The sequence below is a fragment of the Ectothiorhodospira shaposhnikovii genome, from assembly GCF_016584105.1.
Classification (GTDB): Bacteria; Pseudomonadota; Gammaproteobacteria; order Ectothiorhodospirales; family Ectothiorhodospiraceae; genus Ectothiorhodospira; species Ectothiorhodospira shaposhnikovii.
This window is the reverse complement of sequence record NZ_NRSM01000001.1, coordinates 57,672-110,517: the sequence shown is the minus strand read 5'-3', so window position 1 is coordinate 110,517 and position 52,846 is coordinate 57,672. Positions and strand designations below refer to the sequence as shown.

Sequence of the window (52,846 nt, the reverse complement as noted above, 5' to 3'; positions counted from 1 at the left end):
CCGGAGGATGGCTTTGATCGTGCCAGGCTGAGTAAGATGGGGGTACATCAGGAAGACGACCGAAGGTGCCCCATATGCATCGCGATGTGAATGATCTCATCCAGCGTTACATCCGGTCACAGACCTATGACAAGGATACTCCAGGTCGTGAAGGTTCCGGTGCCATGCCGCTGGTGACCATGGCCCGGGATTACGGGGCGGGGGGGGAGGAAATCGCCATGATCCTGGCCCGTGAGCTCAAGGTATCCTATTTCGACGAGGTGCTGCTGGAGCGGCTGGCCAAGCATACCGAGCAGGACCGTGAACTGCTATGGGAACTGGATGAAAAGGTTTCATCCTGGAAGAGCACATGGGTCTACTCCGTACTGTCCGGGGATGCCTATTTCATGAGTACCTACCGCAAGGCTCTGGTGAACGTCTTGCTGGCCATTAGTGTGGAGGGCGGGGTGATCATGGGGCGGGGTGGGCATGTGTTTCTACGGGATCGGGGAGCTTTCCGGGTGCGGATCTGTGGTTCCCCGTCGCATTGCGCCCGGCGCGTGGCCGACAAGGAAGGCCTGTCCGAGGATGATGCAAGGGATAAGGTGGAGGCCATCAACCAGCAGCGTCAGCAGTTTCTCTGGAACCTGATCCAGCGACGCACCAATGACCCTACCCAGTTCGACCTGACCATCAATACCGACAAGCTTCATGACTGGGAGAAGGTGGCTGCCATGATCCTGTCGGCGATGAAGGAAGCCGTCCTGGCTCGATCCGAATATCTGTCCAGAGGAAGCAGCAGACCGTGACCGCGTCGAGAGAGCTTCCCACCGCCACTACCATGGTTCTGGATATCGTCAGTGCCGAGGAGCGGCTCTATTCCGGAAAGGTCCGCCGGGTCTGTATCACGGGCGCCAACGGTGAACTGGGTATCTTTCCCCGCCACTCCGCCTTGTTGACCTCCATTCGCCCCGGCATCGTGCGTTTCATCCCAGTGGATTCCAATGAGGAAGACTATCTGTATGTTTCCGGGGGCATGCTGGAAGTCCAGCCCGGTGGGGTGATTGTGCTGGCGGACACCGCCATGCGTTGCGAGGACATCGATGAGGAGGCCGCCCGCGAGGCCAAGCGCCGGGCGGAGGATGTGATGCGTAACAGTGTGCTCTACACCGACCGGGACGAGGCCCACGCGGTCCTGTTGCAGGCCATGGCCCAGCTGGCGGTGGTGGAGAAGGCGCGCAAGAAGCGCGGCAAGCGCAACGGCGGTTAGGCCGTTTTCATGCGATTGCTGGCTTCGGCCAGATAGAACCACTCGTTGCCCGGCAGGGCATTGGGATTGGGGAAGACGATGAAGCCGTCCGCCGGTGCCGACACCGGGGTACCGTCATGGCGCCGACCGATCTCGTCCCCCTTGCGGATGGGGTCGAAGCTGGTCCAGTCGCGACTGAACCGGTCCTCGGGATGGTCCCGGTCGACCACTTCCACCAGCTTCAGTACCTCCAGATCCTGCCTGGGCGCGGGTGCCGGCAGATCGTCCACCAGCTGCAGGTGGGCCAGGGTATTGAGGATCGCCTGATAGGCTACCGCGGGTGCCTCCGGGGCCTCGTGCTGGCCGCATTCCAGGGTCAGGGCATAGCCGCCCCGGGCGCGCATGAATTCCGTGGTGCCGATGCCGTAGCTGGGGTCGGTGCTGAGCATTTGTGCCCGCAGGTCCGCATTGGGATTACGCAGGCGCCGGGCCACGCCACGGGCATAGGTATCCAGCCAGCCCTCGACGATGCGCCGTGCTCCCAGGCGTCGGGCCAGGGCCTCTTCTTCGGTGGCGTGGGTGAAGGGCTCCAGCTCGCCGTCGTTGTCCCGGGGGCCGAGCATGACGAAGGGTTCTCCCGGGGTATGGAATGAATGCAGATCCAGCAGCACGTCATGCTGGGCCAGCAGTGGCCCCAGGCGGTTGGCGATGCGATCCTCGAAATCCTGCGGTGTCTCGCTGATGCGGAAGTTGCGATTGAGATTGCGCTCCCCCATCCGCTGTCCCAGCCTGAAGGCCAGGGGATTGGTGACGGGCACGAAGGTCAACTGGCCGCGGTTCAGTACCCGCTCTCCGCTGTCCAGTTCCCCCATGATCCGCTCAATGCCCCGGGTGCCGCAGGTTTCGTTGCCATGTACCGCACCCAGCACGATCAGACGTGCGCCTGACTCCAGGCCATGGTAGGTGATGGAGCGGATCAGGGTCGGGTGGTCGGTCATGGAACGTACCTGGAAGGATGATGTAACAGGGGTTACTCGACGATGCCGGGCATGGCACTGATGTCCAGGGGACCCATGGACACGCCGAACTGGGACAGCAAGACGGTCATTCTTCCCCGCTGCAGGGACTGGTGGTGGAGCATGCCGAGCAGACAGTCTCCCAGCAGCAGGGTGCAGTCCCGCTGGCTGCGTTCGTGGCGGAAACTGATCTGCCGATCCAGGTTGGGATAGGCCAGATTCTGCACGAAATTCATGATCTCGCTGTCGGTGCGCAGACGCTCGGTGCGCAGCAGGGGGTATTCAGTGTAGAGCACCTGGTCCAGGGAGCGGTACACATAGGGCTTGTTCAGCATGCGCCCCAGCCAGATCCGGTCCCGTAGCAGCATCTGGTTGAGGAGGCCATGGATCGACCAGGCCTGAGGTCCCGGGATCTCCTGCTTGCGCTCTTCGTCGCGCAGCTCGTCGCAGTAGTCCAGGATCCGCGTATTGGACCAGCGGTTGAAGCGTGCCTGCAGGCGCATGCTGTAGAGGATGTCCATATTGGCGGGGTTTTATTCGTCGTCCTCGCAGGAATGACCCATCATGGCCAGCCCTTCGGCCAGATAGTCGGCCCCCATGGGGGTGGCCAGCAGATAGTCGGCGGTACGGGGTGTCCAGTTGTCCTTGGCCTCTTCCAGGGCGGCGTCCCATTCGTCCTCGGTATAGTCGCCACGTCCCAGCCACATGAGGGCCACCAGGTTCGCCTGCAGCTCCGGTTCCAGTTCTTCGATGGTGTTCTTGATCTCCAGGTACACCGGATTGTCCGCATGTTCCGCCAGGGCCTCGTCGATCCAGCCGTCGTTCTGGTTGTCCGGCTCCTCCGGAAGCATCACATCTTCCTGGGCATGGAATTCCCGGGCATGGCTGATGATCCCGCAGACGAAACGGGGGCTGAGCTGCATCATGGCTGCCTCCTCCTTCAAAGAGGTTACAAATCCTGATGATAACGGATCACGGGAGGGACCGCAGGGTGGCCGAGCCGTCAGTGGGCGGATTCCTTGACCAGCACCCAGGGTGCGACCACCACGGCCTGGAATCGGGGGCGGCGGATTTCCCAGTCGCGGGCATGGTCGGTGTCCGGGCGCTGAAGGGTGCCGGATCTGAGCCATTCCTCGACGGTATCCCGGTCATCCTTGACCAGCGCCATGGCAGCCTCCAGCAGATCCAGGGGATCGGTAACCGCCAGCAGGACGCCGCGGGCGAAGTGGGTCTGCAGTTCGGGCCAGGTGATGATGCCCATCTCGCTCTGCAGATGGGTGCGCAGGGCCGCGGGATCTTGTTGCATGAGGATGATACCTGTCGTGGCGCTCAACTGATGAAGGCGCGCACCACGTCTTCGTTGCGGGTGCCCATGAGCACCTTCTCGATCCGGCCGTCCCGCACCCGCATGAGGGTAGGGGTGCCCATGACCTTGAAACGCCGGGCCATGTCCGGGCGGCGGCTCACGTCGATGCCGATGATGTCGGTCCGTTCTGGCATGAGGGGATCCAGGATGGCCGATACCTGCCTGCACATGCCGCAGCGGGGGCTGTGGAAGTAGAAGAACAGGGTTTCGTGGGTCTTCTGTTCCTCGCTGATCAGATCGCTCAGATCCGGGGCCGGTCGCCCCTGCATGCCTCGGGTGCGATAGACGAGAGCGAACTGTCCCAGCAGGAACAGGGTGATGAGACTGATGATGATCCAGCCGATGCTATCCATGCCCCTTTGTATACCTGATTCACGCCTTCATGACGAGGGGTTCAGGCGCCATTCAGGGGGGAGGGAGTATCAATGGCACCATCGCCGGATGGCGGCGATGGCCGATTCCCGTGGCCGGGATCGGTCCGCAACCCTCCAGTAAAGGAGATCACGATCATGAAACCCTTCATACGCAGAGTGTGGTTTCTGGGTGCCGTCGGCAGTCTGTTGCTGGCACCCATGGCCGCGCAGGCAGGACCGGGGTCGGGGCATGCCTGGCACCCCGGTTATCAGGTGCCGCCGCCCCATGTGCAGCCCGCGTCCAGGGGTGGTCCACCCCCCTGGTCTCCCCCTGCCCATGTCTATCGGCAGGGGTACGGCGCCGGTTATCAGGACGGCTATCGCCAGGGCTACCGGGATGCCCGTGTCCAGCAGAAGAGACCGAGCAATTACCGGGGTCATTATCATCATCCCCCACCGCCTCCGCCACGCCCCGTTCATCATCGTGACGCCGGGGGGCGGGTGGACGTGAACGTCAATTATCGATACCGCTTCTGATCTTCGTTCCAGGAATGATCCTGGCCGGGGTCGGGCCCCATGATCCCCGGGGCCTGACCCCGTCAACGGCTACTGGTACACTCGGACCCATGCAGCGCAGCCACCGCCATCGCCATGCCCTGATCCCGACCAAAGGTTCGGGATGGTGGCTGTGCCTGGCATTGTCGCTGGCACTCCCGGCGGGTGCCGCCACCCTTGTGGAGCCGTCCCGTCCGGCCTTGCTGCTCCCGGCGCAGGCGCAGTCGGGCGAACTCTCTCTCGATGAAGCCGTTGCCCTGGTTCAGGCCGGCATCGGAGGGCGGGTCCTGTCGGCGGAGACCCAGACCCAGAACGGTCGCCGGGTACATCGTATCCGCATCCTTACCGACGATCAGCGGGTGCGGAACATCCTGGTGGATGCCGTCACGGGCGAGTGGCGGTAGGCCCATGCGGGTGGTGGTCATCGAGGATGAAACCGCACTGCAGACCCGGCTCCGGGAAAGGCTGGAGCAGGAAGGCTGGATGGTGGATACCAGCGGTGACGGGCGCGACGGTCTTTATCAGTTGCTGGAGTATCCGGCCGATGTGGCGGTGGTGGACCTGGGCCTGCCCGGCCTGTCCGGCCTGGAGGTGATCCGCCAGGTACGCGCCGAGGGACGTCGCCTGCCCATCCTGATCCTGACCGCCCGCGGGCAATGGCAGGAAAAGGTGGAAGGCCTGGAGGCCGGCGCGGATGACTATCTGGTCAAGCCCTTTCACATGGAAGAGCTGATCGCCCGTCTCCGGGCATTGGCGCGGCGGGCCGCGGGACGGCCGGATGGCCGGCTTGCCTTCGGGCCGCTGGTGCTCGATACCCAGGCCCAGGCCGTGACCATGGCAGGACAGCCGGTCGGCCTGACCACCTTTGAGTACCGTCTGCTGGAACATCTGGCCCGTCATCCCGGACAGGTGATCTCCAAGCAGAGTCTCACCGACTATCTCTACCCCCATGACGAGGACCGGGACAGCAACGTGCTGGAAGTGCTCATCGGCCGCCTGCGTCGCAAGCTGGACCCGGACGGCCGGCTCGGCCCCATCGAGACCCTGCGGGGGCGGGGATATCGCCTGGCACTGCCTTCCGATCAGGAGACATGAACTCCCTGACCCTGCGGGTAAGCCTGATCGCCGCGCTGGTGGTGGCGGTCTTTGCCGTCATGACCGCCCTGGCCCTGGAGCGTGCGTTCCGGGACAGCGCCGTCTACGCGGTGGAACAACGTCTGCAGGCCCAGCTGTTCCTGCTGATGGGCGCGGCTGAAGTGGATCCGGCCGGTCGGGTCAGCCTGCCGGAACGCCTGCCGGAATCCCGCCTCATGCTGCCGGACTCCGGGCTCCATGCCCGTGTCAGTGATGAAGCCGGCAATACCCTGTGGCGGTCCCCCTCGGCCCTGGGGACCTACGGTCTGCAACCGGATGACCGTGCCTTCGTGGCCCGCATGACCGTGGACTGGGAAACCCCTGGTGGGGTGGTGCCCCTGACCTTCACCCTGCGCGAGGACCGCTCCGGTCTGGAGGCCCAGCTGCGTACCTACCGGCGCAGCCTGTGGGGCTGGCTGGCGGTGCTGGCGGTGTTGCTGCTGGCGGCTCAGTCCCTGGCCCTGTATCTGGGCCTGATCCCGCTGCGGCGGGTGGCGCGGGAACTGCGCGCCATGGAGCAGGGACAGCAATCCGCCCTGACCGGCCGCTATCCGGTGGAACTCAAGGCCCTGACCGATAACCTCAATGCCCTGTTGCGACAGGAGCGTGCCCAGCTGGCCCGGTATCGCGACGGCCTGGCGGATCTGGCCCATAGCCTCAAGACGCCGCTGGCGGTGCTGCGGGGCAGCCTTGAATCCCGCCGTGATGAAGACCGTCGGCAGGATCTTGAACAACTGGAGCGCATGGACCGGATCGTCGCCTATCAGCTGCAGCGGGCGGCCACCGCCGGTCACCGTGCCCTGGCCGCGCCCATGGCGGTGGCGCCGGTGGTGCAGCGCCTGGGACGGACCCTGGACAAGGTCTATCCGGACAAGGGAATGGTCCTGTTCGATGACGTGTCCGCCGACAGCCGTTTCCGCGGCAACGAGGGGGACCTGATGGAACTGCTGGGCAATCTCATGGATAACGCCTGGAAATACGGCCGCGGTCGGGTCAAGGTGGCGTCGGCGATGGAAGGGCGCTGGCTGGTACTGCGGGTGGAGGATGATGGCCCGGGCATCCCGGCGGATCGGGTCCCGGTCATCCTGGCCCGGGGCGGCCGGCTGGACGAGGCGGTACCGGGGCAGGGGATCGGTCTGGCGGTGGTGAATGAGATCGTCAGTGCCTACGAGGGGCGTCTGACCATCGGGACGTCGGAGGTGTTGGGGGGTGTCCGGGTGGAGATCCGTCTGCCGGGATGATCAAGGCCCCTCTCCGGGGGAGAGGGGCATGCGGCATCTTCAGGCCCTGCCCACGTTCACATCCGTGGGGGAGTGATAGTAATCACTGTCCCGGGCGTACTGTTCCAGGTCCTTGAGCAGGACCGCGAGGCGTTCCTCGGCCGTGCTGATGGTGGCGCACTGTTCGCAGCGGGGATCGCCGCAGGGCTGGCGGGTATAGAGCCAGTAATGGACCGCGCCCGCCAGCAGGCCGTCGGCAATCTCCCACAGGTCGGCCTGGGGATCGGCGTCGCTCAGACGGTTGGCCAGTTCCACGGTCTGGCTGGCGGCGCTGTCGAACAGGGTGTGGGCTTCTGACATGGCGGTGTCCTGTTCCAGTGGGTGACCGGCAATGATAGCACGGTCACCCGGCTCAGCAGACCGTTACCACCAGCGGAACTTCCAGTTCCTCGGGTGTCAGTCCGCCGTGCACCCCTTTCAACTCGAAGGGTTTTTCCGTCAGTAACCGGTCCGAGACGATCCACCCGGGATGCATCAGCAGGGCATAGTCTCCGATTCGGGCGGACAGTTCGGGGTGCGGCGCGCCCGGGCCGAACCAGCCCTCGTCCAGCAGTTCCGCGCTGGGGCGCAGGGTGCAGGCATGGCCCAGTTGCTCCCTGACCAGCCGTTCGAACCGCTCATGCCGGCCATGGCGCACATAGGCCCAGGCCACCCGTGGCTCACCGCACAGGGGCAGGGTCAGGCAGTCGGCGATCTCGGGATGGTCCGCCAGTATCAGTCGGTGTTCCACCGCCGTCATGCCGTGGTCGGCGGTGATGATCAGCAGGGTGTCGGTCCCCGCCAGACGGGCGGCCAGGTTTGCCAGGGCCCGGTCGACCTCCTCAAGGTGCTTGCGGGTCTGGGGGGAGTCGGGGCCGTGGTAATGGCCCAGGCTGTCCAGTTCCGACCAGTAGGCGTAGACATACCGGTTGCCGTGCCGGCCCTTCACCGCCTGTTCCACCCGGTTCACCATGTCCTGCAGACCGCTGAAGGGCTGCAGCCGGGCCCGGCCCTTGTGGGCCTTGTTGAAGGGGGTGTTGGCGATCTTGTTGGGGGCCACCATGGTGCTGGAGACCGGGATGCGGTTGAAGGTGACGTCATGGCCCAGCCACTGCAGGACATCCAGGCCTTCCACCCGGTCATACCCGGTGCCACCGTAGCGGGGTTTGCCGGGCAGCACCGCCAGCACCGTCCCCAGTTCGCGAAAGTGTATATGCCAGCCGGTGAGGCCATGCTGGGCCGGTGCATCGCCGGTGATGAAGGTGGTGATCCCGGTGGCCGTGGTGGTGGGAAAGACGGCATGGATGCCGGCGCGGCGATGCCCGTTGAGGAACGGGGCGGGGCGGGTCCGAAGGAACCCGTCACCCAGTCCATCCACCACCACCAGGACCACATGGCGATGGCGGCCCACTTCCTCGGGGGACAGGGCCCGCAGGGGGCCGTGACAGGAGGGCGTGCCCCCCAGGCCGCCGATCAGGGAGGTCATCAGGTTGGCCAGGCAATGCCCCTGGTAGTCGGGTGTCTGCATGGAGAAGTCCCGGGTGGGTGTTGCCTGATGGTAGACAGAGGGTGGACTGCCACGCAAATCCCCGTACCCGTCGAGGCGTTGTATGCTGTAAGGCTGTTTACGACGGATCTTCGAACCCATGAGCCGCTGGCGCCCACCCGCACCCCGATCCTCGCCCCATATCACGCCCCAGGGCTATGCCGCCCTGGATACGGAGCTGTCCGGCCTGTGGGTCCGCCGGACCGATGTCACCCGCCATCTGGCCGCCGCCGCCGCGGAAGGCGACCGCTCGGAAAACGCGGAATATATCTACCGTAAGAAGGAACTGCGGGAGATTGATCGACGGATCCGTTATCTGCAGAAGCGCCTGCCCGGCCTCAAGGTGGTGCGCGAGCCGCCGGCCGACCGGGGCAAGGTCTATTTCGGCGCCTGGGTGACGTTGCTGGACGAGTCGGACCGGGAGGTGGAATACCGTATCGTGGGTGCCGACGAGTTTGATCCGGACCGGCGCTGGATCAGTCTGGATTCTCCCGTGGCCCGTGCCCTGCTCGGCAAGGCCCTGGATGACGAGGTCAAGGTGCAAACCCCGGCGGGGGAGCAGTATTACGAGATCGTGAAGATCCGCTATGAAGCCGGGTGATCCCGCCCGATGCTATCATGCGGGTTGCCTGTGAAAAGATGAGGAACCCCCCATGCGCTTTTGCTGGTCCAACCTGATGCTGATCGGCGTGGTCGTGGTACTGGGCACCGCCAGCATGCTGGCCAGTTGCGGCCAGAAAGGCGACCTCTACCTGCCCCAGGAAGAGCGTCGCGCGGCGGACTGAGGCCGCGTTTCCGACCTTGTTCCATTCCATGTCGCGTCGCGACGGACATACACCTCCATGGATCATTTCAACTATCACAACGGGGTCCTGCATGCCGAGGACCTGAGCCTGGAAGACCTGGCGCAGCGTCACGGAACGCCGCTTTACGTCTATTCCCGGGCCACCCTGGAGCGTCACTGGCACGCGTTTGATCGCGCCCTGGGGGATCATCCCCATCTGGTGTGCTATGCGGTGAAGGCCAATTCCAGTCTGGCGGTACTCAACCTGCTGGCCCGGCTCGGATCCGGGTTCGACATCGTCTCCGTCGGCGAACTGGAGCGGGTGGTGCGGGCCGGCGGTGATCCGGGCAAGGTGGTCTTCTCCGGCGTGGGCAAGCGGACCGACGAGATGCGCCGTGCCCTGGAACTGGGCATCCGCTGCTTCAACGTGGAATCGGCGGCGGAACTGGAGCGCCTCAATGCCGAGGCCGGTGCCCTGGGGGTGACGGCGCCGGTGTCCCTGCGGGTCAATCCGGACGTGGATGCCCAGACCCATCCCTACATCTCCACCGGGCTGAAGGAAAACAAGTTCGGCGTGGACGTGGCCGACGCCCTGGATCTCTACCGGCGGGCCGCGGCACTGCCGCACCTGAACATCATCGGCATCGACTGTCACATCGGTTCCCAGCTCACCCGCCTGGAACCCTTTGTGGACGCCCTGCACCGGATCCTGCACCTGGCCCGGACCCTGGAGGACGAGGGCATCCGGCTCCATCATCTGGATCTGGGGGGCGGGCTGGGAATCCGTTACCGGGACGAGCATCCGCCCCTGCCCGAAGCGTATGCCCGGGCCATGCTGGAGGCGCTGCGGGATACCCATTACGAGATCCTGGTGGAACCCGGACGGGCCATCGCCGGCAATGCCGGGGTGCTGCTCACCCGGGTGGAATACCTCAAGCCCACCCGCCACAAGCACTTTGCCATCGTGGACGCGGCCATGAACGATCTCATCCGGCCCTCCCTCTACAGCGCGTGGATGGACATCGTGCCGGTGTGTCCCCGGGGCGGTGAGGGCATCCCCTACGACGTGGTGGGTCCGGTCTGCGAAACCGGGGATTTCCTGGGCAAGGAGCGAACCCTCGACCTGGCCGCCGGAGACCTGCTGGCGGTGCGATCCGCCGGGGCCTACGGCTTCACCATGAGTTCCAACTACAACACCCGTCCCCGGCCCGCGGAGGTGATGGTGGACGGGGACCGGGACTGGCTTATCCATCGCCGCCAGACCCTGGACGAACTCCTGGCCGGGGAAACGCTGCTGCCCGGCTGATTCTCCACATCGACGACCAGAAGGAATCTCCCATGTCCCGTGAAATCATCGCCACCGACAAGGCCCCGCAGGCCATCGGTACCTATTCCCAGGCCGTGAAGGTGGGATCCACCGTCTACCTGTCCGGCCAGATCCCCCTGGTGCCCGAGACCATGGATATGGTGGAAGGCCCCATCGAGGCCCAGATCCGCCGGGTGTTCGACAATCTGCAGGCCGTGGCCGAAGCCGCCGGCGGCACCCTGGACGATATGGTCAAGCTCAATGTCTTCCTCACCGACCTGACCCATTTCCCCACCGTGAACCAGGTCATGGCCGAATACTTCCACGAGCCCTATCCGGCCCGTGCCGCCATCGGCGTTGCCAGCCTGCCCAAGGACGCCCAGGTGGAGATGGACGGGATCATGGATCTGTCCTGACGGAATCCGGCGGCCCTTCCTCCAGGGGGGGAGGGGCCATCATGGCCAGGGACATGGCATCATCGGGAAAGGAATCAAGCGAATAGCGTCATGACCGAACCCGTCACCACTCTCAAGGGCGTCGGCCCGAAACAGGCGGCCCGGCTGGAAAAGCTGGGCATCCATACCCTGACCGACCTGCTGTTCCATCTGCCCCTGCGTTACCAGGACCGTACCCGGGTCCTGCCCGTCGCCGGTCTGCGCCCCGGAGACGAGGCGGTGGTGGAAGGGGAGATCGCCCTCGCCGAGGTCCAGTCCCGCGGTCGGCGCATGCTGATCCTGCGTCTGGCCGACGGCACCGGCGCCCTCAATCTGCGGTTTTTCCATTTCTCCGCCGCCCAACAGCACAACCTGGTGCGCGGGGTGCGGCTGCGCTGCTTTGGCGAAGTGCGTGGCGGTCGACAGGGGCTGGAGATGGTGCACCCGGAATACCGGGTGATCCAGGATGACTCGGCTCCGGTGGAGGATTGCCTCACTCCCGTCTATCCCACCACGGAAGGGCTGCATCAGATCAGTCTGCGCCGTCTCACCGACGAGGCCCTGGCCCGCCTGGAACACCTGCCGGACTGGCTGCCGCCGGGGGTACTGGATGCCGCCGGCCTGCCGGATCTGGAATCGGCCCTGCGCACCGTGCATCGGCCGCCGCCGGACGTTTCCGTGGCGGCACTGCTGGCGGGCCGTCACCCCGCCCAGCGGCGTCTGGCCTTCGAGGAACTGGTGGCCCATCACCTGAGCCTGTACCGCCTGCGCACCCGCACCACCGCCCGGCCCGCCCCGGTGATACGGGTGGATGGCAATCTGCTCGGTCGTCTGCGCCGGTCCCTGCCGTTTGCCCTGACCGGTGCCCAGGACCGGGTGATCCGGGAACTGGAACGGGACATGGCGCGGCCCAGTCCCATGCTGCGTCTGGTACAGGGGGACGTGGGTTCGGGCAAGACCCTGGTGGCGGTGGCCGCCTGCCTGCACGCGGTGGAGGCCGGTCATCAGGCCGCGGTGATGGCGCCCACGGAGATCCTGGCGGAACAGCATCACCACAACTTTCGCGCCCTGCTGGGGCCATTGGACATTCCGGTGGCCTGGTTTTCCGGCAGACAGGGGGTGCGCGCCCGCCGGGAGGCCCTGGCGGCGCTGGCCGATGGCACCGCCCGGGTGGCGGTGGGCACTCACGCCCTGTTCCAGGACGAGGTGAGCTTCGAGGACCTGGCCCTGGTGATCGTGGACGAACAGCACCGATTCGGTGTGCATCAGCGCATGGCCCTGCGGGAGAAGGGTGCCCGGGACGGCCGTCTGCCCCATCAGCTGATCATGACCGCCACCCCCATTCCCCGCACCCTGGCCATGACCGCCTACGCCGACCTGGACTATTCGGTCATTGACGAGTTGCCGCCGGGGCGTACCCCGGTGAAGACGGTGGCGGTGAGTGATGCCCGTCGGGTGGAGGTGGTGGAACGCATCCACCATGCCATCGGCCAGGGGCGTCAGGCCTACTGGGTCTGCACCCTGATCGAGGAGTCTGAGGCCCTGCAGGCCCAGGCGGCGGAGGATACCCATGCCCTGTTGCGGGAGGCCCTGACCGGTGTCCGGGTGGGGCTGGTGCACGGGCGCATGAAGCCCCGGGAGAAGCAGGCGGTGATGGCCGCCTTCAAGGCCGGCGAGTTGCAATTGCTGGTGGCCACCACGGTGATCGAGGTGGGAGTGGACGTGCCCAATGCCTCCCTCATGATCATCGAGAACGCGGAGCGCCTGGGTCTGGCCCAGTTGCATCAGCTACGGGGCCGGGTGGGGCGGGGCACGGCGGAGAGTGCCTGCGTGCTGCTCTATCATCCCCCCCTGTCCGACACTGCCCAGCGCCGCCTGGAGGCTCTGAGGGCCACCACCGACGGGTTCGAGATTGCCCGCATCGACCTGGAGTTGCGGGGGCCGGGGGAGGTGCTGGGCACCCGGCAGACGGGGATGATGCAGTTTCGCATTGCCGAGATTGTGCGGGATCAGGACCTGCTGGACACGGTGAAGGCGGCGGCGACCCGGCTGATGCGGGACCACCCCGACCATGTGGAGCCGCTGATCCGGCGCTGGCTGAGCGGGGCGGAGGAATATGGTCGCGTGGGTTGAGGCGGATGCGGGGGGTGTCAGTCACCACCGCTGGGACCTGACCCCGGCCCAGGCCCGCGACCTGCAGGCCTCCCTGGCGCCTCGGGTGATTCGGGAAGACCGTCTGGGTCCGCTGCGTCATGTGGCGGGGGTGGATGTGGGCTTCGAGGACGAAGGGCGCTTGACCCGGGCGGTGGTGTCGGTGCTGACCTGGCCGGACATGGTGCCGCTGGAGGATGCGCTGGCACGGGTGCCCACCGTGTTTCCCTATGTGCCCGGGCTGTTGTCCTTCCGGGAGATTCCGGCGGTGCTGGAGGCCCTGGCGAGATTGTCGGTGACGCCGGATCTGCTGTTCTGCGACGGCCAGGGGATTGCCCATCCCCGGCGTATGGGCGTCGCGGCCCATCTGGGTGTGCTGACGGGGTTGCCGGCGTTGGGGGTGGGGAAGTCCCGGTTGACGGGACGGTTTGAGATGCCGGGGGAACAGCGGGGTGATGGATCGCCCTTGATGGCGGATGACGAGGTGATCGGCCGGGTGCTGCGCACCCGGACCGGGGTGAAGCCGGTATTCGTATCCATCGGTCATCGTGTGTGTCTGGAGACGGCCTGCCGGCTGGTGCTGGAGGCGGCTCCCCGCTACCGGTTGCCGGAGCCGATCCGCCGGGCGGATCGGCTGGCTTCGCGGCGGGATCGGTGATCCGGCGGCGGGAGAGCTTCTTTATGCTGGATCCCATGGAACGAATCGGGGTAAATGAACACCAATTCCCTTTCCACTCCATAAGCAAATGAGGTTCAGATTCATGCAGTTCAACAGCCAGACCCTGCTTTTTGGCGGTACCACCCCCGCCTCCCCCCTCGCCGATGCGGGCATGACGGTACTGCGGGTGGCGGCCGGCCTGATGATGACCTTCGGGCATGGCATGGGCAAATTACCCCCGTCTGCGGGCTTTGTGGGATTCGTGGAGAGTCTGGGGTTTTCAGACCCCCTGTTCTTTGCCTGGCTGGCGGGATTGGCGGAAGCGGTGGGTGGACTGTTGCTGGCGGCCGGCCTGCTGACCCGGGCATCGGCGGCCGCTATCCTGGGCGCCATGATGGTGGCGGCCTTCATCGCTCATGGTGGTGACCCGGTCTTTGCCGCGGGTGGTTCCGGCAAGGAGCTGTCATTGCTCTACGGGGCGGTGATGGTGGCGTTCCTGTTTGCCGGATCCGGCCGTTACAGTGTGGACAGTGTGTTTCGGCGGTAATCAATAGCTAGGCCTGCCTGTCCGCGGGCAGGCCTGCTCCACCAGACATGGACGGCGTTGGGTTCATTGAAATGTCATCTGTATCGGCGTTAATGGCGGCGTTTTTTGACTATTGATGAACGGTGATGAATGAAAGAAAGTCTGACGATCCAGCCCGCGGCCCGGGTGGTGCGTGATCTGGCCCGACATTATCTCGATCAGGCGGCTCAGGCCGCGCTTCGGTTGACGGACCCCCGGGATACGGAAGCCCTGCATGATTTTCGTGTGGCCCTGCGGCGCCTGCGCAGTCTGCTGGCCGCCCACAACAGTTTCGTGAAGTCCTGGTTGCCGAAAAAACTGCGCCGCCGGGTGAAGGAGCTGGCCGCCGGGACGGGCCTGGCCCGGGACACGGAGGTACAGATTGCCTGGATGGAGCAGCAACGCGGCCAGGTGAAATCCCACCAGCGCCCCGGTTATCAGTGGATGATGCGGCGGCTGGAGCAGCGGTTGCAGGAGGAGTATCAGGACCTGCACGAAACCCTGCCTGACGCCTTCCGGCGTCTGCAAAAAAGGATGCACGATCGGCTGGATCTGATCTGTGATGACGACAGCCCCCCATTTGGTGCCGTCACTGCGGCACGGCTACTGGAATCCGCGGATGATTTTCACCATCAGTTGCAGCGGGTGATGGGGGATGACGGCGAGGCGGACGAGGCCGTCCATCAGGCCCGTATCGAGGGCAAGCGACTGCGTTACCTGCTGGAGCCGGTGGCGGCGGAACTGGAGGGGGGCAAGGAGCTGATCCGGGAACTCAAGGACATGCAGAACCTGATGGGGGAGATCCATGACATCCAGGTCTTTGCCCAGGAACTGGGCCAGGCCTCCGAAGAAGCCGGTGCCGAGCGGTTGAGGCGGCTGATCGACCTTTCCCTCACCTTGAACCCCGACCATCCGGATGTGGAAGCCGCCCGCCGCCAGGATGAACGGGCCGGACTCATGAGCCTGGCCAGGGATCTTCATGACCGTCATGAGCATCTGATGTCCCGCCTGCGTGCAAAGCTGAGCGAAGGTGAGGGAGACAGATTTCTCGAACATATTGCTATCAGTGTGGCCCAGTTGCGAAAAATCAGCATCGATCTGTCGACAGATTGAAAGAAATCAATTCCTTAGGCCTTGATGAAGGGCTTTGCCGCCGCCCTTCGCGTGTCTTCCGACACCGACGCGTGTCAACAGAATCTTATTCCTTCGTGAAAAACCTCCTTTAGTCTATGCTATCTTCGGTTGCGGGCATGGCCGGGAGGGACATGGCAGTCTCTTGGGCCGCCCGGAAGATACCCAACCATCAAAACATCCCAGGCAATCCTCAAGGTTTGCCGAGACTCCCAGGAGGAGTGTTGCCATGTTGAGAAGTTGTTTTCGCTGGGCGGGGGCTGCCGCCCTGAGCTGTATGCTGATGACCGCTGGAGCGGTATCGGCGCAGGATCGTACCGGGTGGCCGAATTCGGTCAACATCGGCACGGCATCCCAGGGAGGTACCTACTTCATCTATGGTGCTGGCTGGGGCGGTCTGATCCAGGAAATGTTGGGCGTCAATGCCTCCGCCGAGGTTACCGGTGGTCCGACCCAGAACATGGTGCTGGTGCATCAGGGTCGCCTGGAATTCGGCATGACCACCATGGGCCCGGCCCGTGAAGGCTGGGATGGTGAGCTGGAAGTGGCCCGTGGTCTGCAGACCCGCGATGTTCGCGCCCTTTTCCCCATGTACCAGACCCCCCTGCAGGTGGTGGCACTCAAGCGTTCCGGTATCAACAGCATTGCTGATCTGGATGGCAAGCGCGTCGGTGTGGGTCCCCGCGGCGGTACCGCCAGCGTGTTCTGGCCCCGTTTCTTCAGTGATCTTGGTCTGAACGTGCGCGTTCGTTACGGCGGCGCTGCTGATCAGGTGGGTCAGGTACAGGACGGCATGCTGGATGCCTTTGCCTTCGCCGCCGGCGTGCCCATCTCCGCCTTCAGCCAGATCGAGGCCCAGCAACCGGTGAACATTTTCTCCCTCAATGAGGAAGAGATCGCCAAGATCACCCAGGCTCATCCGGTGAGCCGTTTCGTCATCCCCGCCAACACCTACCGCACCGTAGCTGAAGAACAGCCCACCGTGGCCCTGTGGAACTTCGCCATTGCCAACAAGAACATGCCGGAGTCCTTCGTCTACGAGATCATGAAGGCGGTGCTGGACAACAATGACCGCATGGTGACCATCCACCGTTCCGCCGAGGAAACCCTGGCCGAGAACATGGTCCACAACACCTTCATGTGGTTCCACCCGGGCGCGGTGCGCTATTACAAGGAGCGGGGTATCGAGGTGCCCGAGCATCTGATTCCGCCCGAGTACAAGGACTGATCGGGGACTGATCAAGAACCCGGAAAGGTTCGTTGCTTTGGGCCGCGCTCAGCGCGGCCCAAAGTGTTTTGTCCGGAAAACCGCTGACTCAACCTGTACGTTCAGAAGATCCTCCCATGACGAGCTCCGAAAAATCGGGCCCCATTGATGCTGCGTCCCTTGCCGATGCCGAAGAGGGCATGTCATCCCAGCGAAATCTCACCCGCTGGCAAAAGGTGCTGCTGTTCCTCCTCGGCCTGACTTATACCAGTTTCCACCTCCTGGTCCTCAACGTCATACCCATGGAAACCTGGGCCTTCCGCATTGTCCATGTGGCGGGCGCCCTGGTGATCGGTTTTGCCATCGTGGCCGCCTGTGTGCCACCGGCGGATCCGCGAAGACGACGATGGGTCCTGGAGTTGCTGCCCATGGTGCTCACCGTGGGACTGGCCCTCTATGCGCTGGCGGCCATGGCCATTGCGTTGTACATGAAGTTGCGCCTGGGTCATGACACCTACAGCCTGCCGGAATGGATATTCCATACCTTCAGTTGGGCCCTGTTGGCCAGCGTCGTGCTGGGGATTGTCTTTGCCTGGATGTTCAAGCCCCGTTCCGATCGCATCGGCTGGTATGACTGGTCCCTGATGGCGGCGAGCATATCGGTCTGTGCCTACCTGCTGTTCAATCTGGATGTGTTGCAGTTCCGCATGGGCGTGATGCCCGCCCAGACCGATTTCTGGGTGGCCACAGCCGGTATCCTGCTGATCCTGGAGCTGACCCGGCGGGTAGCCGGGATGGCCCTGGTGGTGATCGCCGGCATTTTCATCCTTTACGGTTTCGTCGGTCCCTGGCTGCCGGGTGTGCTGGAGCACAGCGGTTATGATGCTGACCGTTTCATCACCTACATTTACACGGACAACGGCATCCTGGGTCCCACCACGGCGGTGTCTTCCACCTACATCGTGCTGTTCATCGCCTTTGCCGCCTTCCTGCAGGCCTCCAAGGTGGGTGACTACTTCGTGAACTTTGCCTTTGCCGCCGCCGGTCGTGCCCGCGGCGGTCCGGCCAAGGTAGCGGTATTTGCCAGCGGCCTGATGGGCATGATTAACGGTACCTCCGCGGGCAACGTGGTGGCCACCGGCTCCCTGACCATCCCCCTCATGAAGCGGGTGGGCTACAAACCCCGTAGCGCCGGCGCCATCGAGGCGGCGGCTTCCACCGGCGGGCAGATCATGCCCCCGGTGATGGGGGCGGGTGCCTTCATCATGGCGGAGGTGACGGGGATTCCCTATACCGACCTGATCATTGCCGCCCTGATCCCGGCCCTGCTGTACTTTGCCTCCGTCTACTTCATGGTGGACATGGAGGCGGCCAAGACCGGCATGAAGGGGCTGCCCTCAAAGGATCTGCCCCAGATCGGCAAGCTGCTGCGTCAGGTCTACCTGTTCGCCCCCATCATCATCCTCATCGGCGCCCTGTTCATGGGGTACTCGGTCATCCGAGCCGGTACGGTGGCCTTGATGAGTGCCGTGGTGGTGAGCTGGCTGACGCCGTTCCGTCTAGGGTTGTTCGGGTCCGCTCGTGCCCTGGAGCTGGCGGCACGCATGTCCATCCAGTTGATCGCCGTCTGTGCCTGTGCCGGGATCATCGTGGGTGTGATCGGGCTCACCGGGGTGGGTCTGCGCTTCTCCTCCCTGCTCCTGGGTGTGGCCGAGAACAGCCAGCTGCTGGCGCTGTTGTTCGCCATGTGCATCTCCGTGCTGCTGGGCATGGGCATGCCCACCACGGCGGCCTATGCGGTAGCGGCATCGGTGGTGGCGCCGGGTCTGATCCAGATGGGCGTGGCCCCGCTGGTGGCACACTTCTTCGTGTTCTACTTTGCGGTGATCTCCGCCATCACCCCGCCGGTGGCCCTGGCGGCCTACGCGGGCGCGGCGATCGCGGGTTCCGAGCCCATGCGAACCTCGGTGACTGCCTTCAAGGTGGGTCTGGCCGCCTTTATCGTGCCGTTCATCTTCTTCTATCACCCGGCACTGCTGATGGAAGGTGAATGGACCGAAATCGCCCAGAGCTTTGTCACGGCCATGGTGGGCGTCTTCATGCTGGCGGGGGCGGCCCAGGGCTGGTTCTTCGGTCTGGCGGGACGGATCATCCGCGTGCTGCTGTTTGTTGGCGCGCTGATGCTCATCTCTGGGGATCTGCTCACCGACCTGCTGGGTCTGGGTCTGGCGGTGGTCCTGTTCCTGTGGCAGCGCAGGATGGCGCGGGGCAGGTCCGAGCCGGTCACGGATTCCTGATGCACTTCGTCGGTCAGGGCCGCTTCCCGCTAGGGGGGGCGGTCCTGACCGGGGAGCCGGTGGCATTGCCAGGAATTGATAAGGAGGCGTGAGATGGCGGAAAAGGCCTATCTGGTGGCCGTGACCGGAACACCCGTGGAGGGTGTGGACGTGGCCACCGCCAAGGCCCGGCTTGCGGCCCTGTTCCGGGTGCCGGAAGCCAGGGTGGAGGGGATGCTTTCAGGCAAGCCGGTGGTGGTCAAGAAAGGGCTGGATGAGGCTACCGCCCGGCGCTACCTTCAGTTGCTGCGCGAGGCCGGCATGATGGCCCGAATGATGGCCTGTGCCGCCGAACCGGCGGAAGACGGACAGGGTGCCGTTGCGGACGGGATGGCCGAGTCCGTCACCAGCGCCATTCAGGCACCGGATCTGAGTCTGGCGCCGCCCGGGACCGATCTGAGCGACCGGAAACCTCCCCCCGATCTGGAGGTGGATCTGTCCGGCCTGACCCTGGCTGAGCCGGGGGTGACCCTGGGTGAACACCGGGATGTGCCGGAGCCGAGGATTGATATCCACCACCTGACCCTGATCCCCATTGCCGAGCCAAACCCGGAAGCTGACTCACCGTCGTCATCTTGAGTTCGCAATGATCGCCGGCCGGTCGTGCTGCTGTTCCCGCTGTTTTCCTGAGTAAAAATATCAACTATGATGCGTCGTACCCCATCGCCGAGGTATGCCGTGATGTTTTCCTTCCTGCGCAAGACCGCCATGCCCATTCCGGAGCAGGCCCTGCCCGGGCGGCCGGAAGCCATATCGGTACCCGAACGCCACCATGTTCTGGGCACTCCTCTCAAGCCACCCTTTGACCCGGGCATGGAGATGGCCTTGTTCGGGATGGGCTGTTTCTGGGGTGCGGAGCGGCGGTTCTGGGGTCTGACCGGCGTCCACAGCACGGCGGTGGGCTATGCCGGTGGTTTCACGCCCAACCCCACCTACCGGGAGGTTTGCAGCGGTATGACGGGTCACAACGAAGTGGTCCAGGTGGTGTTTGATCCTGCCGGAATCAGTTATGCCGATCTGCTCAGGACTTTCTGGGAATCCCACGACCCGACCCAGGGCATGCGCCAGGGCAATGATGTGGGCACTCAATACCGCTCGGGCATCTATACCCATGACACGCACCAGCGGGAGCAGGCGGAGCGTTCCCGTGATGTATTCCAGAAGGCCCTCAAGGCCCGCGGTATGGGCGACGTCACCACCGAGATCCTGCCTGCCCCTGCCTTCTATTATGCCGAGGCATATCATCAACAGTACCTGGCCAAGAATCCTGACGGATATTGCGGTCTGGGCGGTACCGGAGTGCCGTGTCCCGGTTGGGAACGGGAGACTGCCTGACTATCTCTTTGCCGCGTCCACCAATCCCCGGAACAGGGCCTGGTGCCTTACCTTGTGGGGCAGGAACTCCGGATGCCACTGCACCCCGATGGCCATCGCGCCGTCCTGTACCTCGATGGCCTGGACCACGCCGCTGGGTTCCCTTCCGGCGATGATGACTCCTTGCCCCAGGCGATCCACCGCCTGGTTGTGCAGGGCATTCACCGCCAGGGGTTTTGGCCCCACCAGTTGGGCCAGGTGGCAGTCCGGTTCCAGCGTCACCTGCTTGCGAGGCAGGATGCTGCGTACCTGGGGACATTCCTGGTAGAAACCGCTCAGCTCCTGGTGCAGCGTGCCGCCATGAACCACGTTCAGCAGCTGCATGCCCCGGCAGATGCCCAGCACCGGCAGGTCGTGTTCCCGGGCGGTACGGATCAGGGCCTCTTCCAATCGATCCCGGCCCTGATCCTCGCCTTCCAGGCGGGTGAAAAGGGTCCGTCGCAGCAGCCATAGCAGGGGGTAGAACACGAACCCCAGCAGTCGTTGCCGTCCGCCGCGCTCGGTGGTCTCGATCTCCCGGATCAGGCTCAGCGGGTCCTGGCCGTACAGGGCCGGATCCACGTCGGCGCCGCCGCCGATTACCAGGCCATCCAGGCCGGTGCCGTCATGGGGACGGGCAGGGGTGATCCGCAATGGTCGGCCCCCGGCCCGCAGGATGCACCAGGCGGTCATCAGCCAGGCCGCCATGCCCCCCTGGTCGGGGCCGGTGACGCCGATACGAGGTCTGCGTGCCATGTCAGCTCCTCAGCCACTCACTCACCTGGGTGGCCCAGCGGCGTCCCTTGTCCACCAGGGTCTCCTCGGGCCGGTTCAGATAGGCATGGGCCATGGCCGCCAGGCGTGGGGGATCTTCCGCCAGGCGCTCCACCGCCACCCAGCCGTTCCAGGGCACGCTCAGGTTCCAGTCCGGCTCGTCGATCCGGCAGTCCGGCAGGCGATAGTGGAAGGTGGGCCGGGGGCGGATCAGGTGATGTTCCACCGGTGCCGCCTCGATCTGCCCGGGAGACAGGTGGGCGAACAGGGGCAGCATGTCCAGGGGACGGTTGCGGGTGGGGTTGTCGGTCAGGTAGTCGTCGATGAGCCGTTCCAGATCCGGGGCATAGTCCGGTTGCAGGATGCGCTGCCCCCAGCCGGGGGGGAAGGGCTCCACGAAGGGTGTCAGGCGCCGGGACAGGTCCGTCTGTGCCTCTTCCAGCAACCAGTCATAGAGCAGCAGGAAGGCCTGCAGGTGCCGCAGGATGGAATCGACATCCTGCCGGGCCAGTTCCAGGTTGAGTTGCAGGCCGAAGGCATAGACCAGGGAGGCGTGGGTGCCCCTGGCTCCGGCCGCGCGAAGACGTGCCCGCAACTGGTCAAGTTCCGGCAGGGCGTCATGGGGGATGGGCGGGGCGACCACTTCGTGGGGGACGATCAGCCCCGCCACTTCCGCCAGGGTGCGCTCCAGGGTGCCGGGTTCTGCCTCCCGGTCCACCGTAACGCCCATGCTTTCCAGGTAATCCAGGTATTCACGGCGCTTGAGCAGGCTGCTGTCCAGTTCCAGCTGAAAATCACCGAAGCGGGTGCCGGTGATTGTCTGCTCGAACGGGGAAAGGCGGTGCTGCTCGCCACCGAAACCGTCGATGATGATATCGGCGATGGTGTCCAGGGAGATGTCGGCCATCTCCATTTCCACGCCGACCCGGCGCAGGTTGCCGTCGGCAGTGTGGGGGTGGGGCAGGGGTGCAAATGCAGTCATGGGATGCTCCCTTGGTCGGGGCCTTTTGACAGGGTGACAAAATTGGGCGCGAGCGTCACCTTTTTGTCCTGCTCAAGTGCTTCCCAGCAGCCCGCCAAGCCTTTAATCTCCCTGCCATGATGATCCGATTCACGAAAATGCATGGACTGGGCAACGACTTCGTCGTCATCGACGGCGTGCGCCGACAGGTCCGTCTCACCCCGGACCATGTCCGGTTCCTGGCCCATCGGCGCCTGGGGGTCGGCTGCGACCAGGTGCTGATGGTGGAGTCGCCCTCTGACCCGTCCCGGGCGGCCTTTCGCTATCGCATCTTCAATGCCGATGGCAACGAGGTGGAGCAGTGCGGCAACGGTGCCCGCTGCTTTGCCGTGTTCGTCCGCGATCAGGGGCTGACCGGAGAGACCCGGATCCCGGTGGAAACCGCCGCCGGACTCATCACCCTGCAGGTGGAGGCGGACGGACAGGTGATCGTCGACATGGGGCCGCCCCGTCTGACCCCCTGGGAGATCCCTTTCGAGGCCGACAAGGCGGCACCCTGGTACACCCTGACGGTGAATGATCAGGCCCTGGAAATCGGTGCCGTCTCCATGGGCAATCCCCATGCGGTGCTGCGGGTGGATAACGTCCAGACCGCCGAGGTGGCCCGCCTGGGGCCGGCCATCGAGGGGCACCCCCGTTTTCCCCGGCGGGTGAACGCCGGCTTCATGGAGGTGGTGTCTCCCACCCATATCCGTCTGCGGGTCTATGAACGCGGTGCCGGCGAGACCCTGGCCTGCGGCACGGGGGCCTGCGCCGCCGTCGTTGCCGGCCGGATTCAGGGTCTGCTGGAGGATCGGGTGAACGTGGATCTGCCGGGTGGCCGGCTTGTGATACAGTGGGCCGGTCGCGAAGACGACCCGGTCTTCATGACCGGTCCCGCCACCTCGGTCTTTACGGGGACCATCGAACTATGAGTATATCCGACAAGGGGGCTCTCGCGGACGAGACCCTCTCCGAAATGGCCGTGGAATCCTATCTGCGCGCCCATCCCGACTTCTTCGAACGTCATCTTCTCCTGCTGGAGGTGATGCGCGTGCCCCATCCCTGCGGTGACGCGGTGTCCCTGATCGAACGTCAGATCGGGCTGTTGCGGGAACGCAACCGAGGGCTGGAGCGCAAGCTGATGGATCTGGTGCAGGTGGCGCGGGAGAACGAGCGCCTGAGCCAGCGCCTGCATCAGCTGGCCCTGGGGCTGATGGAGGCGGACAGCCTGGATGCGGTGCTGGCCACCACCCAGGAACAGTTGCGTAACGAATTCCGGGCCGATGCGGTGGTGGTGCGCCTGTACGGAGATCCGCAAAGGGGCCTTCACTTCACCGCTCCCGATGACCCGGCCATGCGCAGTTTCGACAAGCTCTTCGAAACCCGCCGTCCCCTGTGCGGAAGACTGTCCGCCGCCCAGTTCAGGGCCCTGTTCCCCGAGGACGAGGGCAAGTCGCTGCATTCCGCCGTTGCCGTACCCCTGCTGGAAGGGACCCGTCCCCTGGGGGTGCTGGGACTGGGCAGCCGGGATGGTGCCCGTTTCCATCCCGGTATGGGTACCCTGTTCCTGGATTATCTGGGCGAGATCCTCTCCCACGCGGTGGGTCATCGTCTGGCCGCGGGATGAGCACGCCCGATGACGCCCCCCTGGATGGCCGCATCCAGGCCTATCTGAACCATCTGGCCCGTGAACGGGCCTGCTCCCCCCATACGGTGAGCAATTACCGGCGGGACCTGATGGTCCTGCGCGGCCATGTCCTGTTCCCCGGCGCCGGGCCGGACTGGTCCCGTGTGACTGTCCATGACATTCGCGCCCTGGTGGCGGCCCGGCACCGGGCCGGTGCCTCCGGGCGCAGTTTGCAGCGTCTGCTGTCTTCCGTGCGGGGATTTTTCAATTTCCTCATTCGCGAGGGTGTGGTGGGGGCCAATCCGGCCCAGGGGGTGAGAGCACCCAAGACCCCCCGCAAGTTGCCCGAAGTGCTGGATGTGGAGGAGGTGGGGCGGTTGCTGGAGATTCCCGGCGACAGCCTGCCGGCGGTGCGTGACCGGGCGGTGCTTGAGCTGTTCTATTCCTCGGGGCTGCGTCTGTCGGAATTGACTTCCCTGGACTGTACCCAGCTGGACCTGGCGGACGGCATGGTGCGGGTGCTGGGCAAGGGACGCAAGGTGCGTCAGGTGCCGGTGGGCCGCAAGGCGAGGGAGGCGCTGGCGGCCTGGTTGCGGGTGCGCTCCCAGTGGGCCGCGGTGGACGAGCCTGCCCTGTTCGTGGCTCGCCATGGCCGGCGCCTGACGCCCCGCGCCATCCAGAAGCGGATGGCCCGCCGCGCCCTGACCCAGGGGCTGGAGCGGCATGTGCATCCCCACCTGCTGCGCCATTCCTTTGCCAGCCATATGCTGGAATCGTCCCAGGATCTGCGCGCGGTGCAGGAGCTGCTGGGACATGCGGACATCGGTACCACGCAGATCTATACGCACCTGGATTACCAGCATCTGGCCCAGGTCTATGATGCCGCCCATCCCCGGGCGCGGCGGCAAAAGCAAAACACCTGACCACCCTTCTCCCCTCGCGCCCCAGTTCCGTTACAATGCCCCCTCAGTCGTCGGCATCAAGACGTGAGGAGTCTCCCCTTGGAACAGTTCCGTGGTACCACCATTGTCTCCGTGCGCCGCAACGGGCAGGTCGCCCTGGGTGGGGACGGGCAGGTCTCTTTGGGCAACACCATCATGAAGGGCAATGCCCGCAAGGTCCGGCGCCTGCACCATGATCGGGTGGTGGCCGGTTTTGCCGGGGGCACCGCCGACGCCTTCACCCTGTTCGAGCGCTTCGAGGGCAAGCTGGAGAAATACAGCGGCAACCTGCTGCGTGCCGCCGTGGAACTGGCCAAGGACTGGCGCACCGAACGGTCCCTGCGCCGCCTGGAGGCCCTGCTGGCGGTGGCCGACAAGGACAACTCCCTGATCATTTCCGGCAACGGTGACGTGATCGAGCCGGAAGACGGCATCATCGCCATCGGCTCCGGCGGCCCGTTCGCCCAGTCCGCCGCCCGTGCCCTGTACGAGAATACCGAACTGTCGGCCCGGGAGATCACCGAAAAATCCCTCAACATCGCCGCCGACATCTGTATCTACACCAATCGCCACCTGACCATCGAGGAACTGTGATCCCCGGCGGATCACAGCCCCCCGTGTCAGCGTAAAGAGATGTGCCATGACTGAAATGACCCCCCGCGAAATCGTTCAGGAGCTGGACCGTTTCATCGTTGGTCAGGATGCCGCCAAGAAGGCGGTGGCCATCGCCCTGCGCAATCGCTGGCGCCGCCAGCAGTTGCCCGCGGCCCTGGCCCGCGAGGTCACGCCCAAGAACATCCTCATGATCGGCCCCACCGGTGTGGGCAAGACCGAGATCGCCCGCCGCCTGGCCCGCCTGGCCAATGCCCCCTTCATCAAGGTGGAGGCCACCAAGTTCACCGAGGTGGGCTATGTGGGCCGGGACGTGGAATCCATCATCCGGGATCTGGTGGATGCCGCCGTCAAGATGCTGCGGGAGCAGGAGATGGACAAGATGCGCCACCGGGCCGAGGAGGCCGCCGAGGAACGCATCCTGGATGCCCTGCTGCCGCCGCCGCGCGGCAGCGGCGGCTTCATGGCCGACGATACCCCGTCCCGGGGCGCCGATTCCGAGACCCGGCAGAAATTCCGCAAGCGCCTGCGGGAAGGCAAGCTGGATGACAAGGAGATCGAGATCCAGGTCCAGGCCCTGCCGCCGGGGGTGGAGATCATGACCCCGCCGGGGATGGAAGACATGGCCAACCAGCTGCAGGGTCTGTTCCAGAACCTGGGCGGACAGCGCACCCGCACCCGCAAGCTGAAGGTCGCCGAGGCCTTCAAGCTCATCACCGACGAGGAGGCCGCCCGCCTGGTGAACGAGGACGACATCAAGCTGCGGGCCGTCTCCCATGTGGAGCAGAACGGCATCGTCTTCCTCGACGAGATCGACAAGGTGGTCCGTCGCGGTGAATACAGCGGCGCCGACGTCTCCCGGGAAGGGGTGCAGCGGGATCTGCTGCCCCTGGTGGAAGGCTGCACCGTCTCCACCAAGTTCGGTTCCGTGCATACCGACCACATCCTGTTCATCGCTTCCGGGGCCTTCCACCTGGCCAAGCCCTCGGATCTGATCCCGGAACTGCAGGGTCGTCTGCCCATCCGGGTGGAACTGGAGGCCCTCACCGCCGAGGATTTCGTGCGCATCCTCACCGAACCCCGCGCCTCCCTCACCGAACAGTATGCGGCCCTGCTGGCCACCGAGGGCGTTACCGTGGAATTCACCGAGGACGGTGTGCGCCGCCTGGGCGAGATCGCCTTCCAGGTGAACGAGCGTACCGAGAACATCGGTGCCCGGCGCCTGCATACGGTCATGGAGCGGGTGCTGGAGAAGATCTCCTACGAGGCCCCAGACTGCAGCAGCCCCCTGATCATCGATGCCGCCTATGTGAGCGAGCGTCTGGGCGAACTGGTGCAGGACGAGGACCTGAGCCGCTACATCCTGTGAGCCCCGCGGGAGGAACGTGCCGTGAAACATCGCCCCACCGACATCCGCCTGCACCGTCAGGCGCGGATGCTGGAAATGGTCTACGCCGACGGTGAGAGCCACCGGCTCAGCTGCGAATTCCTGCGGGTTTACTCCCCTTCCGCCGAGGTGACCGGCCATGGTCCCGGCCAGGAAGTGCTGCAGGTGGGCAAGGAAGCCGTGACCATCACCGGCATCGAGCCTGTGGGCAACTACGGCATCAAGCTGGTGTTCTCCGATGGGCACGATACCGGCATCTACGATTGGGAATATCTTTACCGGTTGGGCGTCGATCAGGCCCGGCTGTGGCAAACCTATCTGGAGCGACTGGAGGCCGCCGGCCACCAGCGCCAGGGCTGATAACTGGAGCATGCATGTCCGACGACAACACCACTGATTTCGGCTACGAACGGGTGCCGGTGCAGGACAAGGTCAAACGGGTGGGGCAGGTGTTCCATTCCGTGGCCAGCCGGTACGACGTCATGAACGACCTCATGTCCATGGGGATTCACCGGATCTGGAAGCGGTTCACCATCGAGGTGGCCGCGGCCCGTCCCGGTCAGAAGATCCTGGACCTGGCCGGCGGCACCGGCGACCTGACCTCCCGTTTTTCCCGCATTGTCGGTCCCACCGGTCGGGTGGTGCTGTGCGACATCAACGCCTCCATGCTCGCCTGCGGCCGTGCCCGGCTGATCGACGAGGGGCTGGTGGGCAACATCAACTACGTCCAGGGCAACGCGGAATGCCTGCCGTACCCCGACGACTATTTTGATCTCATCACCATCGCCTTCGGCCTGCGCAACGTCACCGACAAGAACGCCGCCCTGCGTTCCATGCTGCGGGTGCTGCGTCCCGGCGGCAAGCTGCTGGTGCTGGAGTTCTCCCAGCCCACCAGCAAGCCCCTGCAGTCGGTCTACGATGTCTACAGCTTCAAGGCCCTGCCGCTGATGGGCAAGGTGGTGGCGGGAGACGCGGACAGCTACCGCTATCTGGCGGAGAGCATCCGCATGCACCCGGACCAGGAAACCCTCAAGCAGATGATGCAGACGGCCGGTTTCGAGCGCTGCGACTACCACAATCTGACCGGCGGCATCGTGGCCCTGCACAAGGGCTACAAGCTCTAGCGCCGCGGGTCTGCCCCACGGGAGAGATGCCCATGCCTACACCGCCCACCCTGGTTACGGCCCTGCTGGAGCAGGCCATCCGTCGTTACCTGGCGCTGGACCCCGACAGCGGGGAGCGCCTGGCGGCCCTGCGGGGCGGCGTGGTGGCGCTGCAGGTCACCGGCGTGGATCTGTGTCTGTATTTCGTGCCGGCGCAGGACTACCTGCAGGTGCTGGGACAGTATGACGGCGAGCCGGGGGTGACCATCAGTGGTGCCCCCGCCACCCTGGCGAGCCTGATGGCGGGGGAGCCCGGCGCCCGGTTGCCGGAAGGGGTCGGCGTGATCGGCGACCCTCAACTGGCCCGCCTTTTCAGCGACCTGCTGCGGCAGGTGGATCTGGACTGGGAAGAGCTGCTGGCCGGCCTCACCGGTGATCTGGTGGCCCATCGTGCCGGCGAGGCCTGGCGGGGCCTGTCGGCCTGGCTGCAACGCAGCCGTGAATCCCTGCGCCTGGATGTGAAGGAATACCTGCAGGAGGAGACCCGCAGCCTGCCCACCCGGGGCGAGGTGGAGGCCTTCATGGACGAGGTGGACCGTCTGCGCAGCGATGCAGACCGCCTCCAGGCCCGTATCCAGCGCCTGGAACAAGCCCGGGAACGGGCCCAGCGATAAGAACATTCAGGACTCTCGATGCGTCATCTGCACCCTTCCCAGTTGCTTCGACTGATCACCATCAATCGTGTCCTCATCCGCCACGGGCTGGATGACGTTGTGCTGACGATCCGTCTACTGCGCTCCGTGCGCTTTTTGCGCTACCTGGGTCCGTGGAACTGGTTCCGTACCGTGCCCTATGGACGGGGCGAACGGATTCGCCGGGCCCTGGAAGATCTCGGCCCCATCTTCATCAAGTTCGGCCAGATGATTTCCACCCGGCGGGACCTGCTGCCCGAGGATATCGCGGTGGAACTGGCCAAACTCCAGGACCGGGTGCCGCCGTTCCCCAACGAGCAGGCCCGGGCCATCATCGAGAAATCCCTGGGGCGTCCCATCGAGAGCCTGTTTGCCTCCTTCGAGGAGACTCCGATGGCTTCCGCCTCCATCGCCCAGGTCCATGGGGCGGTCATGCATGACGGTCGCCGTGTGGTGGTCAAGGTGGTGCGACCCAATATCGAGAAGGCCATCCGCCGGGACGTGGAGCTCATGTACGTCATCGCCGAGCTGACCGAGCGCTACTGGCCCGAGGGCAAGCGGCTGCGACCGGTGGAGGTGGTGGCCGAGTACGAACAGACCATCCTGGACGAGCTGGACCTGCTGCGGGAGGCCGCCAATGCCTCCCAGATCCGCCGCAACTTCGAGAACTCCAACGTCCTCTACATGCCCGAGGTGTTCTGGGATTACTGCCGCAAGGACGTGATGGTGATGGAGCGCATCCAGGGGGTACCGGTGTCCGACGTGGCTACCCTCAAGGCCCTGGGGGTGGACCTGAAGCTGCTGGCGGAGCGGGGGGTGGAGATCTTCTTCACCCAGGTGTTCCGCCACAACTTCTTCCATGCGGACATGCACCCGGGCAACATCTTCATTGATGTCTCCGATCCGGCGGACCCCAGCTATCTGGCGGTGGATTTCGGCATCGTCGGCACCCTCTCGCCGGCGGACCAGCGCTATCTGGCGGAAAATTTCTATGCCTTCTTCAACCGGGACTATGCCCGGGTGGCGGAGCTGCACGTGGAGTCCGGCTGGGTGCCGCCGGATGTGCGGATCACGGAGCTGGAGGCGGCCATCCGCACCGTGTGCGAGCCCATTTTCGAAAAGCCCCTCAAGGACATCTCCTTCGGTTACGTGCTGGTGCGCCTGTTCCAGACCGCCCGGCGATTCAACATGGAGGTCCAGCCCCAGCTGGTGTTGCTGGAAAAGACCCTGCTGAACATCGAAGGCATGGGGCGGGATCTCTACCCGGAGCTGGATCTGTGGCAGACCGCCCGTCCCTTCATCCAGCGCTGGATGGACGAGCAGGTGGGGGTGCGGGCCCTGGTCAAGGGCTTCCGGCGCAATCTGCCCCTGATCCTGGAAAAGGCCCCGGACATGCCGGGTCTGATCCACGAGGCCCTGCGGCTTCAGGCCCGCGGCGTGGGGGTGCGAGGCATGGACAAGGCCCAGTTCCAGGCCCTGCGGGCCGAGGTCCGGGAGGGCAACCGGGCCACCATCCTGGCGGTGGCCGGAGGTAGTCTGCTGATCTCCGGTGTCCTGCTCCTGACCCTGGCACCGGCACCGGTGATGACTGGAGCGCCATGGCCGGCCTGGCTGGCCGGCATTGCCGGTCTGGGAATGCTGCTGCTGGCCTGGCTGCGCCGGGCCTGAGAGGCCGGCCAAGTGGTTTGATCCTGCCCTTGGCCGGCAAGGGGCGGAGCCGGAGGGGGGCAGGATACGCCTTGCAATTCCGGTAAATCTGCTAAGGTAGATCCGTGGTTCCCTCTCAGGTGGATCTCTTTTGGTAACCCCGGTGAACGCCTCGTCCGACGCCGAAGACAGCAAGCCGACGAATTCTTCCGGCCTCCCCGCGATGCTGGACGAGATACTCAGGCTGTCTCCGGCCGTGGTCTATTACACCGAAGCCGTCCCCCCCTATCGCATCGAATACATTTCACCCAACTTGCGCCCGTTCCTGCGCATTGATGACGAGAAACTCACCGCCTCGGGGGGGTGGTTTCATCTCGTACATCCCGATGACGTGGCGCCGACCCTGGCGGAATTCGAGGCCTGGCTACACGGCGACTCAACCCGGGATCTTAACCGCCGCTACCGGATCATGACCCACGAGGGCAGTTACATCTGGGTCGAGGATACTTGCCGCAAGATCTTCAAGGAGGGACGGCTGATGCATATCGCTGGTGCCGCGCTGGATATCTCGCGCCAGCAGAAGGTGGAAGAAACACTGCGCAAGATCGCCGATGCGGCCCCGGGCATGATCTTCCAGTTTGAGCGCCGCGCCGATGGGAGTTACCGCATACCCTACGCCAGCCATCAGATGCGTGATCTTTTTGGTGTCGATCCCGGGGACGTGGAGAATGGCCTGGACAGGCTGTTGGAGGTCTTTCATCCCGATGATGTTGAACGGGTGATGCAAAGCGTCGAAGAATCGGAGCGCACGCAGACGTTCTGGAGTCTAGATTACCGCGTCTGCGTGAGTGGGAGTATTCGCTGGCTGCATGGACAGTCCGCCCCGGAGCGCACCCCTGAAGGGGGAACTCTATGGCATGGCCTGGTCATGGATATTACCCGCCAGAAGCAACTGGAACATGAGTTGCGGGAAATGAGCATCCGTGATGCCCTGACCGGTCTGTTCAACCGCCGCTATTTTTTCGACGTGGTGTCCCGGGAGCTGGATCGGGTTGGCAGGACGGCCTCCCCGTTCTGCCTGATCATGGTGGACCTGGATGAGTTCAAGGCCATCAATGACCAGTACGGTCATGCCAAGGGCGATGAGGTTCTGGTGGCATTTGCAGGCATCCTGACGGCGCGTTTACGCCGCACGGATGTCCCCGCCCGCCTGGGTGGGGAGGAGTTCGTGATCTTTCTGCCGGATACTCTGTTGGATCAGGCCTTCTGGGTGGCGGAAGAGATCCGGGCCGACGTGGCGGCCATCCGATTGACCGATGCGCGGGATGTCCCGTTTGGTGTCACGGCCAGCTTCGGCCTGACACAGTGTCAGGCTTCTGATCAGCATCCCGATGACCTGCTGCGGCGTGCGGATTCGGCTCTGTACCAGGCCAAGCATCAGGGAAGAAACCAGGTTGTCAGCATTCCTGCCATCACCTGAGATTCGTCCGCGCCTGTTATTTCAGGGGCAGTTATGCACAGGTGTGCCATGGTTGGCCGTGGCTCGGGATCGTCTTTCCCGCCGCCGGAAATCTTCGAGTGGCAAGTGGTTTAGTGTTTTTAAATCAATGCGCTATGTTTTTTGTTTTGTTTCTTGGCAAGGTGTCTCTGCTCGAAGGTGAGCGGGGTATCGACATGACATCCACAGTCTTGTCCACAGCTTCGGCGGCGACTCAAGCACCTGTCCCGTGCCGTCACTCCCGCGAAAGCGGGAGTCGAGGATTCTCGGTCAGTGCCTGGATTCCCGCGTGCGCGGGAATGACGCATGAATCGGGGGAAACCGTACGAAGCGGGAATGCCGCATGAACCCGGGTTTGGTCACGGACACTCCTTTCTCCCCTTGGGGGAGAAAGGCCTGGAATGGCCCAGGCCTCCAGCCAGACCGGCTCGCCGCGTTCAACGGGACTGCCGGAGCAGTGCCTCCAGCCGGGCCACTTCGGTCTGGGCATTCACCAGGTCGGTGACGTCGTACTGCACGCCCAGGAAGTAGATCAGTCTGCCGGAGGCATCGAACAGGGGTCGGATGCTCAGGCGGTTATGGAACAGGGCGCCGTCCTTGCGGTAATTGCGCAGGGTGACTTCCACCTCCCGTTTTTCCACCAAGGCCTTGCGGATTTCCTCGATGGCCGGCTGTTCCCGGTCCTCTCCCTGCAGAAAGCGGCAGTTGTGACCGATGATTTCCGCGCGGGAATAGCCGGTCATGTGCTCGAAAACCGCGTTGGCATAGACAATGGGGTTGTCCGGCAGATCAGGGTCCGAAAGAGTCACGCCGTTGACGCAGGTATCCAGGATCTGGGCGAGTACGGAAGGGATCAGGCCGGAGGCATCTTTTTCGGGTATGAAGTCCATGGGGTTGATGGCTCCGAGGGTTGAACAGGGTGGCTTTCAGGCCGCGGCAGGAGAGGGGGGCGGTGGTTCGATCTCCGCCTCGGCCAGTCCCTTGAGGTTGCGTACCGTGCGTTCGGTACCTTCCTGTACCGCCAGGCGGATGAGCTTTTCAAACGGGCGCAGGGGCAGGCTCAGTTTCCCCAGTTCGAAACTGAAGTGCAATTCGGTGTGTTGATCCAGGGGTTCGAACCGGTAATCGATGCGGTAGGGGTCCTTCATTCCGCGAAAGGTGACCTGCCGGCCCGGCTCCAGTGCAACCACCCTGAAGTCGGACTCCGTGCGCCGTCCCTGGTCCACCCGCACCTGACACCCGGTCCAGCCCACCTGAATGGGGCCGTGGGTGAGCACCCGCAGGCTTTTCACCTCTGGGGACCAGCGTGGGTAGTTGGTGACGAAGTCTTCGACGACGAAACGAAAGACCTGCTCCAGCGGGCGCCTTATCAGTGTGCGTGTCTGGGCCTTGACCATGGCCTGGGTGCTCTCCGGAAAAACCCATGTCGAGAGTGTGAGTATAGCTGCCGCCATATCGATTGCTCACGATGGCGTCCTGTCAGGCAGTCAGATCGAATACCAGCACTTCGGCCCCGTCGCCGTCGCTCAGTGCAAGCCGGGTCTCTCCGGTCAGCAGCAGGGCATCGCCACCTGCAAGGGTATGGCCGTTGGCGGTGAGCGATCCCCTGACCAGATGAACGTAGTATCGGCGTTGCGGATCCAGATCCAGCGAGGCCTGTTCGGCGCCGTCGAACAGGCCGGCCAGCAGACGGGCATCCGCATGGATGGTCACGGCCCCCTGGGCGCCATCCGGCGAGGCCAGCAGGCATAGCCGTCCACGCTTTTCTTCGTCAGCAAAGTGTTTCTGCTCATAGCTGGGCGGGATGCCCTTCCGGTCGGGGAGTATCCAGATCTGCAGCAGGTGTGTGGTCTGGTCCGGGGCATGATTGAATTCGCTGTGACGGATGCCGCTGCCGGCGCTCATGCGTTGCACATCACCCGGGGGAATGTTGGTGCCGTTGCCCAGGCTGTCCCGGTGGGCCAGTTCGCCGCTGATCACGTAGGTGATGATCTCCATGTCGCGATGGCCGTGGGTATCAAAACCGCCCCCCGGGCCGATATGGTCCTCGTTGATGACGCGCAGATTGCCCCAGCCCATCCAGGTGGGGTCATAGTAATCCGCAAAGGAGAAGGAGTGGCGGGACTGCAGCCAGCCGTGATCGGCGTGGCCGCGTTCATGGGAGTGTCTTGTCCTGATCATCACCGAATACTCCGTGAGGGCCTCACCGTTTTGGCAGGCTGGGGTTTTATTGGTTCACGGTGGTTGTTTGCAATGGTGTCTGACGGCGCTATTGTGATGTCATCGTCGATGGAATCCTGTCCTGAAGGAGCTGATATGGGGCCTGCCGATCGGGGCGATGGCAGCGGGCAGCATGTAGAGCCTGCTGCAACGTCCGGTGCCGGGGCACGTCGTGTGTGGCGCAGCCTGGGATTGCGCCCCCGCTTGCTCATGGCGTTCCTGCTGGTGGCCCTGATTCCTCAGGGGTTGCTGTTTCTGGTCCAGTATCACCATACCCGTGCCCTCACTTTGTCCATTGCCGAAGCCGGGCTGGAAAGGATCGCCCAGGTTCAGCAGCGGCGCTTGAACCTGGAGTTCCGGCGCATGATCGATCATCTGGAGCTGGTGGCCAGTCGGACCCAGATGCGCCTGAGCCTGCAGGCCTATCTGCGAACCGGAGAGGCCGTCCACCGCGGACTCATTGAGCGAATCCTGCGGGACGCCCTGGAGCCTGTGGAGAATCTGGGCGGAATCTGGATTCGTGACATGGAGGGGAGCCCTGTGACGGGCGTCTACCATGACGAGCGTCTGGGTAAGTCCGGCATGCAGCCGCCTTTCCTGCGGCATCCGGAGGTCAGTCTTGAGATTCGCTGGCCGGAAAACGGTGATCATCCCGGGCTCTGGATCAGTGGGCCTCTGGTTCTTGATGGCAGGCACATCGGCAGCTTGCACCTGTTGGTAATGATGGATGACCTGCTGGCCGTGGTGGAAGATTTCCCCTACGAGGATCTGGGCGGAAAAACCCTGCTGGTGCTGCGCGGCGATCCGGATGGTGAACGTTATCTCGGCGGGGATTCCCACTGGAACCCCGGTATCTGTGACGCCCTCCTTGAGGTTCCATCCACCGCTGGTGGACCAGCCCGTGTCTGTGACCATCTGCTGGTGGTGATGCCCCTGAATCACGGTCTGGGGGATGTGGTGGTTTATGTATCGCTTCAGGTTTTGAAGGCCGCGCTCCGGGAGCAGGCACAGTTTCTCCTGGTGATGGTGCTGTTCGTCCTGCTGCTTTGCCTGATCATGGCGCTGGTATTCACGCGCATGATCTTCAGGCCGGTGAGTCTGCTGACCCAGGCCACCCGGGCCTTGCGCGATCACCAGAGCAATGTCTTCGTCAAGGAGCCGTTCTGGGGGGAATTCACTGAACTGGCCAGATCCTTCAATCTGGCCGCCGGCATCATCACCCGCCGCACCCGGGATCTGAGCCGGGAGGTGGAAGCCCGGCGCCGCTCACAGCAGACCTTGGCGGACCTTGCCAATACGGATGCCCTGACCGGGCTGGTGAATCGGCGGCGTTTCATGGAAAAACTCGGACGAAGGATGGAAAAGCACCGGCGTGGAGGTGGTCACCTGACGCTGCTTTATCTGGATCTGGACGGATTCAAGCCCATCAATGACCGGCTGGGACATGAGGCGGGTGATATCGTGCTGCAGGTGGTGGCGGAGCGCCTGCGCAACCTGGTGCGTGGTGATGATATCGCGGCCCGTCTGGGTGGGGACGAGTTTGCCCTGCTGCTTTCGGAGAATGGCGGCAGAAATGCCGATCCGGGCAAGCTGGTCCTGCGCGCCGAAGAGCAGATTTCCCTGCCTATCGAGGCCAAGGGGCACATGGTGAATGTGGGTTGCAGCGTCGGCGTGGCGGTATTCAGGCACACGGACAAGCCCCAGGATTTCCTCAATCGGGCTGACGAGGCCATGTATCACATCAAGATGACGCGTCGTGAGCAGCCTCGGGATCAGAGGTGATCTGCCAGCATTCGGCCGATATCCACCCGCGCCCGCAGCTTCCTGCACAGCATGAAGGTACCCATGAACTTGCGGTGCAGGAACAGGGTGCCGGGGACTGGTGTATTGCGGAAGCGGTCGTCCAGGAACAGTTCGCGGCCGCGGTGATAGACCCGCTCGAACAGGTCCGAGGCACCAAAATCATAAGGCCCTGGGTGGCGGATGGGCTCGGCGGACATGAGCAGCAGCCGGATCATTTCTTCCACATCCCCGGCTGGGGTGTCGTCGCCGATGTAGCCCATGGTGGCGCATGCATCGTGCAGGGTATCCCGGTCATCTTCCAGCGCCGCTCGCGCCATGCGTCGATAGGTATTCACCCACTGCGGGGCCACTGCCTGGGCGGCACCAAAGTCCAGTAGTGTCACGCGTCGGGTACGGCCATCATAGAGATAGTTGCTGAAATTGGGGTCGGTCTGTACCAGGCCGAACTCGAACAGTTCCCGGAAGCTCAGCATCGCCAGCAGGCCGGCGATGCGGTCCCGGTCTGCACGGGTATAGTCACCCTGCATGACCCGGTCCACAGGCTCGCCCTCGGCAAAGTCCATGGCCAGTACGCATTCGGTGGTGAGATCCCGGTGGGGGCGGGGGACGAAGAGATCGGGATCATCACCTACCCGGTCTGCATAGGCCTCCATGGCATCCGCTTCAGCGGCATAATCCGTTTCCCGATGTAGTTGCAGGCGGGCTTCTTCCAGCAGGGGGGCCGGGTCAATCCCGCTGGGCATGAGGGGGAAATTGCGCAGCAGGAAGGAAAGGTTGCTGATGTCGCTGTCGATGCTGTCGCGCACACCGGGGAACTGGACCTTGAGGGCCAGCTGGCGTCCATCCCGGGTTTCCGCGCGATGGACCTGACCGATGGAAGCCGCGGCGATGGGGGTGAAATGCATGCGCGCAAAGCGAGTCTCCCAGCCCTTGCCGTATTCCCGATTGAGCACGCCGCCCAGCTGGCCCAGTGGCATGGGTTCGGCGCTCTGGCGCAGGACACTCATGATCTCCGCGGCCTCGGGTGTGAAGATATCGGTTCCGTCCATGGACATGAGCTGTCCCATTTTCATGACTGCGCCGCGCATCCGGGCCAGGCGCCGAGTGAAACGTTGGGCATGGGGGCCGGAGAGGGCGATTCGGGCCGGGGTGCTCTCCTGGCCACGGCGACCCAGTTCCATCAGTCCTTTCACACCGATGCCCGCGGCCAGGGAACCGGAAGCCATGCCCAGGTGCCACAGACGACTCAGGCGTGAACTGGGGACGGCGGTACCGCGGGTGGGGCGCTTGTTGGACATGCTGATGGCGTTCCTTCAGTGAGGGCATATCAGCAGACAGTGATATGCCGGATTGGTTTTGTCCCGGTGCAGCCCGGTGGGCGCTTCAATGCCGACAGGCCCCCTCCAGTGGTTGCGGCAGGGGCTCTCCTGCCAGCAGACTGCGCACCGCGGAGGTCGGGTCCGTGGCGCTGGTCACATGTACCCGAATACCCTGAGCCGCCAGGCGCCGCATGAAGCCGGGGCCGGCCCCCTGGGTGACCAGATCCGTGAGCCCCAACTCGAAGAGCGGATGCGATTGTCCCCGGTGTTCGTGCAGGGCCATCTCCATGGGCAGATCCAGGCGTTGCAATTCCTCCGGGGCATCCGCCGCGCCCGGTCCGAAGACCAGAAAGCGCCGGCACTTGCCCGCATGACCGGTGATGGTGCGAAAATTCTGACTTGTCACGGCAATGCGCATGTTGGCTTCTCCGTCATGAATCGTGGCTAATTATGCGCATATGACCATAATAGATACAAGCACCCATCACGGAGCAGCCCATGCCAAGGCCACGAGGTCCACGCCGGATCACCTGTCGTCCCGACTGTACCTACTTCAAGCCGGCCGGCATCCCGCTGCGGGATCTGGAGGAGGTCGTGCTGGCACTGGAGGAAGTGGAAGCCCTGCGTCTGGCGGACCTGGAAGGCCGCTATCAGGCGGATGCGGCGGACAGTATGGGGGTGTCCCGCAGCACGTTTTCCCGCATGCTGGACTCTGCCCGCAAAAAGGTCTCCGAGGCCCTGCTGCAGGGCAAGGCCATCAGGATCGAGATGGCCGATACCCCGCGGACAGGGCCGCCGGAATGAGGTGCCGGATCATTCCTCGACGCAGATCTCCCGGCGTCTGATCGCGATGCCCGTGCGGATCAGCAGGGCGCCGATGATGAAGGTGAGCACGCCGATCATGACCACGCCGATCACGTAATGGAAGGGATCACCGGTCAGGCCGTGCATCTTGATGGCCGCCAGGGTCATGGCTGCCATGGGGAATGAATAGGCCCACCAGGAGATGAAGAACTTCAGCCGTCCGAAGCGGCCCACCAGGGAGAACAGCAGCAGGGTCAGGAACAGGCCGGTGTAGAACAGCACCCGGGCAAAGGGGTCCAGGCTGTCGGTCAGGCTGACATAGGAAATGAAGCCCACGGCCGGCGGCGCCACCAGGATGAACAGGGTGGGCACCAGCCTTTCCGGCAGTGGATCATGGAAAATGATCCGGTAGAACACGATGGTCAGCAACACGATCCAGAACACCAGGCCGATGCTGAAGAACAGCCAGGAGATTTCCGGACTGGCATGGTGTACCCCGGCGATGGGCACCAGGATGTTACCCACCACGGGGATGAACCAGGCCGGATTCATGTGCTGGATCTGGAAACTGGTGTGATTGATCCACACTGACATCACGTACAGGGTGAACAGCAGGTGCAGGGCCGCGCCCACGGACCAGAGCACCAGCGACAGGCCGGGGGCATCCTCCAGGAAGGCGATGGACAGCAGGACCAGGCTGATGGAGATGGTGGCGAAGAAGTTGCGCTTGACGGGGTGGTTGAGTTCCTTGACCACGGCCTCCCGGTGGCGGACCAGCTTGGTCAGATAGAGTGCCGCCACCCCCAGCAGGGCCACCACGGCGAAGCCCCTCAGGGCATCACCGATGACCGGGGGGACGGCCAGCAGGGCATCGGCCCGGTCCCAGACGATGGCGAAGCCCAGCAGGCCCATGATCATGGCGAACCAGGCGACAGGGAAGTGCGGCAGTCTCGGTTGTGATTCCATCGGATGCCCCCGTGAGCAGTTGATCCGGCGACGCCCGAAGCCGGACTCCGGCGCCCCTTGAATGCCGCACACTTTAAGGGAAACGGGCAATATTAGCCATCGCTTAATTTCATTGTGGCAGTCCCGTTTCAGCCCCTTCCCGGGGCGTGCGCGTAAGTCCCTGAAAATGAATCCTGATTCGTGTATACTGCAGCGGTCCTGGGCATGACGACCGGCGTCAGGACCCTGTCAAGCGGCATCAAGACCGCCTTGCCCCACCTTATCTGCGCTGCATCGGCAGACGCACGACCCCATGGCACAGGCCCACAGGGCCAGGCCGACACTCACTCAGGCCGGACAGACCCGCAGTCCCCTCATGTGTCCTGCCTGACGGAAAGAGAGGTACCCCATGTCCAATAAGGAAGATCTCATTGAGATGGAAGGCACCGTCACCGACGTGATGCCCGATCAGCGTTTTCGCGTGGAACTGGAGAACGGCGTTCAGGTGCAGGCCTACGCCTCCGGCAAGATGCGCCGCTACCGTATCCGCGTGGTCAGCGGCGACAAGGTCAAGCTGGAGATGTCTCCCTACGACCTGACCAAGGGCCGTATCAGCTACCGCTACAAGCATTGATCCGGTTCGTGGGGGCATCCCTGCCCCCTTGCCCGCCCCCTGCGCCCGGGTGCCTACCGGGTCGCCATCAGGACCCGATCCAGGGCCTGACGCAGTTCCTCCGCGCCGGCCGGTGCCGGCAATTGTTCCACCAGTGTCCCCTGGGCTGAAAACAGCAGCACGGCGCCGTCCCGAACCCCGTGTCGGTTCGCCAGACTGCGTCCGTCCGGGGTGCCCACATTGGCCACCAGGAAGTGGACCCGCGGCATGTAGTCATCGCGGAGCTCGTCCATGTAGCCCATCACCCGCATGCCTGCCAGGAAGGAAGCGTCGTAGGTGAGCACCAGGGCAGGGCGCCCGTCGCCGATCCGGCTCAGGTCCGTGGGGTAGGCGCCCTTGGGCAGCTGGCTCCAGATCAGGGCGGCCGCCGTCAGCAGGATCAGGGGCGTGATCAGAAGTCTGGCCCAGCGGGGCAGGCCCTTGCGGGACGGCTTGGTAGTGTCTTGGCTCATCTATCCTCCTCGCGCCTCCAGGCGTATTCCGGTTGTCTGGCCGGGTCAAAGGCCGCTGCGTCGCAAGGTCCAGAGCAGCCACCCGCCGAAGCAGAGGATCATGGCCAGGGCGCCCAGATACACATGCCAGCCCAGGCCGTGATACAGGAATCCCGGCAGGAATGACCCGGTGGTACCGCCCGCATAGTAAAAGGCAATATACAGTCCGTTGACCACCCCCCGCTGTTCGCCGCCGGCCTGATTGAGCACCCCCGGTGCCAGGGAATGGATCAGGAACATGCCGGCGCAGAGCACGAACATGCCCATGAACATCACCCATACCTGTGAGCCCGTGAAGAACAGCAGGGCTGCCAGGAATATCGCGCTGCCCAGCAGCATGGTGTTCACCGCGCCGCCGATATGGTCGGCGATGCGCAGGGAGAGCAGGGAGGTGACCACCCCCATCAGGTAGCCTGCATACATGAAGGCGATGCCGGTCTCACTCAGTCCGGTGCCCAGTTCCACCAGGCGGAAGGGCAGGAAGTTGAGCAGCGAGGCAAAGGCACCGAAGGCGCAGAACACCACCATGTACAGGCGCAGGAAGCTGGGTTGCCGCAGCACCTGCAGGATGGTCCGCGGGTCCAGACGCTGGAAGCTCACCGGTGGGTCGGCTTTCAGGCGCTGCAGCAGCAGGGCGCACAGGGCGATGGCCACGGCCAGGAACAGGAATGACCAGCGCCAGCCGAACTGGGTGGAGATCAGCCCTGAGATCATGCGCCCCAGGAAGCCCCCCAGCACGCTGGCGGCAATGTAGATGGCCATCACCCGGGCGATCTGCCCCGGCGGGGCGCTGGCGGCCAGATAGGTCATCAGGGAAGTGAGCATGGCGGGGATGATCAATCCCTGGGCCAGGCGCAGGGCCAGCAGCAGTTCAAAGCTGGTGACCAGATACACCGCCACCTGGGTGACGGCCAGCAGCCAGGTGGCGCCGATCAGCAGGCGCCTGGCCGACAGCCTCTGCAGCAGGAATCCATAGGCCACCGGAGCGATGGCCAGGGGCAGCAGGGCCACTGTGATCAGCAGCGAGGCCCTGGCCTCACTGACGGCAAAGGCTTCTGCCAGCACGGGCAGCAGCGGCTGGGGGGCATACAGGGATGAAAAGACCAGGATCGCGCAATACTGCACGATAAGAAGGTGACTGATACGCAAGGAAGGCTCCTGACGCAGGCGCAAGCCCGCTGGAAGGGACGATGGGGCTGTCCCGGCCATTGTACTTCAAGCGCTTTCCATTCCTGATTGGCAAAAGGCAATTCCCGGCGATTACCCCATGCCGTGGCGGCGGATTCACCCTGTCAATCAGCATTCACCTGCGCACACCTGCACACCGATCACGTGACACCGGCGGCAACTGTGCGACAATCAGTGCCATGGGTGCCATGTCGGGTGGACTGGCGCGCCGAGACAGCAAAGAGTCACGTCCTGTACGAGAGAGATGCCATGAAGCTGAGCAAGATCCTGTTTGCCACCGACCTTTCCGCCGGCGCCGACAACGCCGGTCGACGTGCCTTGCAGTTGGCCGCCTCGGAAGGAGCCCAACTGCGGGTGGTTAATGTGATTCCTGCCCCGGCCCTGGATGAGGCCGTCCTCAAGCGGTTGCGGGGTGACGCAGACGCCCTCATGGCGGACCTGGTGGAAGCCACCGAGCAGGCCATGGCGGAGCGCATGATGGCACTGGGCGCCACTGACGACCTGAGCATGGACATCCGCTGCGTGCGGGGCCAGGGCCACAAGCAGATCCTGGCGGAGGCCCGGGAGTTCGAGGCCGACCTGATCGTGGTGGGCTCCCACGGCCAGCGCAGTTTCAAGGAGATTCTGCTGGGCACCACCACCCAGAACCTGGTCCACCATGCCGATCGCCCCATCCTGGTGGTGAAGAAGCCGGTGCAGGGACCTTACCGCCATATCGTGGTACCGGTGGATTATTCCGAGCGGACCCGCAGCGCCCTTCGCCTGGCCTCGGCACTCTCACCCGAGGAAACCCTGCGCGCGGTGCATGCGTACAACATGGATTCCCTGGATGAAGTGCTGCGCAACCGGGTGGTGGCCAGTGAGGTGGCCCGGATCAAGCAGGAAGTGCGCGCTGAGCAGGAACAGGAACTGAATGATTTTCTGTCCGGTTGCGGCCTGCCGGCGGAGCGGCTCTCCGCCGAGTTGCGCCTGGGTTATGCGCCCGATGTGCTGGAGCGCGCCGTGCAGGAATTCAAGGCCGAGCTGGTGGTGATGGGCACCCATGGCCGCAACCGTCTCCAGGATGCCCTGCTGGGCGGCGTGGCTCGCCGGGTGGTACACCAGGTGCAGGACGCGGATGTGTTGCTGATCCGGGGCTAAAAGGGGGAGCCGGTACCGGCAACGGGGTTCAGCCGCCGGTGCCGGTGCGGTGGCCTGGCTCCGCCAGTCCTTCCTGCCCTTCCCTGAACTGCAGGGCCGCCAGCCGAGCGTAGAGTCCTCCCTGGGCCACCAGCTCGTCGTGGGTACCCACGGCGGCAATCCGGCCCTGGTCCATGACCACGATCCGGTCCGCCTTGCGAACCGTGGCCAGGCGGTGGGCGATGATCAGGGTGGTGCGTCCTTCCATCAGGTGTTCCAGCGCCTCCTGGACCAGGCGCTCGCTCTCCGCGTCCAGGGCGCTGGTGGCCTCGTCCAGCAGCAGCAGGGCCGGATCCCGCAGGATGGCGCGGGCGATGGCGATGCGCTGGCGCTGGCCGCCGGACAGGCGCACCCCCCGTTCTCCCAGGTGACTGGAAAAGCCCTCCGGCAGGCGGTCCAGGAATTCGCTGGCATGGGCCGCGTCCGCCGCCTGTCGGATCTGTTCCCGGCTCACCCCATCCATGCCGAAGGCGATGTTTTCCCAGGCATCGGCGCCGAAGATGATGGCGTCCTGGGGTACCAGGGCCATGCGCTTTCGCAACTGGCCCGGATCGGTTTCCCGGATGTCCACCCCGTCAAAACGGATGCTGCCGGACTCGGGGTCATAGAAGCGCAGCAGCAGTTGCAGGACGGTGGACTTGCCGGCTCCCGAGGGCCCCACCAGGGCGACCTTCTCGCCAGGCTCCAGGGTCAGGGTAATCCCGTCCAGTGCCGGTGGTTCAGGGCGGGAAGGGTAGCGGAACACCACCTGTTCCAGCTGCACCCGGCCCACGGGCGGGGCCGGCAGGGCCCGTGGCCGGTCGGGCGGGGTGATGGCGGGTTCCGTATCCAGCAGTTCGATCAGCCGCTCTGCCGCCCCGGCGGCCCGGAACAGCTCGCCGATGACTTCGCTGATCGCGCCCACGGCACCGGCCACCAGCACTGCATAGAACACGAAGGCCGCCAGTTGCCCGTTGCTCATGCGTCCGGCCAGCACGTCGTGCCCACCCACCCACAGCACCAGGCTGATGCTGGAGAACACCAGCAGCATCACCATGCCGCTGAGCAGGGCGCTGAAGCGGGTGCGCCGGATGGCGGTGTCGAAGGCCTGTTCCACCTGGCGTCCGTACCGCATCATGTCCACCGCTTCATGGCAGAAGGCCTGGACGGTGCGAATGCCGTAGAGGGTTTCGTCAATGTAGGCACCGATGTCGGCCACCCGGTCCTGGGACTGACGGGAAAGGCGGCGGACATGGCGGCCCAGGATCCAGACAGGCACGGTGATCAGCGGCACGCCCAGCAGCACGCCCAGGGTCAGTTTGGGGCTGGTGATGAACAGCATGGCCATGCCGCCGCAAAACAGGAGCAGGTTGCGTACCGCGATGGCCAGGGTGGAGCCAACCACCACCTGTACCAGGGAGGTGTCCGTGGTCAGGCGGGAGATCACTTCCCCGGTGCGGGTCATCTCGAAGAAGGCCGGGTCCAGGCGCAGCACCTTGTCGAATACTGCCCGGCGCAGGTCCGCCACCACCCTTTCCCCGATCCAGGTCACCAGGTACATGCGCAAGGAAACGGCCGTGGCCATGAGCAGCACCACTCCCAGCAGGAGCATCAGGGCCTGGTTCAGGGCGGCGGCATCGCCGGCGGTCAGGCCCTGGTCGATCACCAGGCGCAGCACGGCCCCGAAAGCCAGCACGGCCCCGGACCCTGCCACCAGAGCCGCCGCCGCGGCAATGATGCGGCCCGTGTGGGGTCTGGCAAAGCCCAGCAGACGTCCCAGCACCCGCAGGTTGCGGCTGGTGGGGCGGTTGCTCAGTTCGGTTTCATGTTCCGACACGATCCTGTTCCTTGACTGGCCTGAAGGCGGGCCTATCTTAAACCTTTCCAGAACCAACAAGACCCTGAAAGGAGAAGGGAAATCATGTTTGGCTGGCAGGCTTCAATTCAGGTGCCGGTGTCGTTGCCCTGGCCCTGGACACGCTGACTCGATTACTGATTTCATGCCTGGGGAATGTGAGCTGGCAGTTTCAGAGCACCCCCCGTTCCGCCAGTGATACAAGCTCATCCCCTACGATGATGTGATCCAGCACCCTGACGTCAATCAATCCCAGGGCCTCCTGGAGGCGCCGGGTGATGAGTTCATCCGCACGGGAGGGTTCGGCGATTCCCGAGGGGTGGTTGTGGCTCAGGATGACTGCCGCCGCATTGTGGGCCAGGGCACGGCGCACGACCTCCCTGGGATGTACGCTGGCGCCGTCTATGGTGCCCCGGAACAGCTCTTCAAACGCGATGACGCGGTGGCGATTATCCAGAAACAGGCATGCGAAGACCTCGAAAGGGTAGTCCCGCAGCTGCGCTCTCAGATAGTGCCGGGTATGTTCGGGGCTGGTGATGGCATCCCCTCGCTTGAGGGTTTCAGACAAATGCCGACGCCCCATCTCAAGCACGGCCTGGAGTTGGGCGTATTTGGCCTGTCCCAGGCCTCGGGCAGCGCAGAACTCGGCAAGATCGGCCTGCAGCAATGGACGCAGGCCGCCGAATCGGCGCAGAAGATCCCTGGCCAGATCCACGGCGGTGAATCCTGCCACGCCGGTTCTCAGGAAAATGGCCAGGAGTTCGGCATCGGACAGGGCGGCGGCGCCCCGGGTGATGAGCTTTTCCCGGGGGCGTTCGGATGCGGGCCAGTCGGTGATGGGCATGCTTGACCTCCATGTGCGTGATTGGACAGTCCACTGTCCATGTCAGGATGGGTTTCATCATGACCGCCCAATGGGGGATTGTCCATGCATGCGCCATCCTTCAGGGCGCATCCTTCGTGGTCGCCCACTCGTTGACCCGGGTCAAGCTTTTGTGAGTCTTGGTGCTTTGGAGGGCTTCCGCTTGTATCGACGCCTTGACATCCAGCGGCGTCAGCCTAGACTTACACCCTAACTGCGATCCCAGCCATGGGGGTTGGCCCTGAAGGTAGCCAGGATCGTCTGAGCGGAAATTCGGAATCAGGTCTTGTGGCCATTTCTTCCAGGAATCCGGCCCAGGTCTTGAGTCCGTTGCAGGGCTACATCAGAAGCTGATGTCTGCAAGAACGTCCGGATCCCCAGAAGGGGTCTGTACTTAAACCAAGAGGGTAATATCAATGAGCGAATACAGAGCGAGCAAGCCAAGCAACCCCAGAGACGACTGGAAGCTGTGGCTGGTGGTCAACCCCGGCACTTGGCTGATGCCCATTCTGATGGCTGTTCTGGTCGTTGCTCTGGCCGTCCACGCTTTCGTGTACAGCAATGACAACTACAACCCGCTGACCTTCGACGCCAGCGCCGTTGAAGCTTCCGAGTAAGAGAGGACTAGACCATGAATGACAACAGCATCTCCGGCCTGACCGAAGAACAAGCCAAGGAATTCCACGAGCAGTTCAAGACCACCTTCACGGTGTTCATGGTTCTGGCTGCCGCCGCTCACTTCCTGGTGTTCATGTGGAGACCCTTCTACTAAGAAGGTCTTTGCAATAGCGGTATTGCACTAGCAGTGCGGGTGGAGGAGTACCTGCCGGTTCGATCGACGGGTGATTGTGACTTTTGCAGAGGCCAATCACTCGGAGAACCGTCAGGCTCCTCCACCTTCCGTTTGAGAGCATGGGTCCAATATTGGACTAAAACCCTCGGGTATTGCAACCCCCCTTCCTGAAAAATTTCGCACGCGGCCTGTGCGGTCGGCCATGTTGCGTGCTTCCCTGATGCACTCTCTTCCCGGGCTCCAGCAAGTCGGCACGGCCAAAGGCCGGTGTCGGGCAAGCCGGGCATTGCTCCGTGGACCCCGACCCGCTAAGCTTACCCACCCGCTCCGGCCGCCCCGGCATTGCCCGTCACGCAGTACACTCGATCCATGTCCCAGACCTACGACTACATCAAGGATGGCGCGGCCATCTATCGTAAATCCTTCGCCACCATCCGCGGCGAAGCCCGACTGGACGGTTTCAGCGCCGACGAGGCCCGGGTGGTGGTGCGCATGATCCATGCCTGCGGCATGGTGGAACTGGCGCCTCAGGTGGTCTTCACGCCCGATGCCGCCAGGGCGGGAAGGGCGGCCCTGCTGGCGGGGAAGCCCATCCTCTGTGATGCCAAGATGGTGGCCCACGGTATTACCCGCGCCCGGCTGCCGGCGGACAATGAGATCATCTGCACCCTGGACGACCCCCGCGTCCCCGAACTGGCGCGGCGGATCGGCAACACTCGCTCCGCTGCCGCCCTGGATCTGTGGGGGGAACGGCTAGACGGTGCCGTGGTGGCCATCGGCAATGCCCCGACCGCCCTGTTCCACCTGCTGGAACTGATCGATGCGGGGGCGCCCCGTCCAGCCCTGGTGATCGGCATGGCGGTGGGTTTCGTGGGCGCCGCGGAATCCAAGGAGGCCCTGGCTGCCTATCCGGGTCTGGAATCCGTGATCGTCCATGGTCGTCTGGGTGGCAGTGCCATGACCGTGGCGGCCATTAACGCCCTGGCGAGCGAACAGGAATGAGCGGCCCAGGCACCCTGTTCGGCATCGGTCTGGGGCCCGGTGATCCGGAACTCATCACCCTCAAGGCCCTGCGCCTGTTGCGGGCGGCGCCGGTGGTGGCCGCCTTTGCCAAGCAGGGTCGCACCGGGCAGGCCCTGGGGATTGCCGGCCCCCACCTGCTTCCCGAGCAGCGGATCCTGCGCCTGGAGTACCCCTTCACCACCGAAGTCTCCATTCATGACCCCCTGTATGCACGGGACATGGCGCTCTTCTACGATCAGGCCGCGACGCAGGTGGCCCGCCATCTGGACGCAGGAGAGGATGTGGCGGTGATCTGCGAGGGTGATCCCTTCCTGTACGGTTCCTACATGTACCTGCACGATCGCCTGTCTCACCGCTTCCCGGCCCAGGTGGTCCCCGGCATCAGCGGCATGAGCGGATGCTGGACCCAGGCCGACACCCCGATCACCCATGGTGACGACGTACTCACGGTGATCCCGGGCACCCTGCCGGAGGACACCATGGTGTCCCATCTGAGCCGTACCGATGCCGCCGTCTTCATGAAGGTGGGCCGTAATCTGCCCCGTATCCGCACGGCCCTGATCCGGGCCGGTCTGCTGGAACGGGCCATTCTGGTGGAGCGGGGCACCATGGACGGCGCGCACGTGGCGCGGTTGGCCGACTGGCCGGAAGACCGGCCCGCGCCCTATTTCACCATCGTGCTGGTACCCGGCAGACAGGGGGTTCGATGAGCGGTCGCGTGGATGTCATCGGTCTGGGTCCCGGCGCCGAGGATTTGCGCTGTCCCCGGGCCACCCTGGCCCTGGCCCAGGCCACGGACCTGGTGGGGTATGTGCCCTATGTGGAACGGGTGGTCGCCGAGGGTGGTCAGCGGATCCATGCCTCCGACAACCGCGAGGAGATCATGCGGGCGCGTCTGGCCCTGCAACTGGCCGCGGAGGGCGCCCGGGTGGCCGTGGTCTCGTCCGGCGACGGCGGCGTGTTCGGCATGGCGGCTGCGGTGTTCGAGGCCATGGACCATGGCGAGCCCGGCTGGCGGGATCTGGAGGTGACCGTGCATCCCGGGGTGTCCGCGGTGCTGGCCGCCGGTGCCCGTCTGGGGGCGCCGTTCGGCAATGACTTCTGCGTCATGTCCCTGTCGGACAACCTCAAACCCTGGAGCGTCATCCTGAACCGCCTTGAGTGCGCCGCCCGGGGTGGTTTTGCCATGGCTTTCTACAATCCCATTTCCAGGGCGCGTCCCTGGCAGCTGGGTGAAGCCCTGACCCTGCTGCGTCGTCATCTGCCGGGTCATGTGCCGGTGATCTTTGCCCGGGCCGTGAGCCGCCCGGAAGAGGCGGTGGCGGTGACCACCCTGGCCCTGGCCCGGCCGGAGCAGGCGGACATGCGCACCCTGGTGATCGTCGGCAACGCCGAGACCCGGCTGATCCCCCGTTCCGGGCAGGATCCCTGGATCTACACGCCCCGCAGCGTGGGTCGGGAACGGGCGTAGTGCGCGCCCAGCCAGTCCAGGGCGGCCTTCGGGTCCGGCACTTCGGCGGGCGCCGGCGGCACCCGCGGGCGCTCCACCATGATCACCTCCACGTCGCACATCCGTGCCGCCTCCAGCTTGGCGCGGGTGGCCTCGCCGCCGGAGTTCTTGGTCACCAGGGCGTCGATGCGGTGATGCTGCAGCAGCCGTCGTTCATCCTCCAGCCGGAAGGGGCCGCGTTCCGTGATGCACAGGCAGTCCGGCGGACGTACCGAGGGCAGGTCCACGCTGCGGATGATGTAACGGTGCCAGGGGGCCTCGCAAAAGGTGGCCAGTTCCAGTTGCCCGATGGTGAGAAAGACCCGTCGGGGCCGGGTACCCAGGGCCTGCGCTGCGGCGACCATGTCGGGAACCCCCCGCCAGCGATCCTCCGGGCCGGGTATCCAGGCCGGGCGCCGCAGGGCCATCAGGGCGACGCCTGTCCGTTCCGCGGCCATGACGGCATGGGTGGACATGCGGGCGGCGAAGGGGTGGGTGGCATCCACCAGCACCTCGATGGCCTCCCGGCCCAGGTACTCGGCCAGCCCGTCGGGACCCCCGAAACCGCCACTGCGGCAGGGCAGGTCCGGCAGGCGGGGATTTTGCGTGCGCCCGGCCACCGAGTAGGTGGGGGCAAAGCGTGCGTCACCTTCCAGGGCCCGGGCCAGTTGCATGGCTTCTCCGGTGCCGCCGAGGATCAGGATGCGCAGGGGTGTGTGGGTCATGGCTCGCTTCAGGCAGAACGGATGGGCAGACCCGGCCCCTTGGCCGGTGGGGTGGGGCGCGGGATGTCGCCGGGGCAGAGATTGCAATGACCGCTGAACACGTCCGTCAGCCGGCCGGTGCCCCCCCGGGTCCCTGGCTGAGCATCATAGGCCTGGGAGAGGAGGGCGTCGAGGCCCTGAGTCCCGCTGCCCGCGCCCTGATCGGTGCCGCCGTCCTGGTGGTCGGCGGAGCACGTCATCTGACCCTGGCCGCGCCCCTGATCCGGGGAGAGGCGCTGCCCTGGGCCTCGCCCCTGTCCGACACCCTGCCCCGGATCCTCGCCCGGCGGGGGCAGCCGGTGGTGGTGCTGGCTTCCGGTGATCCCTTTTTCTTCGGCGTGGGCACCACCCTGCTGCGGCATCTGCCGGCGCGGGAGATGTGCTGCCTGCCTCATCCCTCCAGCGTGTCGCTGGCCGCCGCCCGCCTGGGCTGGGCCCAGCAGGAATGCGCGGTGGTGTCCCTCACCGGCCGGCCCCTGGAGACCCTGCGGCCGGCCCTGCAGCCGGGTGCGCGCCTGTTCGTGCTGACCGCCGACCAGGACTCGCCGGGGCAGATCTGCGAGGCCCTGACCCGCTGGGGATTCGGTGAGACCGCCGTGACCCTGATGGAGGCCCTGGGTGGTCCACGGGAACGCCAGCGTCATGTCAGGGCACGGGATTTCGACCTCCAGGATGTCCAGCCCCTGAACCTGCTGGCACTGGAGGTACTGGCGGAGGCGGATGCCCCCATCATTCCCCTGGCCCCGGGGCTGCCGGATGACTGGTTCGAACACGACGGCCAGATCACCAAGCGGGAGATCCGCGCCGTTACCCTGTCCAGTCTGCGTCCCCGGTCCGGCGCGCTGCTCTGGGACGTGGGGGCGGGTTCCGGTTCCATCGGCATCGAATGGCTGCTGACCCACCCCGGCACCCGGGCCATTGCCGTGGACAGCCACCCGGAGCGGGCCGCCCGCGCGGCCCGCAATGCCGCCGCCCTGGGCGTCCCCCGGCTGGATGTGCGGGTCGGTCGTGCCCCCGCCGTACTGGAGGGATTGCCCCGGCCGGATGCGATCTTCATCGGCGGCGGCGCCCGCGACGAGGCCGTCATCGACCAGTGCTGGGCCGCCCTGCTCCCCGGTGGTCGTCTGGTGGCGAACGTGGTGGTGCTGGAGACGGAGCAGGTCATCCAGCGGGCCTGGCAGCGCTACGGCGGCACCCTGAGCCGTCTGTCGGTGGAACGTCTGGAACCCGTTGGCAGTCTGCACGGTTTCCGTCCCGCCATGCCCGTGGTGCAATGGGCGGTGGAAAAGAGGAACTGATTGATGACCGTACACTTCATCGGCGCCGGCCCCGGCGCGGCGGATCTGATCACCCTGCGGGGCGCGCGCCTGCTGGCCCGTTGCCCCGTGTGTCTCTACGCCGGCTCCATTGTGCCGGCGGAGTTGCTGGAACATTGCCCACCCGGGGCCCGGTTGGTGGACACGGCGCCGATGGATCTGGATGCCATCGAGGCGGAATACGTCCGTGCCCACGAGGCCGGGGAGGATGTGGCCCGCCTGCACTCCGGCGATCTGTCCGTCTACAGCGCCGTGGCCGAGCAGATGCGCCGTCTGGATCGACGGGGCATTCCCTACACCCTCACCCCCGGCGTGCCTGCCTTTGCCGCCGCCGCCGCCGTGCTGGGGCGGGAACTGACGGTGCCGGAAGTGGCCCAAAGTCTGGTGATCACGCGCATGTCCGGACGCGCCTCTGCCATGCCGCCGGGCGAAACCCTGGAAAACTTCGCCCGCACCGGCGCCACCCTGGCCATTCATCTGGCCATCCACCGTCTGGAGGACGTGGTGGCGGCCCTGGTACCCCACTATGGCGAGGACTGCCCGGTGGCGATCGTCGCCCGGGCCAGCTGGCCGGATCAGACAGTGCTGCGGGGCACCCTGTCCGGCATCGTGGCCATGCACCGGGTCGATCCCATCGAGCGTACCGCCCTGATCCTGGTGGGGCCGGCCCTGGGCAGTGAGGATTTTCGCGAAAGTGCCCTGTACAACACGGACTATGTCCGCCGTTATCGTCCCGGTTACGGGTCGTGAGCGGACAGCCCCGGAGCATTCCGATGAACGAAGTCTCACCCACTCGCCCCTTGTCCCCGGAGACCGCTCTGGACACCCTGGGGACCCTGTTGCCCGGCATGCCCCGACTGCGGCAGGGAGAGGTGTGGATCGTCGGAGCCGGTCCCGGTGATCCCGGGCTGCTGACCCTGCATGCCCTGTCGGCCCTGTTGCAGGCGGACGTTCTGGTACATGACGCCCTCATCGATCCCCGCGCCCTTGCCCTGGCCCGTCCGGAGGCGGTGCGCATCTTTGCCGGCAAGCGCGGCGGCAGGCCCTCCACCCATCAGGATGACATCACCGCCACCCTGGTGGATCAGGCCCGGCGTGGCTTCCGGGTGGTGAGGCTCAAGGGCGGTGACCCCTTCATCTTCGGTCGCGGCGGCGAGGAAGTGGCCGAGCTGGTGGCCCAGGGCATCCCCCATCGGGTCATCCCGGGGCTGACCTCGGGGCTGGCGGGGCTGAGCGCAGTGGGTATCCCGGCCACCTGCCGGGGGGTGAATCAGGCCCTGTTCCTGGCCACAGGCCATGGTGCCGGCACCCGGCCCACGCCGGACGGCATCGACTGGACCCTGGTGGGGCGTCTGAATCAGCCGGTGATTCTGTACATGTCCCTGCGCAACCTGCCCTTCATCCTGGATGGTCTGGGGCAGGGCGGGATGGCCGACGCGCTCCCGGCGGCGGTGGTCGCCTCCGCCACCACCCTGGAGGAGCGGGTGGTGATCACCACCAAGGGCGAGTTGCTGGAAACCATCCGTCGGGAGGGGCTGGAGGCGCCGGCCATTGTGGTCCTGGGCGAGATCGTCCGTTGTCATCACACCCTGCGGCAGGTGGTGACCCAGGCGGTGGAGTCGGCCTCCGGTCAGGCGTGAGCCTCGACGGGAAAGGCTTGCCCACGGCATGCCGCCGTTCAACAATCAGTGCCAGCCAACGCATCCAGGAGATCTCATGAGCGATATCCGCAACCGCCTCTCCGCCCTGCAGCGTCGTCTGGATGAACTGCAGGCCGCCGTCGGTGACGGCAATCCCCGGGCCACGGAACTCATCGTCGCCCTCGGGGACGACCTGAACCGCCTGTCGGCGGACATGGCCGGTGATGTCGTCACCGAAGACAAGGCCGACGCAAACCCCGAGACCCTGGAGCAGGAAGGCGATGCCCTGAAATGCCCCCGCTGCACCCTGCGGGGACTGTATGCGGTCAAGGGGCGGGTGCGGGAGCGTGCTGAAGGGGCCGGGCGCGAAGCCCTGCACCATTGCTGGAGCTGCGGCTATGAGGTGTGGCGGCCGTCATAGGTATCGAACGGCACCTGAATGCTCATTCCTTGGCCGTGATTCCGGTTCCAGGGCCATGGTGTTGCTCCATGGCTCGACGCAGCAGTGCCGCCCCCCGGTAGGCCCCGTGCACGAACTTGCTGTAGGGCACCAGCAGGAAGAAGCCCAGCACCGTGCCCAGGTGCAGGGCCAGCAACAGCCCCATGGCCGCGGTCTCCCGCAGGGCCAGCAGTACCAGGCCGGTGGCGGCCACCGCGAACAGCAGACCCAGCAGGGCGTAATCCGCCGGCAGGGTTTCCGCTGCGGTGGGTGCCGGGTCCCCCCGCCGTTTCACCCACACCAGCCCGGCCGTTCCCGCCATCATGCCGACACCCCCCGCCGTGCCCAGCAGCACCGGCAGGCTGAAGAAGGGGTAGGGTGCTTCCAGGGCCAGGAAG

At 64.8% G+C, this 52,846-nt stretch carries 61 protein-coding genes and 1 pseudogene (1 of these 62 running past the window's edge); 41 read left to right on the top strand and 21 right to left on the bottom strand.

Going from position 1 to position 52,846, the window contains the following annotated elements; genetic code table 11:
- Positions 1-74 precede the first annotated feature (74 nt).
- The gene (locus CKO35_RS00505) at positions 75-788 is read left to right on the top strand and encodes a cytidylate kinase-like family protein (RefSeq protein ID WP_200171473.1); all 714 of its coding nucleotides are present in this window, start codon (positions 75-77) and stop codon (positions 786-788) included.
- A complete protein-coding gene (locus CKO35_RS00500) occupies positions 785-1,249 on the top strand; it encodes a F0F1 ATP synthase subunit epsilon (protein ID WP_338031731.1) in 465 nt (154 codons plus the stop codon). The genes CKO35_RS00505 and CKO35_RS00500 overlap by 4 nt, the downstream gene beginning before the upstream one ends.
- Here the strand turns inward: CKO35_RS00500 and CKO35_RS00495 are convergent.
- The 5 genes from CKO35_RS00495 to CKO35_RS00475 all read right to left on the bottom strand — a co-directional run bounded on the left by CKO35_RS00495 (position 1,246) and on the right by CKO35_RS00475 (position 3,963).
- Positions 1,246-2,226, bottom strand: a complete 981-nt coding sequence (locus tag CKO35_RS00495; protein ID WP_200171470.1) for a M14 family metallopeptidase — start codon at positions 2,224-2,226, stop codon at positions 1,246-1,248. The genes CKO35_RS00500 and CKO35_RS00495 overlap by 4 nt on opposite strands.
- A 32-nt stretch (positions 2,227-2,258) precedes the next feature.
- Positions 2,259-2,765 (bottom strand): DinB family protein, encoded by a 507-nt coding sequence (locus CKO35_RS00490; RefSeq protein ID WP_200171468.1) that lies wholly within the window; start codon positions 2,763-2,765, stop codon positions 2,259-2,261.
- 12 nt (positions 2,766-2,777) lie between these two features.
- Positions 2,778-3,170 (bottom strand): DUF3775 domain-containing protein, encoded by a 393-nt coding sequence (locus tag CKO35_RS00485; RefSeq protein WP_200171466.1) that lies wholly within the window; start codon positions 3,168-3,170, stop codon positions 2,778-2,780.
- A 77-nt stretch (positions 3,171-3,247) separates the two neighbouring features.
- A complete protein-coding gene (locus tag CKO35_RS00480) occupies positions 3,248-3,550 on the bottom strand; it encodes a DUF2288 domain-containing protein (protein WP_200171464.1) in 303 nt (100 codons plus the stop codon).
- Positions 3,551-3,573: 23 nt separating this feature from the next.
- On the bottom strand, positions 3,574-3,963 hold the full coding sequence (locus CKO35_RS00475) for a thioredoxin family protein (RefSeq protein ID WP_200171462.1): 390 nt from the start codon (positions 3,961-3,963) through the stop codon (positions 3,574-3,576).
- Positions 3,964-4,119: 156 nt separating this feature from the next.
- Here CKO35_RS00475 and CKO35_RS00470 point away from each other — a divergent pair, with 156 nt between their 5' ends.
- The 4 genes from CKO35_RS00470 to CKO35_RS00455 all read left to right on the top strand — a co-directional run bounded on the left by CKO35_RS00470 (position 4,120) and on the right by CKO35_RS00455 (position 6,893).
- Positions 4,120-4,500, top strand: a complete 381-nt coding sequence (locus CKO35_RS00470) for a hypothetical protein (protein ID WP_200171460.1) — start codon at positions 4,120-4,122, stop codon at positions 4,498-4,500.
- 89 nt (positions 4,501-4,589) lie between these two features.
- Positions 4,590-4,922 carry a PepSY domain-containing protein gene (locus tag CKO35_RS17840; RefSeq protein WP_242466934.1) on the top strand — a complete coding sequence of 111 codons (333 nt, stop codon included), beginning with the start codon at positions 4,590-4,592 and terminating at the stop codon, positions 4,920-4,922.
- Positions 4,923-4,926: 4 nt separating this feature from the next.
- A complete protein-coding gene (locus CKO35_RS00460) occupies positions 4,927-5,613 on the top strand; it encodes a response regulator transcription factor (protein WP_200171763.1) in 687 nt (228 codons plus the stop codon).
- Positions 5,610-6,893, top strand: a complete 1,284-nt coding sequence (locus CKO35_RS00455) for an ATP-binding protein (protein ID WP_200171458.1) — start codon at positions 5,610-5,612, stop codon at positions 6,891-6,893. Before CKO35_RS00460 ends, CKO35_RS00455 begins: the two co-directional genes overlap by 4 nt.
- 39 nt (positions 6,894-6,932) lie before the next feature.
- On the opposite strand, the gene CKO35_RS00450 is transcribed toward CKO35_RS00455, so the two are convergent.
- Complete coding sequence (locus tag CKO35_RS00450) at positions 6,933-7,232, bottom strand: hypothetical protein (RefSeq protein WP_200171456.1); 300 nt, start codon at positions 7,230-7,232, stop codon at positions 6,933-6,935.
- A gap of 52 nt (positions 7,233-7,284) precedes the next feature.
- The gene (locus CKO35_RS00445) at positions 7,285-8,439 is read right to left on the bottom strand and encodes an alkaline phosphatase family protein (protein ID WP_200171455.1); all 1,155 of its coding nucleotides are present in this window, start codon (positions 8,437-8,439) and stop codon (positions 7,285-7,287) included.
- Positions 8,440-8,557: 118 nt separating this feature from the next.
- Here CKO35_RS00445 and greB point away from each other — a divergent pair, with 118 nt between their 5' ends.
- The 12 genes and pseudogenes from greB (at position 8,558) to msrA (ending at position 20,364) form a co-directional block, all read left to right on the top strand.
- Positions 8,558-9,058 (top strand): transcription elongation factor GreB, encoded by a 501-nt coding sequence (gene greB, locus CKO35_RS00440; RefSeq protein ID WP_200171453.1) that lies wholly within the window; start codon positions 8,558-8,560, stop codon positions 9,056-9,058.
- 52 nt (positions 9,059-9,110) lie between these two features.
- The gene (lptM, locus tag CKO35_RS00435) at positions 9,111-9,242 is read left to right on the top strand and encodes an LPS translocon maturation chaperone LptM (protein WP_008932911.1); all 132 of its coding nucleotides are present in this window, start codon (positions 9,111-9,113) and stop codon (positions 9,240-9,242) included.
- Between the two features lie 57 nt (positions 9,243-9,299).
- The gene (gene lysA, locus CKO35_RS00430) at positions 9,300-10,547 is read left to right on the top strand and encodes a diaminopimelate decarboxylase (RefSeq protein WP_200171450.1); all 1,248 of its coding nucleotides are present in this window, start codon (positions 9,300-9,302) and stop codon (positions 10,545-10,547) included.
- Between the two features lie 32 nt (positions 10,548-10,579).
- Complete coding sequence (locus CKO35_RS00425; protein ID WP_200171448.1) at positions 10,580-10,963, top strand: RidA family protein; 384 nt, start codon at positions 10,580-10,582, stop codon at positions 10,961-10,963.
- Between the two features lie 78 nt (positions 10,964-11,041).
- Positions 11,042-13,114 (top strand): annotated as a pseudogene (gene recG, locus CKO35_RS00420) (ATP-dependent DNA helicase RecG); the annotation flags it as partial.
- The gene (nfi, locus tag CKO35_RS00415; protein WP_200171444.1) at positions 13,098-13,790 is read left to right on the top strand and encodes a deoxyribonuclease V; all 693 of its coding nucleotides are present in this window, start codon (positions 13,098-13,100) and stop codon (positions 13,788-13,790) included. The pseudogene recG and the gene nfi, both read left to right, overlap by 17 nt.
- Positions 13,791-13,893: 103 nt before the next feature.
- Positions 13,894-14,337, top strand: coding sequence for a DoxX family protein (locus tag CKO35_RS00410; protein WP_200171442.1), 444 nt, complete (start codon positions 13,894-13,896; stop codon positions 14,335-14,337).
- Positions 14,338-14,466: 129 nt separating this feature from the next.
- Positions 14,467-15,468, top strand: a complete 1,002-nt coding sequence (locus CKO35_RS00405) for a CHAD domain-containing protein (RefSeq protein ID WP_200171440.1) — start codon at positions 14,467-14,469, stop codon at positions 15,466-15,468.
- A gap of 247 nt (positions 15,469-15,715) precedes the next feature.
- The gene (locus tag CKO35_RS00400; RefSeq protein WP_200171438.1) at positions 15,716-16,714 is read left to right on the top strand and encodes a TAXI family TRAP transporter solute-binding subunit; all 999 of its coding nucleotides are present in this window, start codon (positions 15,716-15,718) and stop codon (positions 16,712-16,714) included.
- A gap of 116 nt (positions 16,715-16,830) precedes the next feature.
- On the top strand, positions 16,831-18,990 hold the full coding sequence (locus CKO35_RS00395) for a TRAP transporter permease (protein WP_200171436.1): 2,160 nt from the start codon (positions 16,831-16,833) through the stop codon (positions 18,988-18,990).
- Positions 18,991-19,083: 93 nt separating this feature from the next.
- Complete coding sequence (locus tag CKO35_RS00390) at positions 19,084-19,608, top strand: hypothetical protein (protein ID WP_200171434.1); 525 nt, start codon at positions 19,084-19,086, stop codon at positions 19,606-19,608.
- A 102-nt stretch (positions 19,609-19,710) separates the two neighbouring features.
- The gene (msrA, locus tag CKO35_RS00385; RefSeq protein ID WP_200171761.1) at positions 19,711-20,364 is read left to right on the top strand and encodes a peptide-methionine (S)-S-oxide reductase MsrA; all 654 of its coding nucleotides are present in this window, start codon (positions 19,711-19,713) and stop codon (positions 20,362-20,364) included.
- Here the strand turns inward: msrA and CKO35_RS00380 are convergent, their stop codons facing one another.
- Together CKO35_RS00380 and CKO35_RS00375 are read right to left on the bottom strand one after the other, a co-directional pair.
- Positions 20,365-21,138, bottom strand: coding sequence for a gamma-glutamyl-gamma-aminobutyrate hydrolase family protein (locus CKO35_RS00380; RefSeq protein WP_200171432.1), 774 nt, complete (start codon positions 21,136-21,138; stop codon positions 20,365-20,367).
- Between the two features lies 1 nt (position 21,139).
- The gene (locus tag CKO35_RS00375; protein WP_200171430.1) at positions 21,140-22,138 is read right to left on the bottom strand and encodes an amidoligase family protein; all 999 of its coding nucleotides are present in this window, start codon (positions 22,136-22,138) and stop codon (positions 21,140-21,142) included.
- Between the two features lie 116 nt (positions 22,139-22,254).
- Between CKO35_RS00375 and dapF the strand changes: the two genes are divergently transcribed.
- The 10 genes from dapF (at position 22,255) to CKO35_RS00325 (ending at position 31,648) form a co-directional block, all read left to right on the top strand.
- A complete protein-coding gene (gene dapF, locus CKO35_RS00370; RefSeq protein ID WP_200171428.1) occupies positions 22,255-23,091 on the top strand; it encodes a diaminopimelate epimerase in 837 nt (278 codons plus the stop codon).
- Entirely contained in the window at positions 23,088-23,786 is a 699-nt protein-coding gene (locus tag CKO35_RS00365; protein WP_200171426.1) for a DUF484 family protein, read from the top strand. The genes dapF and CKO35_RS00365 overlap by 4 nt, the downstream gene beginning before the upstream one ends.
- Complete coding sequence (gene xerC, locus CKO35_RS00360) at positions 23,783-24,709, top strand: tyrosine recombinase XerC (protein ID WP_200171424.1); 927 nt, start codon at positions 23,783-23,785, stop codon at positions 24,707-24,709. Before CKO35_RS00365 ends, xerC begins: the two co-directional genes overlap by 4 nt.
- 78 nt (positions 24,710-24,787) lie before the next feature.
- Positions 24,788-25,321: an ATP-dependent protease subunit HslV gene (gene hslV, locus CKO35_RS00355; RefSeq protein ID WP_200171423.1), complete on the top strand. Its 534-nt coding sequence runs from the start codon at positions 24,788-24,790 to the stop codon at positions 25,319-25,321.
- Between the two features lie 46 nt (positions 25,322-25,367).
- Positions 25,368-26,708, top strand: coding sequence for an ATP-dependent protease ATPase subunit HslU (gene hslU, locus CKO35_RS00350; protein WP_200171420.1), 1,341 nt, complete (start codon positions 25,368-25,370; stop codon positions 26,706-26,708).
- Positions 26,709-26,729: 21 nt separating this feature from the next.
- Positions 26,730-27,086, top strand: coding sequence for a gamma-butyrobetaine hydroxylase family protein (locus CKO35_RS00345; RefSeq protein WP_008930784.1), 357 nt, complete (start codon positions 26,730-26,732; stop codon positions 27,084-27,086).
- Between the two features lie 14 nt (positions 27,087-27,100).
- Positions 27,101-27,850: a bifunctional demethylmenaquinone methyltransferase/2-methoxy-6-polyprenyl-1,4-benzoquinol methylase UbiE gene (gene ubiE / locus CKO35_RS00340; RefSeq protein WP_200171418.1), complete on the top strand. Its 750-nt coding sequence runs from the start codon at positions 27,101-27,103 to the stop codon at positions 27,848-27,850.
- Positions 27,851-27,882: 32 nt separating this feature from the next.
- A complete protein-coding gene (locus tag CKO35_RS00335; protein ID WP_200171416.1) occupies positions 27,883-28,503 on the top strand; it encodes a ubiquinone biosynthesis accessory factor UbiJ in 621 nt (206 codons plus the stop codon).
- A gap of 18 nt (positions 28,504-28,521) precedes the next feature.
- Positions 28,522-30,189 carry a ubiquinone biosynthesis regulatory protein kinase UbiB gene (gene ubiB, locus CKO35_RS00330; protein WP_200171413.1) on the top strand — a complete coding sequence of 556 codons (1,668 nt, stop codon included), beginning with the start codon at positions 28,522-28,524 and terminating at the stop codon, positions 30,187-30,189.
- 142 nt (positions 30,190-30,331) lie between these two features.
- Positions 30,332-31,648: a diguanylate cyclase gene (locus tag CKO35_RS00325; RefSeq protein ID WP_200171411.1), complete on the top strand. Its 1,317-nt coding sequence runs from the start codon at positions 30,332-30,334 to the stop codon at positions 31,646-31,648.
- Between the two features lie 455 nt (positions 31,649-32,103).
- Here the strand turns inward: CKO35_RS00325 and CKO35_RS00320 are convergent, their stop codons facing one another.
- The 3 genes from CKO35_RS00320 to CKO35_RS00310 all read right to left on the bottom strand — a co-directional run bounded on the left by CKO35_RS00320 (position 32,104) and on the right by CKO35_RS00310 (position 33,847).
- Complete coding sequence (locus tag CKO35_RS00320; protein ID WP_200171409.1) at positions 32,104-32,556, bottom strand: PAS domain-containing protein; 453 nt, start codon at positions 32,554-32,556, stop codon at positions 32,104-32,106.
- 36 nt (positions 32,557-32,592) lie between these two features.
- Positions 32,593-33,063 (bottom strand): SRPBCC family protein, encoded by a 471-nt coding sequence (locus tag CKO35_RS00315; RefSeq protein ID WP_200171406.1) that lies wholly within the window; start codon positions 33,061-33,063, stop codon positions 32,593-32,595.
- An 82-nt stretch (positions 33,064-33,145) separates the two neighbouring features.
- Positions 33,146-33,847: a pirin family protein gene (locus CKO35_RS00310; RefSeq protein WP_200171404.1), complete on the bottom strand. Its 702-nt coding sequence runs from the start codon at positions 33,845-33,847 to the stop codon at positions 33,146-33,148.
- A gap of 135 nt (positions 33,848-33,982) precedes the next feature.
- Here CKO35_RS00310 and CKO35_RS00305 point away from each other — a divergent pair, with 135 nt between their 5' ends.
- Positions 33,983-35,668 carry a GGDEF domain-containing protein gene (locus tag CKO35_RS00305; protein WP_200171401.1) on the top strand — a complete coding sequence of 562 codons (1,686 nt, stop codon included), beginning with the start codon at positions 33,983-33,985 and terminating at the stop codon, positions 35,666-35,668.
- Here the strand turns inward: CKO35_RS00305 and CKO35_RS00300 are convergent.
- Both CKO35_RS00300 and CKO35_RS00295 read right to left on the bottom strand, forming a co-directional pair.
- Positions 35,659-36,987, bottom strand: a complete 1,329-nt coding sequence (locus tag CKO35_RS00300; protein ID WP_200171393.1) for an ABC1 kinase family protein — start codon at positions 36,985-36,987, stop codon at positions 35,659-35,661. The two genes, CKO35_RS00305 and CKO35_RS00300, sit on opposite strands and share 10 nt — an antisense overlap.
- Positions 36,988-37,072: 85 nt before the next feature.
- The gene (locus CKO35_RS00295; RefSeq protein WP_200171391.1) at positions 37,073-37,426 is read right to left on the bottom strand and encodes a NifB/NifX family molybdenum-iron cluster-binding protein; all 354 of its coding nucleotides are present in this window, start codon (positions 37,424-37,426) and stop codon (positions 37,073-37,075) included.
- A gap of 80 nt (positions 37,427-37,506) precedes the next feature.
- On the opposite strand from CKO35_RS00295, the gene CKO35_RS00290 reads away from it, so the two are divergent.
- Complete coding sequence (locus CKO35_RS00290; RefSeq protein ID WP_008930794.1) at positions 37,507-37,812, top strand: DUF134 domain-containing protein; 306 nt, start codon at positions 37,507-37,509, stop codon at positions 37,810-37,812.
- 9 nt (positions 37,813-37,821) lie between these two features.
- Here CKO35_RS00290 and CKO35_RS00285 read toward each other — a convergent pair whose 3' ends face one another.
- A complete protein-coding gene (locus tag CKO35_RS00285; RefSeq protein ID WP_200171388.1) occupies positions 37,822-38,778 on the bottom strand; it encodes an SLAC1 anion channel family protein in 957 nt (318 codons plus the stop codon).
- A 388-nt stretch (positions 38,779-39,166) separates the two neighbouring features.
- On the opposite strand from CKO35_RS00285, the gene infA reads away from it, so the two are divergent.
- The gene (gene infA, locus CKO35_RS00280; RefSeq protein WP_008930796.1) at positions 39,167-39,391 is read left to right on the top strand and encodes a translation initiation factor IF-1; all 225 of its coding nucleotides are present in this window, start codon (positions 39,167-39,169) and stop codon (positions 39,389-39,391) included.
- A gap of 53 nt (positions 39,392-39,444) precedes the next feature.
- Here infA and CKO35_RS00275 read toward each other — a convergent pair whose 3' ends face one another.
- Positions 39,445-39,882, bottom strand: coding sequence for a hypothetical protein (locus CKO35_RS00275; protein ID WP_200171386.1), 438 nt, complete (start codon positions 39,880-39,882; stop codon positions 39,445-39,447).
- Between the two features lie 45 nt (positions 39,883-39,927).
- A complete protein-coding gene (locus CKO35_RS00270) occupies positions 39,928-41,070 on the bottom strand; it encodes an MFS transporter (RefSeq protein ID WP_200171384.1) in 1,143 nt (380 codons plus the stop codon).
- Positions 41,071-41,358: 288 nt separating this feature from the next.
- On the opposite strand from CKO35_RS00270, the gene CKO35_RS00265 reads away from it, so the two are divergent.
- A complete protein-coding gene (locus CKO35_RS00265; protein WP_200171382.1) occupies positions 41,359-42,249 on the top strand; it encodes a universal stress protein in 891 nt (296 codons plus the stop codon).
- A 28-nt stretch (positions 42,250-42,277) separates the two neighbouring features.
- Here CKO35_RS00265 and CKO35_RS00260 read toward each other — a convergent pair whose 3' ends face one another.
- Together CKO35_RS00260 and radC are read right to left on the bottom strand one after the other, a co-directional pair.
- Positions 42,278-44,104 carry an ABC transporter transmembrane domain-containing protein gene (locus CKO35_RS00260; RefSeq protein WP_200171379.1) on the bottom strand — a complete coding sequence of 609 codons (1,827 nt, stop codon included), beginning with the start codon at positions 44,102-44,104 and terminating at the stop codon, positions 42,278-42,280.
- A 190-nt stretch (positions 44,105-44,294) separates the two neighbouring features.
- Positions 44,295-44,966: a RadC family protein gene (gene radC, locus CKO35_RS00255; RefSeq protein WP_200171377.1), complete on the bottom strand. Its 672-nt coding sequence runs from the start codon at positions 44,964-44,966 to the stop codon at positions 44,295-44,297.
- Between the two features lie 434 nt (positions 44,967-45,400).
- Here radC and pufA point away from each other — a divergent pair, with 434 nt between their 5' ends.
- The 5 genes from pufA (at position 45,401) to cobJ (ending at position 48,271) form a co-directional block, all read left to right on the top strand.
- Positions 45,401-45,601: a light-harvesting antenna LH1, alpha subunit gene (gene pufA, locus CKO35_RS00250; protein WP_008930802.1), complete on the top strand. Its 201-nt coding sequence runs from the start codon at positions 45,401-45,403 to the stop codon at positions 45,599-45,601.
- Between the two features lie 14 nt (positions 45,602-45,615).
- Positions 45,616-45,756 (top strand): light-harvesting antenna LH1, beta subunit, encoded by a 141-nt coding sequence (pufB, locus tag CKO35_RS00245; RefSeq protein WP_200171375.1) that lies wholly within the window; start codon positions 45,616-45,618, stop codon positions 45,754-45,756.
- A 390-nt stretch (positions 45,757-46,146) separates the two neighbouring features.
- Entirely contained in the window at positions 46,147-46,779 is a 633-nt protein-coding gene (locus CKO35_RS00240; RefSeq protein ID WP_200171373.1) for a precorrin-8X methylmutase, read from the top strand.
- Positions 46,776-47,510, top strand: coding sequence for a precorrin-2 C(20)-methyltransferase (locus CKO35_RS00235; protein WP_200171371.1), 735 nt, complete (start codon positions 46,776-46,778; stop codon positions 47,508-47,510). The genes CKO35_RS00240 and CKO35_RS00235 overlap by 4 nt, the downstream gene beginning before the upstream one ends.
- Entirely contained in the window at positions 47,507-48,271 is a 765-nt protein-coding gene (gene cobJ / locus CKO35_RS00230) for a precorrin-3B C(17)-methyltransferase (RefSeq protein ID WP_200171368.1), read from the top strand. Before CKO35_RS00235 ends, cobJ begins: the two co-directional genes overlap by 4 nt.
- On the opposite strand, the gene CKO35_RS00225 is transcribed toward cobJ, so the two are convergent.
- Positions 48,235-49,014, bottom strand: a complete 780-nt coding sequence (locus CKO35_RS00225) for a cobalt-precorrin-6A reductase (RefSeq protein WP_200171366.1) — start codon at positions 49,012-49,014, stop codon at positions 48,235-48,237. The genes cobJ and CKO35_RS00225 overlap by 37 nt on opposite strands.
- Before the next feature lie 86 nt (positions 49,015-49,100).
- Here CKO35_RS00225 and cbiE point away from each other — a divergent pair, with 86 nt between their 5' ends.
- The 4 genes from cbiE to CKO35_RS00205 all read left to right on the top strand — a co-directional run bounded on the left by cbiE (position 49,101) and on the right by CKO35_RS00205 (position 52,430).
- The gene (gene cbiE, locus CKO35_RS00220) at positions 49,101-50,351 is read left to right on the top strand and encodes a precorrin-6y C5,15-methyltransferase (decarboxylating) subunit CbiE (protein WP_200171364.1); all 1,251 of its coding nucleotides are present in this window, start codon (positions 49,101-49,103) and stop codon (positions 50,349-50,351) included.
- Positions 50,352-50,354: 3 nt separating this feature from the next.
- Positions 50,355-51,119 carry a precorrin-4 C(11)-methyltransferase gene (cobM, locus tag CKO35_RS00215; protein WP_200171362.1) on the top strand — a complete coding sequence of 255 codons (765 nt, stop codon included), beginning with the start codon at positions 50,355-50,357 and terminating at the stop codon, positions 51,117-51,119.
- 23 nt (positions 51,120-51,142) lie between these two features.
- Positions 51,143-52,009 (top strand): uroporphyrinogen-III C-methyltransferase, encoded by an 867-nt coding sequence (cobA, locus tag CKO35_RS00210; RefSeq protein WP_200171360.1) that lies wholly within the window; start codon positions 51,143-51,145, stop codon positions 52,007-52,009.
- Between the two features lie 76 nt (positions 52,010-52,085).
- Positions 52,086-52,430, top strand: a complete 345-nt coding sequence (locus tag CKO35_RS00205; RefSeq protein ID WP_200171358.1) for a hypothetical protein — start codon at positions 52,086-52,088, stop codon at positions 52,428-52,430.
- Positions 52,431-52,452: 22 nt separating this feature from the next.
- On the opposite strand, the gene tcuB is transcribed toward CKO35_RS00205, so the two are convergent.
- Positions 52,453-52,846: the final stretch of a tricarballylate utilization 4Fe-4S protein TcuB gene (tcuB, locus tag CKO35_RS00200; protein ID WP_200171356.1), read on the bottom strand. It continues 752 nt past the right edge of the window; 394 of the gene's 1,146 nt are visible here — the last part of the coding sequence; the start codon falls outside the window, past its right edge; it ends in the stop codon at positions 52,453-52,455.

What these genes read in the sequence shown, in the direction of transcription:
- CKO35_RS00275 (WP_200171386.1), bottom strand. Translation starts at nt 39,882, where the DNA reads ATGAGCCAAGACACTACCAAGCCGTCCCGCAAGGGCCTGCCCCGCTGG.
- CKO35_RS00470 (WP_200171460.1), top strand. Translation starts at nt 4,120, where the DNA reads ATGAAACCCTTCATACGCAGAGTGTGGTTTCTGGGTGCCGTCGGCAGT.
- CKO35_RS00205 (WP_200171358.1), top strand. Translation starts at nt 52,086, where the DNA reads ATGAGCGATATCCGCAACCGCCTCTCCGCCCTGCAGCGTCGTCTGGAT.
- CKO35_RS17840 (WP_242466934.1), top strand. Translation starts at nt 4,590, where the DNA reads ATGCAGCGCAGCCACCGCCATCGCCATGCCCTGATCCCGACCAAAGGT.
- pufA (WP_008930802.1), top strand. Translation starts at nt 45,401, where the DNA reads ATGAGCGAATACAGAGCGAGCAAGCCAAGCAACCCCAGAGACGACTGG.
- CKO35_RS00460 (WP_200171763.1), top strand. Translation starts at nt 4,927, where the DNA reads ATGCGGGTGGTGGTCATCGAGGATGAAACCGCACTGCAGACCCGGCTC.
- CKO35_RS00425 (WP_200171448.1), top strand. Translation starts at nt 10,580, where the DNA reads ATGTCCCGTGAAATCATCGCCACCGACAAGGCCCCGCAGGCCATCGGT.
- CKO35_RS00490 (WP_200171468.1), bottom strand. Translation starts at nt 2,765, where the DNA reads ATGGACATCCTCTACAGCATGCGCCTGCAGGCACGCTTCAACCGCTGG.
- infA (WP_008930796.1), top strand. Translation starts at nt 39,167, where the DNA reads ATGTCCAATAAGGAAGATCTCATTGAGATGGAAGGCACCGTCACCGAC.
- CKO35_RS00505 (WP_200171473.1), top strand. Translation starts at nt 75, where the DNA reads ATGCATCGCGATGTGAATGATCTCATCCAGCGTTACATCCGGTCACAG.
- dapF (WP_200171428.1), top strand. Translation starts at nt 22,255, where the DNA reads ATGATGATCCGATTCACGAAAATGCATGGACTGGGCAACGACTTCGTC.
- CKO35_RS00485 (WP_200171466.1), bottom strand. Translation starts at nt 3,170, where the DNA reads ATGATGCAGCTCAGCCCCCGTTTCGTCTGCGGGATCATCAGCCATGCC.
- CKO35_RS00305 (WP_200171401.1), top strand. Translation starts at nt 33,983, where the DNA reads ATGGGGCCTGCCGATCGGGGCGATGGCAGCGGGCAGCATGTAGAGCCT.
- greB (WP_200171453.1), top strand. Translation starts at nt 8,558, where the DNA reads ATGAGCCGCTGGCGCCCACCCGCACCCCGATCCTCGCCCCATATCACG.
- CKO35_RS00380 (WP_200171432.1), bottom strand. Translation starts at nt 21,138, where the DNA reads ATGGCACGCAGACCTCGTATCGGCGTCACCGGCCCCGACCAGGGGGGC.
- ubiE (WP_200171418.1), top strand. Translation starts at nt 27,101, where the DNA reads ATGTCCGACGACAACACCACTGATTTCGGCTACGAACGGGTGCCGGTG.
- CKO35_RS00495 (WP_200171470.1), bottom strand. Translation starts at nt 2,226, where the DNA reads ATGACCGACCACCCGACCCTGATCCGCTCCATCACCTACCATGGCCTG.
- cobJ (WP_200171368.1), top strand. Translation starts at nt 47,507, where the DNA reads ATGAGCGGTCGCGTGGATGTCATCGGTCTGGGTCCCGGCGCCGAGGAT.
- CKO35_RS00365 (WP_200171426.1), top strand. Translation starts at nt 23,088, where the DNA reads ATGAGTATATCCGACAAGGGGGCTCTCGCGGACGAGACCCTCTCCGAA.
- CKO35_RS00310 (WP_200171404.1), bottom strand. Translation starts at nt 33,847, where the DNA reads ATGATCAGGACAAGACACTCCCATGAACGCGGCCACGCCGATCACGGC.
- CKO35_RS00300 (WP_200171393.1), bottom strand. Translation starts at nt 36,987, where the DNA reads ATGTCCAACAAGCGCCCCACCCGCGGTACCGCCGTCCCCAGTTCACGC.
- CKO35_RS00450 (WP_200171456.1), bottom strand. Translation starts at nt 7,232, where the DNA reads ATGTCAGAAGCCCACACCCTGTTCGACAGCGCCGCCAGCCAGACCGTG.
- CKO35_RS00475 (WP_200171462.1), bottom strand. Translation starts at nt 3,963, where the DNA reads ATGGATAGCATCGGCTGGATCATCATCAGTCTCATCACCCTGTTCCTG.
- msrA (WP_200171761.1), top strand. Translation starts at nt 19,711, where the DNA reads ATGTTTTCCTTCCTGCGCAAGACCGCCATGCCCATTCCGGAGCAGGCC.
- CKO35_RS00445 (WP_200171455.1), bottom strand. Translation starts at nt 8,439, where the DNA reads ATGCAGACACCCGACTACCAGGGGCATTGCCTGGCCAACCTGATGACC.
- CKO35_RS00290 (WP_008930794.1), top strand. Translation starts at nt 37,507, where the DNA reads ATGCCAAGGCCACGAGGTCCACGCCGGATCACCTGTCGTCCCGACTGT.
- CKO35_RS00225 (WP_200171366.1), bottom strand. Translation starts at nt 49,014, where the DNA reads ATGACCCACACACCCCTGCGCATCCTGATCCTCGGCGGCACCGGAGAA.
- cobA (WP_200171360.1), top strand. Translation starts at nt 51,143, where the DNA reads ATGAACGAAGTCTCACCCACTCGCCCCTTGTCCCCGGAGACCGCTCTG.
- CKO35_RS00285 (WP_200171388.1), bottom strand. Translation starts at nt 38,778, where the DNA reads ATGGAATCACAACCGAGACTGCCGCACTTCCCTGTCGCCTGGTTCGCC.
- CKO35_RS00390 (WP_200171434.1), top strand. Translation starts at nt 19,084, where the DNA reads ATGGCGGAAAAGGCCTATCTGGTGGCCGTGACCGGAACACCCGTGGAG.
- pufB (WP_200171375.1), top strand. Translation starts at nt 45,616, where the DNA reads ATGAATGACAACAGCATCTCCGGCCTGACCGAAGAACAAGCCAAGGAA.
- hslU (WP_200171420.1), top strand. Translation starts at nt 25,368, where the DNA reads ATGACTGAAATGACCCCCCGCGAAATCGTTCAGGAGCTGGACCGTTTC.
- CKO35_RS00455 (WP_200171458.1), top strand. Translation starts at nt 5,610, where the DNA reads ATGAACTCCCTGACCCTGCGGGTAAGCCTGATCGCCGCGCTGGTGGTG.
- CKO35_RS00375 (WP_200171430.1), bottom strand. Translation starts at nt 22,138, where the DNA reads ATGACTGCATTTGCACCCCTGCCCCACCCCCACACTGCCGACGGCAAC.
- ubiB (WP_200171413.1), top strand. Translation starts at nt 28,522, where the DNA reads ATGCGTCATCTGCACCCTTCCCAGTTGCTTCGACTGATCACCATCAAT.
- CKO35_RS00240 (WP_200171373.1), top strand. Translation starts at nt 46,147, where the DNA reads ATGTCCCAGACCTACGACTACATCAAGGATGGCGCGGCCATCTATCGT.
- CKO35_RS00405 (WP_200171440.1), top strand. Translation starts at nt 14,467, where the DNA reads ATGAAAGAAAGTCTGACGATCCAGCCCGCGGCCCGGGTGGTGCGTGAT.
- CKO35_RS00320 (WP_200171409.1), bottom strand. Translation starts at nt 32,556, where the DNA reads ATGGACTTCATACCCGAAAAAGATGCCTCCGGCCTGATCCCTTCCGTA.
- lptM (WP_008932911.1), top strand. Translation starts at nt 9,111, where the DNA reads ATGCGCTTTTGCTGGTCCAACCTGATGCTGATCGGCGTGGTCGTGGTA.
- CKO35_RS00235 (WP_200171371.1), top strand. Translation starts at nt 46,776, where the DNA reads ATGAGCGGCCCAGGCACCCTGTTCGGCATCGGTCTGGGGCCCGGTGAT.
- CKO35_RS00335 (WP_200171416.1), top strand. Translation starts at nt 27,883, where the DNA reads ATGCCTACACCGCCCACCCTGGTTACGGCCCTGCTGGAGCAGGCCATC.
- cbiE (WP_200171364.1), top strand. Translation starts at nt 49,101, where the DNA reads ATGACCGCTGAACACGTCCGTCAGCCGGCCGGTGCCCCCCCGGGTCCC.
- nfi (WP_200171444.1), top strand. Translation starts at nt 13,098, where the DNA reads ATGGTCGCGTGGGTTGAGGCGGATGCGGGGGGTGTCAGTCACCACCGC.
- CKO35_RS00410 (WP_200171442.1), top strand. Translation starts at nt 13,894, where the DNA reads ATGCAGTTCAACAGCCAGACCCTGCTTTTTGGCGGTACCACCCCCGCC.
- radC (WP_200171377.1), bottom strand. Translation starts at nt 44,966, where the DNA reads ATGCCCATCACCGACTGGCCCGCATCCGAACGCCCCCGGGAAAAGCTC.
- xerC (WP_200171424.1), top strand. Translation starts at nt 23,783, where the DNA reads ATGAGCACGCCCGATGACGCCCCCCTGGATGGCCGCATCCAGGCCTAT.
- CKO35_RS00265 (WP_200171382.1), top strand. Translation starts at nt 41,359, where the DNA reads ATGAAGCTGAGCAAGATCCTGTTTGCCACCGACCTTTCCGCCGGCGCC.
- CKO35_RS00395 (WP_200171436.1), top strand. Translation starts at nt 16,831, where the DNA reads ATGACGAGCTCCGAAAAATCGGGCCCCATTGATGCTGCGTCCCTTGCC.
- CKO35_RS00295 (WP_200171391.1), bottom strand. Translation starts at nt 37,426, where the DNA reads ATGCGCATTGCCGTGACAAGTCAGAATTTTCGCACCATCACCGGTCAT.
- lysA (WP_200171450.1), top strand. Translation starts at nt 9,300, where the DNA reads ATGGATCATTTCAACTATCACAACGGGGTCCTGCATGCCGAGGACCTG.
- CKO35_RS00400 (WP_200171438.1), top strand. Translation starts at nt 15,716, where the DNA reads ATGTTGAGAAGTTGTTTTCGCTGGGCGGGGGCTGCCGCCCTGAGCTGT.
- CKO35_RS00315 (WP_200171406.1), bottom strand. Translation starts at nt 33,063, where the DNA reads ATGGTCAAGGCCCAGACACGCACACTGATAAGGCGCCCGCTGGAGCAG.
- CKO35_RS00480 (WP_200171464.1), bottom strand. Translation starts at nt 3,550, where the DNA reads ATGCAACAAGATCCCGCGGCCCTGCGCACCCATCTGCAGAGCGAGATG.
- cobM (WP_200171362.1), top strand. Translation starts at nt 50,355, where the DNA reads ATGACCGTACACTTCATCGGCGCCGGCCCCGGCGCGGCGGATCTGATC.